50 protein-coding genes (2 of these 50 running past the window's edge) are annotated in these 57,671 nt (G+C 72.4%); 31 read left to right on the top strand and 19 right to left on the bottom strand.

Features of this window, described 5'->3' with window-relative positions; genetic code table 11:
- From ACIBBA_RS04775 to ACIBBA_RS04840, 14 genes are all read left to right on the top strand, one after another.
- On the top strand, positions 1-513 hold the 3' portion of the coding sequence (locus ACIBBA_RS04775; RefSeq protein WP_350868090.1) for an NADH-quinone oxidoreductase subunit B family protein. Its footprint begins 165 nt before the window's first position; 513 of the gene's 678 nt are visible here — the last part of the coding sequence; its start codon lies beyond the left edge, outside the window; its stop codon occupies positions 511-513.
- Positions 510-1,247, top strand: coding sequence for an NADH-quinone oxidoreductase subunit C (locus ACIBBA_RS04780; RefSeq protein ID WP_396693802.1), 738 nt, complete (start codon positions 510-512; stop codon positions 1,245-1,247). The genes ACIBBA_RS04775 and ACIBBA_RS04780 overlap by 4 nt, the downstream gene beginning before the upstream one ends.
- Complete coding sequence (locus tag ACIBBA_RS04785; RefSeq protein WP_350868087.1) at positions 1,244-2,572, top strand: NADH-quinone oxidoreductase subunit D; 1,329 nt, start codon at positions 1,244-1,246, stop codon at positions 2,570-2,572. The genes ACIBBA_RS04780 and ACIBBA_RS04785 overlap by 4 nt, the downstream gene beginning before the upstream one ends.
- Positions 2,569-3,726 carry an NADH-quinone oxidoreductase subunit NuoE gene (gene nuoE / locus ACIBBA_RS04790; protein WP_396693804.1) on the top strand — a complete coding sequence of 386 codons (1,158 nt, stop codon included), beginning with the start codon at positions 2,569-2,571 and terminating at the stop codon, positions 3,724-3,726. Before ACIBBA_RS04785 ends, nuoE begins: the two co-directional genes overlap by 4 nt.
- Positions 3,723-5,039, top strand: a complete 1,317-nt coding sequence (nuoF, locus tag ACIBBA_RS04795; RefSeq protein WP_350868083.1) for an NADH-quinone oxidoreductase subunit NuoF — start codon at positions 3,723-3,725, stop codon at positions 5,037-5,039. The genes nuoE and nuoF overlap by 4 nt, the downstream gene beginning before the upstream one ends.
- Entirely contained in the window at positions 5,039-7,546 is a 2,508-nt protein-coding gene (locus tag ACIBBA_RS04800; RefSeq protein ID WP_396693807.1) for an NADH-quinone oxidoreductase subunit G, read from the top strand. The genes nuoF and ACIBBA_RS04800 overlap by 1 nt, the downstream gene beginning before the upstream one ends.
- Positions 7,543-8,895 carry an NADH-quinone oxidoreductase subunit NuoH gene (nuoH, locus tag ACIBBA_RS04805; RefSeq protein WP_396693809.1) on the top strand — a complete coding sequence of 451 codons (1,353 nt, stop codon included), beginning with the start codon at positions 7,543-7,545 and terminating at the stop codon, positions 8,893-8,895. The genes ACIBBA_RS04800 and nuoH overlap by 4 nt, the downstream gene beginning before the upstream one ends.
- Position 8,896: 1 nt before the next feature.
- Positions 8,897-9,538, top strand: coding sequence for an NADH-quinone oxidoreductase subunit NuoI (gene nuoI / locus ACIBBA_RS04810; RefSeq protein WP_396693811.1), 642 nt, complete (start codon positions 8,897-8,899; stop codon positions 9,536-9,538).
- Positions 9,535-10,305, top strand: coding sequence for an NADH-quinone oxidoreductase subunit J (locus ACIBBA_RS04815; protein ID WP_396693813.1), 771 nt, complete (start codon positions 9,535-9,537; stop codon positions 10,303-10,305). Before nuoI ends, ACIBBA_RS04815 begins: the two co-directional genes overlap by 4 nt.
- Positions 10,305-10,622, top strand: a complete 318-nt coding sequence (gene nuoK / locus ACIBBA_RS04820) for an NADH-quinone oxidoreductase subunit NuoK (RefSeq protein WP_350868074.1) — start codon at positions 10,305-10,307, stop codon at positions 10,620-10,622. Before ACIBBA_RS04815 ends, nuoK begins: the two co-directional genes overlap by 1 nt.
- Positions 10,623-10,633: 11 nt before the next feature.
- The gene (nuoL, locus tag ACIBBA_RS04825) at positions 10,634-12,592 is read left to right on the top strand and encodes an NADH-quinone oxidoreductase subunit L (protein WP_396693815.1); all 1,959 of its coding nucleotides are present in this window, start codon (positions 10,634-10,636) and stop codon (positions 12,590-12,592) included.
- Between the two features lie 64 nt (positions 12,593-12,656).
- A complete protein-coding gene (locus ACIBBA_RS04830) occupies positions 12,657-14,192 on the top strand; it encodes an NADH-quinone oxidoreductase subunit M (RefSeq protein ID WP_396693817.1) in 1,536 nt (511 codons plus the stop codon).
- On the top strand, positions 14,189-15,742 hold the full coding sequence (nuoN, locus tag ACIBBA_RS04835; RefSeq protein WP_396693819.1) for an NADH-quinone oxidoreductase subunit NuoN: 1,554 nt from the start codon (positions 14,189-14,191) through the stop codon (positions 15,740-15,742). The genes ACIBBA_RS04830 and nuoN overlap by 4 nt, the downstream gene beginning before the upstream one ends.
- A 152-nt stretch (positions 15,743-15,894) precedes the next feature.
- Positions 15,895-16,968, top strand: a complete 1,074-nt coding sequence (locus tag ACIBBA_RS04840) for a polyprenyl synthetase family protein (RefSeq protein WP_396693821.1) — start codon at positions 15,895-15,897, stop codon at positions 16,966-16,968.
- Between the two features lie 140 nt (positions 16,969-17,108).
- On the opposite strand, the gene ACIBBA_RS04845 is transcribed toward ACIBBA_RS04840, so the two are convergent.
- Positions 17,109-18,290, bottom strand: coding sequence for an MFS transporter (locus ACIBBA_RS04845; RefSeq protein ID WP_396693823.1), 1,182 nt, complete (start codon positions 18,288-18,290; stop codon positions 17,109-17,111).
- Between the two features lie 154 nt (positions 18,291-18,444).
- Here ACIBBA_RS04845 and ACIBBA_RS04850 point away from each other — a divergent pair, with 154 nt between their 5' ends.
- The gene (locus ACIBBA_RS04850; protein WP_350868063.1) at positions 18,445-19,227 is read left to right on the top strand and encodes an IclR family transcriptional regulator C-terminal domain-containing protein; all 783 of its coding nucleotides are present in this window, start codon (positions 18,445-18,447) and stop codon (positions 19,225-19,227) included.
- A gap of 81 nt (positions 19,228-19,308) precedes the next feature.
- On the opposite strand, the gene ACIBBA_RS04855 is transcribed toward ACIBBA_RS04850, so the two are convergent.
- Positions 19,309-21,438 carry a PhoX family protein gene (locus tag ACIBBA_RS04855; RefSeq protein WP_396693825.1) on the bottom strand — a complete coding sequence of 710 codons (2,130 nt, stop codon included), beginning with the start codon at positions 21,436-21,438 and terminating at the stop codon, positions 19,309-19,311.
- A 252-nt stretch (positions 21,439-21,690) separates the two neighbouring features.
- Here ACIBBA_RS04855 and ACIBBA_RS04860 point away from each other — a divergent pair, with 252 nt between their 5' ends.
- Positions 21,691-22,185 carry a sigma-70 family RNA polymerase sigma factor gene (locus ACIBBA_RS04860; protein WP_350868814.1) on the top strand — a complete coding sequence of 165 codons (495 nt, stop codon included), beginning with the start codon at positions 21,691-21,693 and terminating at the stop codon, positions 22,183-22,185.
- The gene (locus tag ACIBBA_RS04865; protein WP_396693827.1) at positions 22,182-22,871 is read left to right on the top strand and encodes an anti-sigma factor family protein; all 690 of its coding nucleotides are present in this window, start codon (positions 22,182-22,184) and stop codon (positions 22,869-22,871) included. Before ACIBBA_RS04860 ends, ACIBBA_RS04865 begins: the two co-directional genes overlap by 4 nt.
- 12 nt (positions 22,872-22,883) lie before the next feature.
- Here the strand turns inward: ACIBBA_RS04865 and rarD are convergent, their stop codons facing one another.
- The 4 genes from rarD to eccE all read right to left on the bottom strand — a co-directional run bounded on the left by rarD (position 22,884) and on the right by eccE (position 26,839).
- Entirely contained in the window at positions 22,884-23,819 is a 936-nt protein-coding gene (gene rarD, locus ACIBBA_RS04870; protein ID WP_396693829.1) for an EamA family transporter RarD, read from the bottom strand.
- Positions 23,816-24,331: a GNAT family N-acetyltransferase gene (locus ACIBBA_RS04875; RefSeq protein ID WP_396693831.1), complete on the bottom strand. Its 516-nt coding sequence runs from the start codon at positions 24,329-24,331 to the stop codon at positions 23,816-23,818. The genes rarD and ACIBBA_RS04875 overlap by 4 nt, the downstream gene beginning before the upstream one ends.
- Positions 24,332-24,423: 92 nt before the next feature.
- Entirely contained in the window at positions 24,424-24,810 is a 387-nt protein-coding gene (locus tag ACIBBA_RS04880; RefSeq protein WP_396693833.1) for a phage holin family protein, read from the bottom strand.
- A 118-nt stretch (positions 24,811-24,928) separates the two neighbouring features.
- Entirely contained in the window at positions 24,929-26,839 is a 1,911-nt protein-coding gene (eccE, locus tag ACIBBA_RS04885) for a type VII secretion protein EccE (protein WP_396693835.1), read from the bottom strand.
- A 199-nt stretch (positions 26,840-27,038) separates the two neighbouring features.
- Here eccE and ACIBBA_RS04890 point away from each other — a divergent pair, with 199 nt between their 5' ends.
- Positions 27,039-27,359, top strand: coding sequence for a WXG100 family type VII secretion target (locus ACIBBA_RS04890; RefSeq protein WP_396693837.1), 321 nt, complete (start codon positions 27,039-27,041; stop codon positions 27,357-27,359).
- Between the two features lie 32 nt (positions 27,360-27,391).
- Positions 27,392-27,685, top strand: a complete 294-nt coding sequence (locus tag ACIBBA_RS04895) for a WXG100 family type VII secretion target (RefSeq protein WP_357047300.1) — start codon at positions 27,392-27,394, stop codon at positions 27,683-27,685.
- 50 nt (positions 27,686-27,735) lie between these two features.
- Here the strand turns inward: ACIBBA_RS04895 and ACIBBA_RS04900 are convergent, their stop codons facing one another.
- A complete protein-coding gene (locus ACIBBA_RS04900; RefSeq protein ID WP_396693840.1) occupies positions 27,736-27,891 on the bottom strand; it encodes a hypothetical protein in 156 nt (51 codons plus the stop codon).
- Between the two features lie 12 nt (positions 27,892-27,903).
- Entirely contained in the window at positions 27,904-29,163 is a 1,260-nt protein-coding gene (gene mycP, locus ACIBBA_RS04905) for a type VII secretion-associated serine protease mycosin (protein WP_396693842.1), read from the bottom strand.
- A 153-nt stretch (positions 29,164-29,316) separates the two neighbouring features.
- On the opposite strand from mycP, the gene ACIBBA_RS04910 reads away from it, so the two are divergent.
- Together ACIBBA_RS04910 and ACIBBA_RS04915 are read left to right on the top strand one after the other, a co-directional pair.
- Positions 29,317-32,397 (top strand): SseB family protein, encoded by a 3,081-nt coding sequence (locus ACIBBA_RS04910; protein WP_396693844.1) that lies wholly within the window; start codon positions 29,317-29,319, stop codon positions 32,395-32,397.
- Positions 32,394-32,759, top strand: coding sequence for a hypothetical protein (locus ACIBBA_RS04915; RefSeq protein ID WP_396693846.1), 366 nt, complete (start codon positions 32,394-32,396; stop codon positions 32,757-32,759). The genes ACIBBA_RS04910 and ACIBBA_RS04915 overlap by 4 nt, the downstream gene beginning before the upstream one ends.
- Before the next feature lie 21 nt (positions 32,760-32,780).
- Here ACIBBA_RS04915 and ACIBBA_RS04920 read toward each other — a convergent pair whose 3' ends face one another.
- The 6 genes from ACIBBA_RS04920 to acs form a co-directional block, all read right to left on the bottom strand.
- On the bottom strand, positions 32,781-33,713 hold the full coding sequence (locus ACIBBA_RS04920) for an alpha/beta fold hydrolase (protein WP_396693848.1): 933 nt from the start codon (positions 33,711-33,713) through the stop codon (positions 32,781-32,783).
- Between the two features lie 128 nt (positions 33,714-33,841).
- Positions 33,842-34,327: a hypothetical protein gene (locus ACIBBA_RS04925; protein ID WP_396693850.1), complete on the bottom strand. Its 486-nt coding sequence runs from the start codon at positions 34,325-34,327 to the stop codon at positions 33,842-33,844.
- Positions 34,328-34,453: 126 nt separating this feature from the next.
- Entirely contained in the window at positions 34,454-36,880 is a 2,427-nt protein-coding gene (locus ACIBBA_RS04930) for an immune inhibitor A domain-containing protein (RefSeq protein ID WP_396694316.1), read from the bottom strand.
- Positions 36,881-37,204: 324 nt separating this feature from the next.
- A complete protein-coding gene (locus ACIBBA_RS04935) occupies positions 37,205-39,511 on the bottom strand; it encodes an immune inhibitor A domain-containing protein (protein WP_396693852.1) in 2,307 nt (768 codons plus the stop codon).
- Between the two features lie 406 nt (positions 39,512-39,917).
- On the bottom strand, positions 39,918-42,710 hold the full coding sequence (locus tag ACIBBA_RS04940; RefSeq protein WP_396693855.1) for an immune inhibitor A domain-containing protein: 2,793 nt from the start codon (positions 42,708-42,710) through the stop codon (positions 39,918-39,920).
- 267 nt (positions 42,711-42,977) lie between these two features.
- Entirely contained in the window at positions 42,978-44,975 is a 1,998-nt protein-coding gene (acs, locus tag ACIBBA_RS04945) for an acetate--CoA ligase (protein WP_396693857.1), read from the bottom strand.
- 326 nt (positions 44,976-45,301) lie between these two features.
- On the opposite strand from acs, the gene ACIBBA_RS04950 reads away from it, so the two are divergent.
- A complete protein-coding gene (locus ACIBBA_RS04950) occupies positions 45,302-46,048 on the top strand; it encodes an oxidoreductase (protein WP_396693859.1) in 747 nt (248 codons plus the stop codon).
- 40 nt (positions 46,049-46,088) lie between these two features.
- Here ACIBBA_RS04950 and ACIBBA_RS04955 read toward each other — a convergent pair whose 3' ends face one another.
- From ACIBBA_RS04955 to ACIBBA_RS04975, 5 genes are all read right to left on the bottom strand, one after another.
- Positions 46,089-46,721, bottom strand: a complete 633-nt coding sequence (locus tag ACIBBA_RS04955) for a TetR/AcrR family transcriptional regulator (protein WP_396693861.1) — start codon at positions 46,719-46,721, stop codon at positions 46,089-46,091.
- The gene (locus ACIBBA_RS04960; protein ID WP_396693863.1) at positions 46,616-48,073 is read right to left on the bottom strand and encodes a methyltransferase; all 1,458 of its coding nucleotides are present in this window, start codon (positions 48,071-48,073) and stop codon (positions 46,616-46,618) included. The genes ACIBBA_RS04955 and ACIBBA_RS04960 overlap by 106 nt, the downstream gene beginning before the upstream one ends.
- Entirely contained in the window at positions 48,070-48,966 is an 897-nt protein-coding gene (locus ACIBBA_RS04965) for a hypothetical protein (RefSeq protein WP_396693865.1), read from the bottom strand. The genes ACIBBA_RS04960 and ACIBBA_RS04965 overlap by 4 nt, the downstream gene beginning before the upstream one ends.
- Before the next feature lie 348 nt (positions 48,967-49,314).
- Positions 49,315-50,118: an HAD family hydrolase gene (locus tag ACIBBA_RS04970; protein WP_396693867.1), complete on the bottom strand. Its 804-nt coding sequence runs from the start codon at positions 50,116-50,118 to the stop codon at positions 49,315-49,317.
- Between the two features lie 513 nt (positions 50,119-50,631).
- A complete protein-coding gene (locus ACIBBA_RS04975; RefSeq protein ID WP_396693869.1) occupies positions 50,632-51,099 on the bottom strand; it encodes a hypothetical protein in 468 nt (155 codons plus the stop codon).
- A gap of 325 nt (positions 51,100-51,424) precedes the next feature.
- On the opposite strand from ACIBBA_RS04975, the gene ACIBBA_RS04980 reads away from it, so the two are divergent.
- The 9 genes from ACIBBA_RS04980 to ACIBBA_RS05020 form a co-directional block, all read left to right on the top strand.
- Positions 51,425-51,826, top strand: a complete 402-nt coding sequence (locus ACIBBA_RS04980) for an STAS domain-containing protein (protein WP_396693871.1) — start codon at positions 51,425-51,427, stop codon at positions 51,824-51,826.
- Positions 51,827-51,948: 122 nt separating this feature from the next.
- Positions 51,949-52,395 carry a glutaredoxin domain-containing protein gene (locus ACIBBA_RS04985; protein WP_396693873.1) on the top strand — a complete coding sequence of 149 codons (447 nt, stop codon included), beginning with the start codon at positions 51,949-51,951 and terminating at the stop codon, positions 52,393-52,395.
- A gap of 190 nt (positions 52,396-52,585) precedes the next feature.
- Entirely contained in the window at positions 52,586-53,689 is a 1,104-nt protein-coding gene (gene ssd / locus ACIBBA_RS04990; protein ID WP_396693875.1) for a septum site-determining protein Ssd, read from the top strand.
- Positions 53,686-54,897 carry a TadA family conjugal transfer-associated ATPase gene (locus ACIBBA_RS04995; protein ID WP_396693877.1) on the top strand — a complete coding sequence of 404 codons (1,212 nt, stop codon included), beginning with the start codon at positions 53,686-53,688 and terminating at the stop codon, positions 54,895-54,897. Before ssd ends, ACIBBA_RS04995 begins: the two co-directional genes overlap by 4 nt.
- Positions 54,894-56,138 carry a type II secretion system F family protein gene (locus tag ACIBBA_RS05000; RefSeq protein WP_396693879.1) on the top strand — a complete coding sequence of 415 codons (1,245 nt, stop codon included), beginning with the start codon at positions 54,894-54,896 and terminating at the stop codon, positions 56,136-56,138. Before ACIBBA_RS04995 ends, ACIBBA_RS05000 begins: the two co-directional genes overlap by 4 nt.
- A 284-nt stretch (positions 56,139-56,422) precedes the next feature.
- Positions 56,423-57,007: a type II secretion system F family protein gene (locus ACIBBA_RS05005; protein WP_396694318.1), complete on the top strand. Its 585-nt coding sequence runs from the start codon at positions 56,423-56,425 to the stop codon at positions 57,005-57,007.
- A 26-nt stretch (positions 57,008-57,033) separates the two neighbouring features.
- Positions 57,034-57,201, top strand: coding sequence for a DUF4244 domain-containing protein (locus ACIBBA_RS05010; RefSeq protein WP_396693881.1), 168 nt, complete (start codon positions 57,034-57,036; stop codon positions 57,199-57,201).
- On the top strand, positions 57,198-57,566 hold the full coding sequence (locus tag ACIBBA_RS05015; RefSeq protein WP_396693883.1) for a TadE family type IV pilus minor pilin: 369 nt from the start codon (positions 57,198-57,200) through the stop codon (positions 57,564-57,566). The genes ACIBBA_RS05010 and ACIBBA_RS05015 overlap by 4 nt, the downstream gene beginning before the upstream one ends.
- Positions 57,563-57,671, top strand: partial view of an Rv3654c family TadE-like protein gene (locus ACIBBA_RS05020; RefSeq protein WP_396693885.1) — the 5' portion only. 281 nt of this gene lie beyond the right edge of the window; 109 of the gene's 390 nt are visible here — the first part of the coding sequence; it begins with the start codon at positions 57,563-57,565; the stop codon falls past the right edge of the window. The genes ACIBBA_RS05015 and ACIBBA_RS05020 overlap by 4 nt, the downstream gene beginning before the upstream one ends.

A 57,671-nucleotide genomic window follows, 5' to 3' on the forward strand; every position in this document is an offset into this window, starting at 1 on the left:
GGCATGGAGGTCTTCCGGGCCTCGCCGCGCCAGGCGGACCTGATGATCGTGGCCGGCCGGGTCAGTCAGAAGATGGCTCCGGTCCTGCGCCAGATCTACGACCAGATGGCCGAGCCGCGCTGGGTGCTCTCGATGGGCGTCTGCGCCAGCAGCGGCGGGATGTTCAACAACTACGCCATCGTGCAGGGCGTCGACCACGTCGTGCCGGTCGACATGTACCTGCCCGGCTGCCCGCCGCGGCCGGAGATGCTCATCGACGCGATCCTCAAGCTCCGCGAGAAGATCATGTACGAGCCGCTCGGCGCGAACGGCCGCAAGATGCTCGAGGCGCGCAAGGAGCGCGGCGACGTACCGGTCGTCCCCTACGGCTCGATGCCGTCGTCGTACCGCAGTGACAAGGCCCGCCGGGCCGAGTGGACCCAGGCGGTCCGCGAGGGCCGCGAGGAGCAGCTGCGGATCGAGAACTGGATGAAGGCCCAGACCCACCTCCAGCCGCACGGGGGCCACAAGTGACCGCACCTCACGACAAGCCGAACGACGGCGGCGTACCGGTACCGGTGACGCCTCCCGGCGCCAGCAGCGGCGCCCCCGCCGAATACCCACCGGCCAGCCCCGCCGGCCGTGGCATGTTCGGCAACCAGGGCTCCGGCGACGTCTCCGGCTACGGCGGCCTGGTCCGCCCGCGCCGGTCGATCGAGGCGGCGTCCCGGCCGTTCGGGGGCTACTTCGACGAGGTCCACGACGCGCTGGAGGAGGCCTACCCGGCCTTCGCCGACGCGATCGAGAAGGTCGTGGTCGACCGGGGCGAGCTGACCCTGCACGTCCGCCCGGAGCGGATCGCCGAGGTCTGCCAGGTGATGCGGGACGATCTCGCGCTCCGCTTCGAGCTCTGCTCCTCGGTCTCCGGCGTCGACTACCTCGGCGCGGACGCCCGCCGCCTGCACGTGGTCTACCAGCTCACCTCGATGACCTACCGGCGTCGGGTCCGGCTGGAGGCGGCCGTCCCCGCGGAGGATCCGCACCTGCCCAGCGTCACCTCGGTCTACCCGACGGCGGACTGGCAGGAGCGGGAGGCGTACGACATGTTCGGCATCGTCTTCGACGGCCACCCCAACCTGACCCGGATCCTCATGCCGGACGACTGGGAGGGGCACCCGCAGCGCAAGGACTATCCGCTCGGCGGCGTCCCCGTCGAGTACAAGGGCGCCGAGATCCCGCCGCCGGACCGACGGAGGTCGTACCAGTGACCACTTCGAACTACGCGACCGAGCGCGAGACCAGCGAGGGCCGGGTCTTCACCGTCACCGGTGGCGACTGGGACAGCGTCGTCTCCGGCACCGACCCGATCAACGACGAGCGGATCGTCGTCAACATGGGTCCGCAGCACCCGTCGACGCACGGCGTGCTCCGGCTGATCCTGGAGCTGGAGGGCGAGACGGTCCGCGAGGCCCGCTCGGTCGTCGGCTACCTGCACACCGGCATCGAGAAGAACCTCGAGTACCGCAACTGGGTCCAGGGCAGCACGTTCGTGACCCGGATGGACTACCTCTCCCCGCTGTTCAACGAGACGGCGTACGCGCTGGCGGTGGAGAAGCTGCTCGGCATCACCGACGAGATCACCGAGCGGGCCACCACCATCCGGGTGCTGATGATGGAGCTGAACCGGATCTCCTCGCACCTGGTCTGGCTGGCCACCACCGGCATGGAGCTGGGCGCGATCTCGATCATGCTCTACGGCTTCCGCGAGCGGGAGTACATCCTCGACATCTTCGAGAACATCACCGGCCTGCGGATGAACCACGCGTACGTGCGGCCGGGCGGCGTGGCGCAGGACGTGCCGGACGAGGCGATCGCCAAGATCCGCAAGTTCCTCACCATGATGCCGAAGAAGCTCAAGGAGTACGAGGACCTGCTCTCCGGCCAGCCGATCTGGGTCGAGCGGACCAAGAACGTCGCGGTGCTCGACGTGACCGGCTGCGTGGCGCTCGGCGTGACCGGCCCGGTGCTGCGCTCCGCCGGCCTCGCCTGGGACCTGCGCAAGACCATGCCGTACTGCGGCTACGAGACGTACGAGTTCGACGTCCCGACTCACCCCGACGGCGACGTGTGGGGCCGCTACCAGGTCCGGCTCGCCGAGATCCGCGAGTCGCTCAAGCTGGTCGAGCAGGCGGTGGACCGGCTGGCAAAGCCGGGCCCGGTGATGGTCGCCGACCGGAAGATCGCCTGGCCGGCGCAGCTGGCCATCGGCGTCGACGGGATGGGCAACTCGCTGGAGCACGTCGCCAAGATCATGGGTCAGTCGATGGAGTCGCTGATCCACCACTTCAAGCTCGTCACCGAGGGCTTCCGGGTACCGCCGGGCCAGGTGTACGTCGGCATCGAGTCGCCCCGCGGCGAGCTGGGCGTGCACGCGGTCTCCGACGGGGGCACCCGGCCCTACCGGGTGCACTACCGGGAGCCGAGCTTCGTCAACCTCCAGGCCCTTCCGGCGATGGCCGAGGGCGGCCTGATCGCCGACGTGATCGCCGGTGGCGCCTCGCTGGACCCCGTGATGGGTGGTTGTGACCGATGACCGTTTTCACTGAAGAGACCCGGGAGCGGGCGCGCGAGATCATCGCGCGCTACCCGGCCGACCGGTCCCGCTCGGCGCTGCTGCCGCTGCTGCACCTGGTGCAGGCCGAGGAGGGTTACGTCTCCCCGGCCGGGGTGGAGTTCTGCGCCGAGGTGCTGGGGCTGAACAAGGCCCAGGTCGGCGCGGTCGCCACCTTCTACACCATGTACAAGCGCAAGCCGACCGGTGACTGGCTGGTCAGCGTCTGCACCAACACCATGTGCAACGTGCTCGGTGGCCAGCAGGTCTACGACACCCTCGCCGAGCACCTCGGCGTCGGGCACGACGAGACCACCGCCGACGGGTCGATCACCCTGGAGCACGCCGAGTGCCTGGCGGCCTGCGACTACGGGCCGGTCATGACCGTCAACTACGACTTCTTCGACGGCGTCGACCCGCAGACCGCGGTCGGCGTGGTCGACGAGCTGCGCGCGGGCGGCCGACCGATGCCGACCCGGGGCGCCCGGCTCTGCACGCTCAAGGAGATGGCGGTGCAGCTCGCCGGCTTCGCCGACGAGCGCGAGGGCGCGGTCGCCGACGGCGGGCCGGGCGAGCCCACCCTGCGCGGTCTGCGGCTGGCCCAGCAGCACGGCATCTCGGTGCCGGGCTTCGACCCGAAGACCCCGATCCGGAGCAAGGCCGAGGCCGACAAGGCCGCCGCCGAGGCCAAGGCCAGGGCGGAGGCCGCGAAGCCGGCACCAGCCGCCGCCGTGGCCAAGGGCGGCGACGGCGCCGCCACCCCGACGGGTACGCCGGGCAACGCCGGTGCCGGCGAGCCGGCAGCCCCCGAGCGGGCCACCGGCAGCACCACTCGGGACGTGAAGGCCCCGGACGACAAGTCGCCGGAGATCCGGGCGGCCGAGACGCGGCAGCCCGACGCCTCGACCGCCGTGGCGGACGCCCCCGGCACCAAGGTTCCGGTGGACACCACCGCGCCGGCGGCCCGGGACGCGCGGGAGGCGGAGGCCGCCGGCACCGCGGCGAACCCGCCGGCCGGCGACGGCAAGCCCGCCGGCGACGAGGCCGGGGCGCAGGAGCGCAACCTCAACGAAGCGTCGGCGGACACCGGCGGCGCCGGCCCCGCCGGGGCGAGCGGAACGGGGGTCCAGAAGTGACCACTCCTCGGCCGGAGACGCTGGCCAAGCTGACGCCGGTACTGACCAAGCGCTGGCTGTCGCCGGACGCCTGGCGGATCGGCACCTACGAGAAGCTCGACGGCTACGCGGCGCTGCGCAAGGCGCTCAAGGCCCACCCGGACGACCTGATCCAGCTGATCAAGGACTCCGGGCTGCGCGGTCGCGGTGGCGCCGGCTTCCCCACCGGCCTGAAGTGGGGCTTCATCCCGCAGGGCGACGGCAAGCCGCACTACCTGGTGGTCAACGCCGACGAGGGCGAGCCGGGCACCTGCAAGGACCTGCCGCTGATGACGCACGACCCGCACTCGCTGGTCGAGGGCGTCATCATCGCCTCGTACGCGATCCGGGCCAACCGCGCCTACATCTACATCCGCGGCGAGGCCGTGCACGCCGCCCGGCGGCTGCGCAACGCCGTGCAGGAGGCGTACGCCAAGGGCTACCTCGGTACGAACATCCAGGGCACCGGGTTCGACCTGGAGCTGGTGGTGCACTCGGGCGCCGGGGCGTACATCTGCGGTGAGGAGACCGCGCTGCTGGACTCGCTGGAGGGCTTCCGGGGTCAGCCCCGGCTCCGCCCGCCGTTCCCGGCGACCCACGGCCTGTACGCCAGCCCGACGGTGGTCAACAACGTCGGCACCATCGCCAGCGTGCCGTACATCGTGCTCGGTGGCGCCGACTGGTGGAAGAGCATGGGCACGGAGAAGTCCTCCGGGCCGATGATCTACTCGCTCTCGGGCCGGGTCGCCAACCCCGGCCAGTACGAGTGCTCGATGGGTGTGACGCTGCGCGAGCTGCTGGAGCTGGCCGGCGGGATGCAGCCGGGGCACAACCTGAGGTTCTGGACCCCGGGTGGCTCGTCGACCCCGCTGCTCGCCGCCGAGCACCTGGACGTGCCGCTGGACTTCGAGGGGGTGGCGGCGGCCGGCTCGATCCTCGGCACCACGGCCACCCAGATCTTCTCCGACCAGGACTGCCCGGTCTACGCGACGTACCGGTGGCTGGAGTTCTACCACCACGAGTCGTGCGGCAAGTGCACCCCGTGCCGGGAGGGCAACTACTGGATGGTCCGGGTGTACCGGCGGATCCTCTCCGGTCAGGGCACCCACGAGGACCTGGACACCCTGCTCGACACCTGCGACAACATCCTGGGCCGCTCGTTCTGCGGTCTGGGTGACGGTGCGACCAGCTCGGTGACCTCGTCACTGCAGTACTTCAAGCAGGACTACCTCGACTACATCGAGGGGCGCACGGCGCCGAAGCTGTCGGACAAGCAGCTGGTGGGAGCCCACTAATGACCGACGTAGTTAAGCCGACCGAGACCGTCACGCTCACCATCGACGGCGTCGAGGTCACCGCCCCCAAGGGGGCGCTGCTGATCCGGGTCGCCGAGCAGTTGGGCACCGAGATCCCCCGATTCTGCGACCACCCGCTGCTGGCCCCGGCCGGCGCGTGCCGGCAGTGCCTGGTCGAGGTGGAGGGGCAGCGCAAGCCCGTCGCCTCCTGTACCCAGACCGTCGCCGACGGCATGGTGGTCCGCACCCAGCTCACCTCCCCGGTCGCCAAGAAGGCGCAGGAGGGGGTGATGGAGCTGCTGCTGCTCAACCACCCGCTCGACTGCCCGATGTGTGACAAGGGCGGCGAGTGCCCGCTGCAGAACCAGGCGATGTCGACCGGCCGCACCGACTCCCGGTTCCACGAGCACAAGCGGGAGTACCCGAAGCCGCTGCCGATCAGCAGCCAGGTGCTGCTGGACCGGGAGCGCTGCGTGCTCTGCCAGCGGTGCACCCGGTTCTCCGAGGAGATCGCCGGCGACAAGTTCATCGACCTGATGGGCCGGTCCTCCGCCGAAGAGATCAACATCTACCGGGACGACGCGTACGGCGAGGAGGGCGATGCCGGCGACGTGCCGTTCAACTCGTACTTCTCCGGCAACACCGTGCAGATCTGCCCGGTCGGCGCGCTGACCGGCGCCCAGTACCGCTTCCGGGCCCGCCCCTTCGACCTGGTGTCCAGCCCGAGCGTCTGCGAGCACTGCTCGGCCGGCTGCGCGCAGCGCACCGACTGGCGGCGGGGCAAGGTGCAGCGCCGGCTGGCCGGCGACGACCCGGCGGTCAACGAGGAGTGGAACTGCGACAAGGGGCGGTGGGGCTTCCAGTACACCCGCGCCTTCGACCGGATCACCACCCCGATGGTCCGCGACCAGCAGACCGGCGAGCTGCGTGAGGCGTCCTGGAGCGAGGCGCTCACGGTGGCCGCCGAGGGGCTGCGCACCGCGCGGGACACCGGGCGGGGCACGGCGGTGCTCACCGGCGGTCGGCTGACCGTCGAGGACGCCTACGCGTACGCCAAGTTCGCCCGGGTCGCGCTGAACACCAACGACATCGACTTCCGCGCCCGGCCGGTCTCCCGCGAGGAGTCCGACTTCCTGGCCAGTTCGGTCGCCGGCGTCACCGATGTGACCTACGCCGACGTCGAGAAGGCCCCGGCGGTGGTGCTGGTCGGGCTGGAGCCGGAGGAGGAGTGCCCGATCCTCTTCCTGCGGCTGCGCAAGGCGTACCTCAAGAAGACGCTGACGGTCTACGCGATCGCGCCGTTCGCCACCCGGGGCCTGGAGAAGCTCGGCGCCAAGCTGGCTCGGGTGGTGCCGGGCGAGGAGGCCAGCGTGCTCGCCGAGCACGCCACGGTCGCCGAGGCGCTGAGCACTGAGGGCGCCATCCTGATCGTCGGTGAGCGGCTCGCCGAGGTGCCGGGTGGGCTCTCCGCTGCCGCGGACGTCGCCCGGCGTACCGGCGCGAAGCTGGCCTGGGTGCCGCGGCGCGCGGGCGACCGCGGCGCGGTCGACGCCGGATGCCTGCCGAACCTGCTCCCCGGCGGGCGCCTGGTCACCGAGCCGGCCGCCCGGGCCGAGCTGGGCGAGATGTGGGACATCGCGGCCGGGGTGATCCCGAGCCAGGCCGGCCGGGACACCGACGGCATCCTCGCGGCGGCCGCCAACGGGCAGCTCGGCGCCCTGGTGGTGGCCGGGGTCGACCCGGCCGACCTGGCCGACCCGCGCCTGGCCGAGCAGGCCCTGGACGCGGTGCCGTTCCTGGTCAGCCTGGAGCAGCGGCTCAGCGCGGTGGCCCGCCGGGCGGACGTGGTCCTTCCGGTCGCCCCGGCGGTCGAGAAGGCCGGCAGCTTCGTGGACTGGGAAGGCCGGCTGCGTACCTTCGACGCCGTGCTGCAGACCGCGGCGATGACCGACGGCCGGGTGCTGGACGCGATCGCCGCGCAGCTCGACGTGCGGCTCGGCACCGCCGACGTGCTCAGCGTCCGGCGCGAGCTGGGCGCCCTGCCGCCCACCCGGACCGAGCGCCCCGCCGCGCCGTCGGTGGCTCCGGTCACCGTGCCGCACACGGGCGCCGGCGAGGCGGTGCTCTCCACCTGGCACCAGCTGATCGACCTGGGCAGCCTCACCGACGGCGACGAGCACCTCGCCGGCACCGCCCGCCCGCCGGTGGCCCGGCTGGGCAAGGGCACCGCCGAGGCGCTGGGCGTCGCGGACGGCGACCCGGTCACGGTCGGCACCGACCGGGGAGCCCTGACCCTGCCGGCGGCCATCACCGAGATGCCCGACGGCGTGGTCTGGCTGCCGACCAACTCACCCGGCGCCACCGTGCGACGCAGCCTCGGCGCGACGTCCGGCACGGTGGTCCGGATCTCCGTTCCCGCCCCGACCGCGGCCGTGCCGGCCAACCGGGTGGCGGCGGACGAGGCCGGTCTTCCGGGTCCGCTCCTCAACTCCGGGGGTGTCCAATGAACGCGCTCCACCTGGCGCAGGACCCGACGCTGGCCGACTTCGGCAAGGACCCGTGGTGGCTCGTCGTGGGCAAGGTGCTCTTCGCCTTCGTCTTCGCGGTGCTGGCCACCCTGCTCGGCGTCTGGTTCGAGCGGCGCGTGGTGGGCTACATGCAGGTCCGGCCGGGCCCCAACCAGGTCGGCCCGTTCGGCCTGCTGCAGACCCTGGCCGACGGCCTGAAGATGGCCTTCAAGGAGGACATCCTGCCGCGGACCGCGGACAAGGTCGTCTACTTCTTCGCGCCGACCATCTCGGTGATCTGCGCGGTCACCGCGCTGTCGGTGGTGCCGTTCGGCCCGATGGTGAGCATCTTCGGCCACTGGACGCCGTTGCAGGTCACCGACGTGTCGGTGGCGGTGCTGGTGCTGCTGGCCTGCTCCTCGATGGGCATCTACGGCATCGTGCTCGGCGGCTGGGCCTCCGGCTCCACCTACCCGCTCCTCGGTGGTCTGCGCTCCAGCGCCCAGATGATCTCCTACGAGGTCGCGATGGGGCTGAGCATCGTGGCGGTGTTCATGACCGCCGGCACGATGAGCACCAGCGGGATCGTCGCCGCGCAGGGCGACGGCACCCAGCTGTCCATCTTCGGCACGCAGATCCCGGCGCCCGGCTGGTACGCGATCCTGCTGCTGCCGAGCTTCATCATCTTCTTCATCGCCACCGTCGGTGAGACCAACAGGGCGCCGTTCGACCTGCCCGAGGCGGAGTCCGAGCTGGTCGCGGGCTTCATGACCGAGTACAGCTCGCTGAAGTTCGCGCTCTTCATGCTCTCCGAGTACGTGTCGATGGTGACCATGTCCGCGGTCACCACGACGCTCTTCCTCGGCGGCTGGCGGGCACCCTGGCCGATCACCCTCTGGGAGGGCGCCAACTCCGGTTGGTGGCCGATGCTCTGGTTCTTCGGCAAGGTGATCCTGCTGGTCTTCGTCTTCGTCTGGCTGCGGGGCACGCTGCCCCGGCTGCGCTACGACCAGTTCATGCGGCTCGGTTGGAAGGTGCTGCTCCCGATCAACCTGGTCTGGATCCTGGTGCTGAGCGGGCTGCGCTCGATCGAGGACTGGGACACCAAGGGCAGGCTGACGGCGGTCGGCATCGCGGCCGGCGTACTGCTGATCGCCACGCTCTTCTGGCCGACCCGCCGGCCGCAGCTGAAGCCGAGCGTGCAGGAACAGGTCGACAGCCGGCCGCACGGGAGCTTCCCGCTGCCGCCGATGGATCTTCAGGTACCACCGAGCCCGCGCATCACGCGCGTGGTCGCCGAGCGGGAGCCGGCCAACATCGCCGCCGGCTCCGACCCCAGGGAGGTGTGACGTGGGCGCGATTACCGGAACGTTCAAGGGCTTCGGGGTCACCTTCTCGCACATGTTCAGGAAGGTCGTCACGACCGACTACCCGTTCAAGCCGCCGGTGTCGGCGCCGCGCTACCACGGGCGGCACATCCTCAACCGGCACCCGGACGGGCTGGAGAAGTGCATCGGCTGCGAGCTGTGCGCCTGGGCCTGCCCGGCCGACGCGATCTACGTCGAGGGTGGCGACAACACCGACCAGCAGCGCTTCTCGCCGGGTGAGCGGTACGCCAGCGTCTACCAGATCAACTACGCCAGGTGCATCTTCTGCGGGCTCTGCATCGAGGCCTGCCCGACCCGTTCGCTCACCATGAGCAACGAGTACGAGCTGGCCCGGGACAACCGGCAGGACCTGATCTTCACCAAGGAGCAGCTGCTCGCGCCGCTGCTGCCGGGGATGGAGCAGCCGCCGCACCCGATGCGGCTGGGTGAGAGCGAGAAGGACTACTACGTCGGCTCGCTGACCAACCCGGGCACCTCGGCCGGCGCGGAGCGCTCGCCGATGAGCCCCGGCCGGTACGCGGTCGAGGAGCACCCCGGCGTGACGTTCCCGGGCGCCGAGCAGGCGGCCCAGCGGGCCGAAGCGGGCAAGGGAGGCTCGGCATGACCACGCAGACGGTGCTCGCCGCGGCGGGCTCGGTGCCCACCGGCGAGGCGGTCACCTTCTGGATCCTCGCCCCGCTCGCGCTGCTCGGCGGGATCGGGATGGTCGCCGCCCGCAACGCCGTGCACTCGGCGCTCTGGCTGGTGCTGACCATGCTCTGCCTCGGCGTGTTCTACGTGCTGCAGGCCGGGCCGTTCATCGGCATGGTGCAGATCATCGTCTACACCGGCGCGATCATGATGCTCTTCCTCTTCGTGCTGATGCTGGTCGGCCGGGACGCGTCGGACTCGCTGATCGAGACGCTGCGCGGGCAGCGGACGGCGGCGCTGCTGCTGGCGCTCGGCTTCGCCGGCCTGGTCGGCACCGGCCTGTACCGGGGGGTCGAGGGCGTCACCGCGGTCGGCCTGGCCACGCCGAACGCCGACGGGAACGTGCAGGGCATCGCGCGGCTGCTCTTCACCAAGTACGTCTTCGCCTTCGAGCTCACCTCGGCGTTGCTGATCACCGCGGCGGTCGGCGCGATGGTGCTGGCGCACATCGAGCGACGCAAGGAGGACAAGCTCGACCAGCCGGCGACCATGCGGGCGCGCTTCGCCCCGGGCAACTACCCCGGTCCGAAGCCCGGCCCCGGCGTCTTCGCCACCTCCTCCTCGGTGGCCACCCCGGCCCGGCTGCCGGACGGCCGGCTCACCGAGCGCAGCACCCCGGCGATCCTGCCGGTACGCGAGCTGACGGCCGAGGAGACTTCGCTGAAGGGGACGGACAAGTAATGGAGAAGTTCTTCTCGGTCGAGCCGAACTACTACCTCGTCCTCGCCGCGGTGCTCTTCACCATCGGCGCCGCCGGGGTGCTCATCCGGCGCAACGCGATCGTGCTGTTCATGTGCGTCGAGCTGATGCTCAACGCGGCCAACCTGACCCTGGTCACCTTCAGCCGGATCAACGGTGACCTCAACGGCCAGATCATGGCGTTCTTCGTGATGGTGGTGGCGGCCGCGGAGGTCGTGGTCGGTCTCGCGATCATCATGTCGATCTTCCGGACCCGGCGCTCCGCGAGCGTCGACGACGCCAACCTGCTGAAGTACTGAGGGGTCCTGCGGTGGGAGAGAATCTGACGAACGCCCCGGTCGAGCCGGCAGGGGCCGTCACCTATGCGGTCGCGGACGGTCTGCTCGGCAGCGTCTGGCTGCTCGTGGCGATTCCGCTGATCAGCGCGGCGATCCTGCTGCTGCTCGGCCGACGCGCGGACCGCTGGGGGCACTGGCTCGGGGTGGCCGCCATCGGTGCCTCGTTCGTGCTGGGCCTGACCTACTTCTTCCAGCTGCGCGGGCTGGAGAACAAGTCGGTCGAGCTGAGCCTCTGGGACTTCATCACGGTCGGTGATCTGCGGGTGGACTTCGGTCTGCTCTTCGATCCGTTGGCCGCGGTCTTCGTACTGCTGATCACCGGGGTGGGCTTCCTGATCCACCTCTACGCGGTCGAGTACATGGCGCACGACGCGGGCCGCCGGCGCTTCTTCGGCTACTTCAACCTGTTCGTCGCCGCCATGCTGCTGCTGGTGCTCGGCAACAACTACGTGATGCTCTACTTCGGCTGGGAGGGCGTCGGTCTGGCGTCGTACCTGCTGATCTCCTTCTGGTACGAGCGGCCGAGCGCCGCCACCGCCGGTAAGAAGGCGTTTTTGATGAACCGGGTCGGCGACGCCGGCCTGGCGATCGGCATCTTCATCATGTTCGCCACCCTCGGCACCACCCAGTACGACGAGGTCTTCACCGGCATCGGCGCGCTGGCCGGCCCCACCGTGCTGGTGCTCGGCCTGCTGCTGCTGCTCGGCGCGACCGGCAAGTCCGGCCAGTTCCCGCTCCAGGCCTGGCTGCCGGACGCGATGGAGGGCCCGACCCCGGTGTCGGCGCTCATCCACGCGGCCACCATGGTCACCGCGGGCGTCTACCTGATCGCCCGGTCCAACCCGATCTTCTCGGCCAACACCACGCTGCAACTCGTGGTGGTCAGCGTCGGTGCGCTCACCCTGCTGGTCGGCTGCGTCATCGGCGCGGCCAAGGACGACATCAAGCGGGTACTCGCCTGGTCGACGGTGAGCCAGATCGGCTACATGTTCGTCGGCGTCGGCCTGGGCGGCGCGGCGTACGCGCTGGCCATCGTGCACCTGCTGGCGCACGGCTTCTTCAAGGCCAACATGTTCCTCGGCGCCGGCTCGGTCATGCACGGCATGAACGACCAGGTCGACATCCGCCGCTTCGGCGGCCTGTCGAAGTACATGAAGGTCACCTGGATCACCTTCATGATGGGCTGGCTCGCCATCATCGGCATGTTCCCGTTCTCCGGCTTCTTCTCCAAGGAGCCGATCATCGTGGCCGCGTTCGAGCGGGACGACTGGACGGCGTGGCTGTTCGGCGGCGCGACGCTGCTCGGCGCCGGGCTGACCGCGTTCTACATGACCCGGCTCTTCGTGCTCACCTTCCACGGGCCGAAGCGGTGGACCGAGGAGATCGAGCACCCGCACGAGTCGCCGGCGCTGATGACCATCCCGCTGATCCTGCTGGCCATCGGCTCGGTCGGCGCCGGCTTCCTGCTCTCCACCTCGGTGCCGGACTGGCTGACCGCCACCGCCGGCCTCGGTGGCGAGCACGGCGAGCACGCCCCGGTCCTCTCGCACGCGGTGATCACCACGCTCTCGCTGCTGGTCACGGTGCTCGGCGTCGGGCTGGCCTGGTTCCTGTTCCGGGGCGGCACGGCCACCGCGCCGCAGCCGGCCGGGGTGCTGGTCACCGCCGCCCGTCGCAACCTCTACACGGACGCCATCAACGAGGCGGTCTTCGAGAAGCCGGGCGTCTTCCTCACCCGGGCGCTGGTCTTCCTCGACAACCGGGGCGTGGACGGGCTGGTCAACGGCCTCGCCGCGGCGGTCGGCGGTGGCTCCGGTCGGCTCCGGCGGCTGCAGACCGGCTTCGTCCGGTCGTACGCGACCTCGATCCTGACCGGCGCGCTGCTGGTGGTGGCGGCGTTCCTGGCCGTACAGGCGGGGTGGCTGGCGTGATCGACCTCTTCCCGGCCGCCCCCGCCGGCGGACCACGCAGTGACGACGGAGGTAAGGCCGCATAATGTCCAACTTCCCGTTCCTCTCGGTGCTGACCGTGGCGCCGCTGGTGGGCGCCCTGGTGGTGGCCCTCCTGCCACGCCATCGGCCGGAGCTGGCCAAGCAGGTGGCGTTCGTCTGGTCGCTGCTGGTGCTGGTGCTCTCGGTGGTCATGTGGGTCACCTTCAAGGCCGGCGGTGACCGCTTCCAGTTCCGCGAGTCGTACCCGTGGATCCCGAACTGGGGGGTCAGCTTCACCTTCGCGGCGGACGGCATCGCGCTGGTGATGCTGATGCTGATCGCGGTGCTGGTGCCGCTGGTGATCCTGGCGTCCTGGCACGACGCCGAGTCGTCGAAGCGCTCGGTGCCGGTCTACTTCGCGCTGCTGCTGGTCCTCGAGTGCACGATGATCGGCGTCTTCGCCGCCGCCGACGTCTTCCTGTTCTACGTGTTCTTCGAGGTCATGCTGGTGCCGATGTACTTCCTGATCGGCAGCTACGGCGGCCACCAGCGGCAGTACGCGGCGGTGAAGTTCTTCCTCTACTCGCTGGTCGGCGGCCTCTTCATGCTGGCCGCGGTGATCGGCCTCTGGGTGGTCGGCGGAAAGACCTTCGACTGGCAGGCGCTGTCCCAGGTGGACATCTCGACGGGCACCGAGCGCTGGCTCTTCCTCGGCTTCTTCCTCGCGTTCGCGATCAAGGCGCCGTTCTTCCCGTTCCACACCTGGCTGCCGGACGCCGGTGGCGCGGCCCCGGCCGGCGCGGCGGCGCTGCTGGTCGGCGTCCTCGACAAGGTCGGCACGTTCGGCATCCTGCGTTACTGCCTGCCGCTCTTCCCCGACGCGGCGAAGTGGTTCGCGCCGTGGGCGTTGGCGCTCGGCCTGATCGGCATCATCTACGCCGCGCTGCTGGCAGTCGGCCAGAACGACCTGAAGCGGCTGGTGTCGTACACCTCGATCGCGCACTTCGGGTTCATCGGGGTGGGCATCTTCGCCTTCACCACCCAGGCCGGCACCGGCGCCGTGTTCTACATGGTCAACCACGGTCTCGCCACCGGCCTGCTCTTCCTGGTGGTGGGCATGCTGATCGCGCGCCGCGGCTCGTCGCTGATCAGCGACTTCGGCGGCGCCGGCAAGCTGGTTCCGGTGCTGGCCGGCGTGCTCTTCTTCGCCGGTCTGGCCTCGCTGGCGCTACCCGGCACCGCGCCGTTCATCTCCGAGTTCCTGGTGCTGATCGGCACCTTCACGGTGAACAAGCCGGTCGCGGTGATCGCCACGCTCGGCATCATCCTGGCCGCGGCGTACGTGCTGTGGATGGTGCAGCGCACCACCCAGGGGACGCTCAACCCGGCGCTCACCGAGGTCGACGGGATGCGTCGTGACCTCAACCTGCGCGAGAAGGTCGTCGTCGCACCCCTGATCGCGCTGATCGTGCTGCTCGGCTTCTACCCGAAGCCGGTCACCGACGTGATCAACCCCGCCGTCCAGGCGACCATGGACGACATCGGCAGGACCGACCCCGCCCCGTCGGTGGGCGGCACCGTCCAGGAGGCGGCAAAGTGACCGAGTTGAAACTGCCGTCGATCGACTACGCGGCGCTCGCGCCGACGTTGATCATGTTGGCGGCCGCGCTCTTCGGCGTGCTGGTCGAGGCGTTCGTGCCTCGGCGGCTGCGGCACGTCGTGCAGCTGACCCTGGCGCTGCTCGCGGTGCTCGCCGCGCTGACCATGGTGGTGCTCAACGCCGACGACCGGCTGATCACCGCCGGCCAGGCCATCGCGATCGACGGACCGACGCTCTTCCTCCAGGGCGCGATCCTGGTGCTCGCCGCGATGGCGCTGCTGCTGATCGGCGAGCGCACGGTGGAGCGGGGCGGGGCCTTCGTCGCCCAGGCGGCGGTGACCGCCGAGTCGGCCGAGGACCAGCGGCAGGCCGAGGGGAAGAACGGCGCCACCGAGGTCTACCCGCTGACCACCTTCGCGATCGGCGGCATGCTGATCTTCGTGGCGGCCAACGACCTGCTGACCATGTTCATCGCGCTCGAGGTCTTCTCGCTCCCGCTCTACCTGCTCTGCGCGCTGGCCCGTCGCCGGCGGCTGCTGAGCCAGGAGGCGGCGATGAAGTACTTCCTGCTCGGCGCGTACGCCTCGGCGTTCTTCCTGTTCGGGGTGGCCCTGATCTACGGCTTCACCGCCGGCACCCCGGGTCGGTCCGCCGGGGTCGACTTCGCCACCATCAACGCGGCGGTCGATGATTCGCCGGCCAGCCCGGTGCTGCTCTTCGCCGGCATGGCGCTGCTCGCCATCGGCCTGCTGTTCAAGGCGGCTGCCGCGCCCTTCCACGTCTGGACGCCGGACGTCTACCAGGGCGCCCCGACGCCGATCACCGGCTTCATGGCGGCCTGCACCAAGGTCGCCGCGTTCGGTGCCCTGCTGCGGGTCTTCCACGTCGCCTTCGCCGGTGCCAGCTGGGACTTCACCCCGGTGCTCGGGGCGGTGGCGGTGCTGACCATGCTGGTCGGCGCGGTGCTGGCGGTGACCCAGACCGACATCAAGCGGCTGCTGGCGTACTCCTCGATCGCCAACGCCGGCTACCTGCTGGTCGGGGTGCTGGCGCCCTCGAAGGACGGCCTCTCCGGCACGATGTTCTACCTGGTCGCGTACGGCTTCTCGGTGCTCGCCGCGTTCGCCGTGGTGACCCTCGTCCGGGACGCCGACGGGGAGGCCACCCACCTGTCCCGTTGGGCGGGCCTGGGGCGGCGCTCGCCGTTCTACGCCGGGCTCTTCACCTTCATCCTGCTCGCCTTCGCCGGCATCCCACTGACCAGCGGCTTCACCAGCAAGTTCGCGGTCTTCGGGCCGGCGCTCGCGGACGGGCAGGGATGGCTGGTGATCGCCGGCGTGCTGACCAGCATGGTGCTGGCCTTCCCGTACCTGCGGGTCGTGGTGATGATGTGGCTCTCCGAGCCGGGCGAGTCCACCCCGACGGTCACCGTGCCCGGCGGGCTCACCTCGGCCGCGCTGATGATCGGGGTGGTGGCCACCCTGGTCCTCGGTGTCGCTCCGGCGCCGCTGCTCGACCTGGCCACCGGTGCCGCCGAATTCGTCAGATAGGCAACGCGCACGCCCGACGGGGGCCGGTACGTCAGGGGCGTACCGGCCCCCGTTCCGTGTCCGGTGCACCGGGCGGTGCGTGCACAGTGCGCCCCGGCGCAGCACGCATCCCCCGTCCGGGGCTGGTCGAACGGGTGTGGCATGGTTGAGGCGTGGTGAATCCGGCTGGCGAGCGTACAGGTGCCACCGGCTCCGGCGGTCGTCGGAGCCGGCAGAGCACGGGTCAGTTCGGGGCCCTCGGCCTCTATCTCGCCGATCCCCGGCTCGAGGCGTCCGTTCTGGCGCTGCTCGACGACGTCGAGGTCGAGTTGCGGGCCAGTGTGGCCAGTGCCGATCCGTTCGTGACCGAGGCGGCCCGGCACCTTGTCGAGGCCGGCGGCAAGCGGTTCCGGCCGTTGCTGGTGGCGCTCGGCGCCCAGTTCGGCGACCCGACCGAGACGCGGATCGTGCAGGCCGCGGTGGTGATGGAGCTCACCCACCTGGCGACGCTCTACCACGACGACGTGATGGACGAGGCGGCCGTGCGCCGGGGGGCGCCGAGCGCCAACTCGCGCTGGACCAACTCGGTCGCCATTCTGGTCGGTGACTACCTCTTCGCCCGGGCCGCGGACCTCGCGGCCGACCTCGGCACCGAGGCGGTGCAGCTGCAGGCGCGCACCTTCGCCCGGCTGGTGCACGGCCAGATCGCCGAGACCGTCGGGCCGCGCCCCGGCGACGACCCGGTGGCGCACTACCTCCAGGTGATCGCCGGCAAGACCGGCTCGCTGATCGCCACCTCCGCCCGGTTCGGTGGGATGTTCGGCGGCGCGTCGCCGGAGCACACCGAGGCGCTGGCCGGGTACGGCGAGACCATCGGCGTCGCCTTCCAGCTCTCCGACGACCTGCTCGACATCGCCTCGGAGTCGGTCCAGTCGGGCAAGACTCCCGGCACCGACCTGCGTGAGGGCGTGCCGACGCTGCCGGTGCTCTACGCCCAGGCGGCGGACGACTCCGACGCCGCGTCCGTCCGGCTGCGGGAGATCCTCGCCGCCGGGGCGGTGACCGACGACGCCCTGCACGCCGAGGCGCTCGGCCTGCTTCGGGAGAGCCCGGCGCTCAAGCGGGCCCGCGAGACGGTGCGCAGCTACGCCGAGGATGCCCGCGCCCGACTCGCCCCGCTGCCGCACAACCCGGCCCGCCGCGCCCTCGAGTCCCTCTGCGACTTCGTAGCCGACCGCACCAGCTAACCCCACCCCACTCCACCCCCACCCGGCGGCCCTCCCGCCAACGCGCGGTGATCAAGAGATCCGCGTCAGAAACGATCTCCGTGGTGACGCGAACCTCTTGATCAACGGGAGGAGCGGGACGCGGAGGGGGTGGGCGCAGGTCAGGGGCGGGTCAGGAGGCGGCTGCCGGTGAGCATCAGGGCGGCGGCCAGCAGCATCGAGCCGGCGGCGGTGCTCCACATGGCTGGGTAGCCGGAGTGAGCGGCGAGTGACCCCAGGCCCAGCGGGCCGAGGCAGCCGCCCGCGTACACCCCGGTCTGGGTGATCGAGGTGGCGGCGGCCGGGGCCTGCGGGTGCAGCCGGACCACGGCGAAGTTCATCAGCCCCGGCCAGGCCCAGCCCAGGCCGAAGCCGAGCACGACGCCGGCCACCAGCGGTACCGGGCCGGCCACCGCGAGCAGCCCGAGCCCCGCCGCGCCGACCACCAGCATGCCGGCGATGAGCGCCACGTGCCCGCCCGACCGCCGGTCGGCCAGCCAGCCCGCGCCGACCCGGGCCGCGACGCAGACCGCGCTGCCCAGGGTCAGGGTGAGGCCGGCGAGGCCGGGCGCGAGCCCGCGCCCGACCGAGGAGTCCACCAGGAAGGTGCCCAGCGCGTTGGCGGCGGCCGCCGCCAGGGTCGCGGCCACCCCGATGACCACCAGGGCGCCCGTGCCACGGCCGGCCCGCGCGCCGGTCGCCCGCCGGGCCGGGCCCGCCTCCCGCCGGGGTACGACGAGCAGGGCGGCCAGCGCGGTGCCGGCCGCGGCGACGAACGCCCAGCGCCAACCGGCGGTGAGCGCGATGGTCGGCACCGCCGCCCCGGCCAGCAGGGTGGAGACCGGGATCGCCGCCTGCTTGACGCCGAACGAGAGCCCCTGTCGCTGCGGCGGGACGTGCCGGGCCAGCGCGGCGTTGCTGGCCAACTGGCCGAGGGCGTTCGCGACGCCGCCGAGCGCCAGCAGCCCGAGCAGCACCGGGTACGACCGGGCCAGCGCCGCCACGGCCAGCAGGATGCCGGCGGAGAGCAGGATGCCGGCGCGGGCCACCACCGCCGGACCGTACCGCTCGGCGAGGACGCCGGAGGGGACCGACGCCAACGCGCCCACCCCGAAGTAGAGCGACACGGCGAGGCCGAGCCCGGCGGGGGAGAAGCCGAGGTCGTCACCGAGCTGCACGGCGAGGCCGCCGACCAGGAAGACCGGCAGGACGCAGGCGATGGTGACCACGATGGCGCTGACGCTGGCCCGCAGGGGCCGGGTGGAAAGGGTGTCCGGGGCGGGGGTGACGGCGGTGTCGGTCATGGTGCGGCAAACCTACGCCGGTCGCCTCGACAGTACGGAACGTGTCCGTGGCCGCACGAGCCGTTGATGACGATCTGGCATCCTCGACCCGAACAGTCGTTTCGCACCGGGCCTGTATTTCATATGGTGTAAGTCCCCGGCGGCGGAGGTGGTTGTGCGCGACCCCCTGGCGGAACCTTCGGACCTGATCCGCAGCGTCTCCCGCGCGCTACGAGTGCTCGAGTCGGTCGGTCGTGCCCCGAAGGGGCTGACCGTCAAGCAGATCGCCCGGCGGTGCGAGCTGACCGTTGCCACCACCTACCACCTGGTCCGCACCCTGGCCTACGAGGGCTACGTGATCCGCCGCGAGGACGGCACGTACATCGTGGGGCTGGAGGTCGCCGACCGCTACCGGGAGCTGGTGACCGCGTTCCGCGGGCCGCCGGCGGTCGGGGAGACCCTGCGCCGGGCCGCCGCCGACACCGGCTACAGCCACTACCTGGGCCGCTTCGTGGGCGGCCAGGTGGCGCTGACCGCGGTCGCCGAGGGGCCACGCTCGCCCTACCTGGAGGAGCTGGTCCCCGGCTTCGACGAGGGTGCGCACGCCACCGCCCTCGGCAAGGCCCTGCTCGCCACGCTCACCGCCGAGCAGCGCTTCCGCTACCTGCGCGAGTACGGCATGCGCCCGTTCACCACGGCGACGCTGACCAGCTCGGAGACCTTCGAGGCGGACCTGGCCGCCGGCGACCGTCGGGGCATGCAGCTGGAACTCGGGCAGTTCCGGCAGGGCGTGGCCTGCGCCGCCGTGCTGGTCAGCCCGGACAAGGACATGGAGCGCCGGCTCGTGCTCGCCTGCGCGCTGCCGGCCAGCGAGATGATGACCTCCGCCCGGGTGGTGCGGGCCAAGCTGCTCACCGTGGCCCGGTCGGTCGCCGACGGCATCGCCGCCGAGCAGTGAGCCGGGAACGCCGCGAGGCCCTCCCCCGGGCTGGGAGAGGGCCCCGCGGTGGCGGTCCAGCGCCGGACCGCCGGAGGAACGTCAGCTACCCACCGGGCCGCCGTCGAGACGCCAGGTGACCACGACACCGGGCTTGGCGTAGTCGCCGTCCGGCCAGGTGGACTTCGGCGACTCCACCGAGGCGCCGGTGATCTCGCCGGGGTGCTGCACCGCCACGAAGACCGAGCGGTTGTCGCCGGTGATGAACGGGCCGCAGGTCTCCGCGCCGAGCGGCACGGTCAGGAACTGCTTCAGGTGACCCCGCTCCGGGCCCTCCAGGGCGGTCGCGAAGAGGCCGTCGTTGCTGCCCAGCGCGTTGCCGTCGGTGGAGATCCAGAGGTTGCCGGTGGCGTCGAAGGCCACGTTGTCCGGGCAGGAGATCGGGGAGACCTTGGTCTTGTCGTACCCGGCGAAGTAGGTCGACGCGTCGGTCGGGTCGCCGCAGACGATCGGCAGCGACCAGGTGAACGACTCGGCGGTGTTGTCGCCGCGGTTCTCCACCAGCTCCAGGACCTGCCCGTGCTTGTTGGCGTTGCGCGGGTTCGCCTCGTCCGCCTTCGGGTTGCTGCCGACACCCCGGTTGGTGTTGTTGGTCAGCGCCACGTACACCTTGCCGGTGAGCAGGCTCGGCTCGACGTCCTCCGGTCGGTCCATCTTGGTCGCGCCGACCTTGTCACCGGCGAGCCGGGTGAAGGTGAGCACGTCCGCCGCGGTCATCCCGTCAACGTACGAGCGGTTGCCGCTGACTAGCTTGATCCAGCGACCCCGACCGTTGAAGGCGCCGTCCGAGGGGAGCTTGCCGGAGCCGTCGATCTCGCCGGCGCTGGTCTGCTCCAGCTGGGCGACGTAGAGGGTGCCGGACTCCAGCAGGGTCAGGTTGTGCTTGCGGGCGGCCCAGGAGTCGCCCTTCATGAACTTCTTGTCCGAGACGAACTTGTACAGGTAGTCGAACCGCTCGTCGTCGCCCATGTATGCGACCACGTGGCCGTCCTTGGCGACGATGACGTTCGCGCCCTCGTGCTTGAACCGGCCCAGCGCGGTGTGCTTGCGCGGGCGGGCCTCGGGGTCGAACGGGTCGATCTCGACGACCCACCCGAACCGGTGCGCCTCGTTCGGGTGCTTGGCCAGATCGAAGCGCTCGTCCGCGCGCTCCCACTTGCGGCTACCGCTCGGGTAGCGGGCGGTGGTGGTGATGCCGTAGCGCTCCAGCTTCGGCTTCAGCTCCGCCGGTACGGCGTCCGCGCCCACGAAGTACTGGTTGAAGTTCTCCTCGCCGGAGAGCACCGTGCCCCACGGGGTCACGCCGCCGGCGCAGTTGTTCAGCGTGCCGACGACCGTCCGGCCCTTCGGGTCGGCGGCGGTCTTCAGCCAGGCCGAGCCGGCCGCCGGGCCGGTCACGTCGAACTTGGTGGCCAGCGCGGTGACCCGCCGGTTGTACGGCCGGCGACCCTTCGCGACCGGCCGCCACTGGCCGGTGCCGTCGACCCGCTCCAGCTCCACCACGGACATGCCGTGCGCGGCCATCGCGATCCGCAGCTGCTCGACCGAGAGGTTGTCCAGGCCGGGGAAGGCCGGGAACATCAGGTCCTCGTTGGTGTACTCGTGGTTGACCACGAGCAGCGCCCGCTTGCCCTGCTTGTCCAGCGGCAGCACGCCGACGAAGTCGTTGTTGTAGCCGAACTGCTTGGCCTGCGCCGCGGCGGTCTGCCGGTGCACGTTGAACTCCGGCGCGCCGGGCACGACCTCGTCGCCCCACTTGATGACGACGGCGTGGTCGTAGCCGTTCGGCACCACCAGGGTGTCCAGCTTGTTCGGCGGGATCGGGTTGAACGTCAGCGCGCCGTTGCCGATGCCCTGCGGCGGGCGGCCGAAGCCGAAGGCCTCGGGCACCACCGCCGTCTCGCCGGGAGCGGCCGAGGCGGGGGCCGCGCCGGCCAGCGCGCCGGCCGCCGCGCCACCGAAGCCCAGCACCAGGGCGCCGACCGCGCCGGCCCGGACCACACCGCGCCGGGTGACCTCGGTGCTCACCACGTCGCCGAAGTAGGCGTTGTCGGAGGTGTTCGGTACCGGGTGGTCGCAGGCGTTGCCGCAGCGGTAGAGGCAGGTCATGTTGTCACGGCTGCCGTGGCGGGTGGCGCCCAACAGCGGGAGCAGCCGGGGACGGTCGCTCATGGGGAGGAGCCTCCTGATGGGGGTCGGTGGCACGCTGGACGTCCCGCCCGCGTGCGTACCTGCCGGACGCTAGGAGGGTGTGGTGAGCGATCGTCGGCGTCGATGTGAACCAGACGTGAACAGATCGCCGGCGAACGCCCGTTGACCTCCTGCTGAACCGATCGGCGTGACCGCACGTATTCCCGGGCGTACGCCCCCGTCGGACTCGCGTCGAGAGCGAGGAGACCCGCCATCAGCGACCACGACGCCCAACTGCTCCGCGCCCTGCACGACGAGCATGCCGAGGCGCTGTACGCGCACGCCCTGCGGCTGGTCAACGGCGACCGGCAGCGGGCCGAGGACCTGGTGCAGGAGACCCTGCTGCGCGCCTGGCGACACCCCGAGTCGCTCGACCCGAGCCGGGGCTCCGTCCGCGCCTGGCTCTTCACCACCGCACGCAACCTGGCCATCGACGCGTGGCGACGGCGGTCCACCCGGGTCGGCGAGGTCTACACCGACGAGCTGCCGGAGCCGCCGGAGGTGGTGGACGAGGCCGAGCGCGCGGTGGAGGCGTGGACCGTCGCCGAGGCGCTGAACCGGCTCAGCCCGACCCACCGTGAGGTGCTCGTCGAGTGCTTCTACCAGGGGCGATCGGTGGCCGAGGCGGCCTCCCGGCTGGGGGTGCCGCCGGGCACGGTCAAGTCGCGCACGCACTACGCGCTGCGCTCACTACGGTTGGTCCTGGCGGAGATGGGGGTGACCGGATGACCCGCTGCGAGTTCGCGCACGACGACGGCGCGTACGTGCTGGGTGCGCTCGCCCCCGCCGAGCGGGCCGCGTACGAGCGGCACCTCGCCGGCTGCGCCGAGTGCCGCGAGGCGGTCGCCGAGATCGCGGTGCTGCCCGGGCTGCTCGGCCGGCTCGACCCGGCCGGGTTGGAGCAGTTCCTGCCGCCCCCGTCGGGTCCCTCGCTGCCGACGCTGCTCGACGAGGCCCGGCAGCGCCGCCGTGGCGAGCGCTCGGCCGTCCGCCGCCGGTACGCGCTGACCACGCTCGTGGCGGCCGCGCTGGCCCTGCTGGTCGGCGTCGGCACGGCCGCCGTGCTGCCCCGCGAGACCGTGCCGCCGCCCGAGCAGGTGCGGATGGTCGCCATGCAGCCGGTCGCCGGGACGGTGCCGGTGCACGCCGAGATCGGCCTGACCGGCACCGACTGGGGGACCGAGGTGACCATGCACTGCGGCTACGACCAGCGCGCCGGCTACCGCAAGGCGTACACGTTCCGGCTGGTGGCGCACGGTCCGGACGGCGCGACCGAGCAGATCGGCTCGTGGCTGGCCGCGCCCGGCGACGACGTGCGGTTCAGCGGCGTCACCCGGTTCACCGACGCCGAGCTGGTCCGGTTGGAGCTGCTCCGCGCCGACGGCACCGCGGTGCTGAGCTACGACGTCCGCTGACCCGGGCGGGGGTCAGCGGGCGACGGGGACGGTGGCGGTCGCCGCGCGGCGGGCGGCGGCGGTGCTGGCGCGGGTGCGCCGGGCCTGGCGCAGCGCGTCCGCGGTGAAGATGATCAGGGCGAGCCAGACCAGCGCGAAGCCGCCCAGCCGGGCCGGCGGCATCGGCTCGTGGAAGATCAGCACGCCGCAGCCGAGCTGGAGGATCGGGGCGAGGTACTGGAGCATGCCGAGGTTGGTCAGCGGCAACCGGTTCGCAGCGCCGGCGAAGAGCAGCAGCGGGATCGCGGTGGCCGCGCCCGCCAGCACCAGCAGCGCCGTGTGCCCGGCCGAGGTGTGCCCGAAGGTGGCGTCGCCGGAGGCGGCGAGCCAACCGAGGTAGCCCAGCGCGGGGAGCGCCAGCACCGCGGACTCGACGAAGAGCCCCTCGGCGGCGGGCAGCCCGAGCCGCTTCTTCACCAGGCTGTAGCCGCCGAAGCTGACCGCCAGGGTGAGCGCCAGATAGGGCAGCCGACCGTAGTCGACGGTGAGCACGGCCACGGCCAGGCCGCCGACGGCCAGCGCCACCCACTGCGCGGGGCGCAGCCGCTCGCGCAGCACCGTCACCCCGAGCAGCACGACCACCAGCGGGTTGATGAAGTAGCCGAGCGCGGTCTCCACCACCCGGTCGGAGTTGACCCCGTAGATGTAGGTGCCCCAGTTCACCGCGATCAGCGCGGCGGCGACGCCGATGCCGGCCAGCGCCCGGGGCCGACGGGCCAGCGCCCGCAGGAAGCCGATGTTGCGCAGCGCGGCGAGCACCAGCGCGACGAAGACCACCGACCAGACGATCCGGTGGGCGAGGATCTCCAGCGGTCCGGCCGGCCGGAGCAGCTTGAGGTAGATCGGGAAGAAGCCCCAGAGCAGGTACGCGCCGAAGCCGTAGAGGTATCCCAGGCGGGTCGGGGTCACGCCTCCACCGTAAGGGGCGACTGCCCCGTTCGTTCCTTTCCAGCGGGCGGCGTGACCGGCGTCACTGGCACCGCCGCCGCGTCGCGCCGGTCCAGCTCCATCCAGCGCTCGGCAGCCACCGGGGCGAAGCCGACCTTCGCGTACACGCCGTGCGCGTCGTTCGTGGCCAGCAGGATCCGCCGTACGCCGAGCCCGTCGAGGTGGTCGCGGATCGCACCGACCAGCCAGGTGCCCAGCCCGTTGCCCCGCTCGCCCGCGTCGACGAAGACGTCGCAGAGCCAGGCGAAGGTGGCCCGGTCGGTGACCACCCGGGCGACCGCCACCTGTGCGCCGTCGCCAGGGCGGTACACGCCGTACGGGATCGAGCCGGCGAACGCACGGGCCACCGTCTCCCGGTCGCGCCCCAGCGCCCAGTACGCCTCGGTGCTGAGCCAGTGGTGCACCCGGTCCAGGTCGAGTCGGGCCGGGTCGGTGCTGAGCAGGTAGCCGTCGGCGCGGGTCAGGGAGAACACGCCTGTGACGCTAGCCCCGGGCCCCCTGCACCGCGCCGGCCAATTCCCGGACTCTGGTCACCGCCCGCACCCGCCCGCCGTGCCGCGTCGGATCAGTCGCGGTCGAGGATGGCGCCGAGGACCCAGGTCACGACGCCGACGAACAGCGCACCCAGCACGGCGGCCGGCCAGAACCCGTCCACGTGGAACGGCAGCCCGGCCTCACCGGCGATCCAACTGGTCAGCAGGAAGAGCAGTCCGTTCACCACCAGCGCGATCAGACCGAGGGTCAGCAGGTAGAAGCCGCAGCCGACGGTCTTGATGATCGGGTGGAGCACCGCGTTCACCACGCCGAAGATGGCCGCGACGAGGACCAGGGTGACGACCGCGTTGGTGGCGGAGTCGGTGTCCAGCGTGATGCCCGGGATGAGCAGGGTGGCCAACCAGAAGGCGAGCGCCGTGGTGGCCAGGCGGATCAGCAGACCCTTGAGAAAACCCATGGCGGGGATCGTGCCACGGACCGGTCACCGGCGGAACCCGTGGAGATCGACGAACCTGCGGTGATCGGCCGCCCGTCGCCGGTCGGGCGCGGAGCGTCGCGAACCCGGCCGGCGCCGGTCAGCGGCGGGACGGGCGACCGATCAGCTGCGACTCGATCGGGGTGACGGAGAGCAGCGCCCAGCGCAGCGCTCGTCGGTTGACCACCGCGACCATGTCGTCGCGGATCCGGGTCAGCCACTCGGCGGAGTCGCCGAGCCCGAGCGCGGCGCCGGCCAACGCGGCCTCGCCCGGATCGAGGGGTTGGAGCACCGCCAGGTCGGCCCGGCTCAGCGCGTCGGCGTCGGCCGGGGTCAGCTCGTCGCGTACCACCAGGGTGGAGCGCCACGGCGGGCCTGGCTCCGGATCGGCCGGCACTGGCCCCACGTCGAGGAGCACCAGCAGCGGCCGCAGCGGTGTGCCCGGCCCGCCGGGGACCGGTCGGCCGGGCGGGAGAAGCGGGATCGTGCCGCCGGGCGCGCCGACGCTCCGCACGAACGGCTCCCAGACGCGAGGGCGGGCGGTCTGCACCACCACCCGGGCGCCGGTCGCCATCGCGCGCAGGGCCACGAGCTGTGCGGCGGGCACCCCGCCGACCAGCAGCACCCGGGTGCCCTCGGGCCGGAACAGCCGGACGGTGACCGGGGCGCCGTGCCGGTTGGCGCCGAGCATCAGCCCCCCGCCGCCGGCGACGAGTTCCAGCCCGTCCACGGCCGGCACGGGCTGGGCGTACGGGCTGGCCAGCGCCAGCGGCAGCGTGCCGGCCAAGCCGGGCAGCTGCTCGCCGTCCAGCCGGCGAACCTCCGCGCCGAGGCCGGTCACCAGCTGACGCAGCGCCTCGGCGGCCAGCGACAGCTCTCCCGACGAGCCGGCGGCCAGGCGTACGGTCAGCTCGGCCGGAGCCGGCGCGGCGGCCGGATGCGGGCCGGCGCTGAGCGAGACGCTGGTGGCGGTCGCCGGCAGCGCCAGCATCCGGGTGATCAGCCGACGCCCGCCGTCACCACGCAGATCCGGCCACCGGGTCACCCGGAACGTGGTCTGGAACAGGTCGCCGGTGCGCAGCGCCGACCAGCACTCCCGCAGCGGCGCGGCGTCATGGTGGGCCAGCTCGTCGAGCGCTCGCAGCGCGGCGGCCGTACCCAGTGGACGGGCGGTGAGTGGCCCGAGCCGTCGGACGATCCGGCGCAGCGTGCCGGCGAGCGCCTGCCGCAACTCCTCCGCCGACCACCCGTCGACCCGGAGCACCCGCACGGCGAGAAGCACCCGTTCCCGCCCGGCCAGTCGCCCGTCGGTGAGCTGCCGGTACGACGTGCCGACCGTGCCACCCGCCGTCGGTACCGGTGCCGGCGCGGCGGAGAGCAGGAGCTGGATCCGGATCGGTGGCCCGTCCGGGGTGGGCGGCGGAAGCAGCGCCGAGGGGACGGGCAGCATGCGCGGGCCGCCGCCCAGCAGGTCACCCGGGTCGCCGATCTCCAGCAGCGCCGTCACGCCGACGGCGTCGTCCAGCATCGCGGCCGGACCGCCGGCCACCTCCGCCGAGCGGATCACGGCACCCGGATCGACCAGGTCGAGCAGCGCGGCCGGTCCGGCCTCCGCCGGCAGGAGCCGCCTACGGGTCAGGTAGCCGAGGGCGGTGCCGGACCATTCGAAGAGCCAACGACCGCGTAGCCGTAGCCAGGCCAGCGCGAGCAGCAGCACGGCCGCCAGCAGCGCCGCCGCCAGCGCGGGTGCGCCCCGGCCGAGGGTGGCGAGCGGCAGCGCCACCGCCACCTGCGCGGCGACGATCTGGCCGGCACGGACCCCGGCCGGTCGGCGGCCGGTCCACTGTGGCGGCAGCGCGGGCCGGGGTGCGAGCGGCCGTCCCCCGGCCGGGACCGGGTCACGCCGGACGGCCACCTCGCCCCGCCCGCCTCCCGGGCGGGGACCGCCGGTGGTCGTCGCCGTCACCGCGCCTCCCACCCGATCACTGCCCGCTACCTGGCTGCTGCACATGGTAAGCGAAGGGCCGGGGTCCGCGTTGTCCACAGGGGAGCGGACGGGGTAGCAGAAGTGCTATCAGACGGCTACCGTCAGCCACGAGTTTCGCTGACCCCGCGCCCGCCGTGCGCATCATCCCCGGGCGTGAGCGGCGTGTTCCCCGGCGGGCGCGCCGACGGCCAGCCACGCGCGACGAGACGAGGTGAGGTCCGGAGTGTCCCAGACCCAGGCGGAAGCCGCGGTGATGCAGCAGACCGCGGCGAAGTTCGAGCAGGTGGACCAGTCGCTGCAATCGATGCTGAGCAGCCTGATGACCGAGTTGGAGGTGTTGCAGCAGGCCTGGCGTGGCGCCGGCGGTCGGTCGTTCGAGCAGGTCAAGCAGCAGTGGGCGCAGGATCAGGCGGCGTTGCAGCGAGCCCTGCGGGAGACCGCCGGCGCGATCCGCACCGCCGGCCAGCAGTACGACGCCTCGGACAGCGAGGCCGCCGGCCGGGTTGCCGGCACCAACCGCGGCGGCATCCAACTGCCGCTCTAGAACGATCCGATCCAGGGGGAGGGAGATCGCAGGTGGACCACGGTGTGCTGGTCGTCAACTTCGCCGCGCTGCAACAGGCCGGCGCGGACATCCAGAAGGCGCTGAACGCACTCGAGTCGCAGCTCGGCCAGTTGGAGCGCGACGCCGCGCCGTTGGTGGCCGGCTGGAACGGCGAGGCCAAGCAGGCCTACGAGCAGCGGCAGTCGCGGTGGCGCTCGGCGTCGCAGGATCTGCAGGCCATGCTGCGCGACATCAAGCTCGCGGTGGACGACTCCGCGACCGACTATCTGGACACCGAGAAGAAGAACGTCGGTCTGTTCCAGTGAGCCCGGCGCGTGGGACGCCGCAGGGCGACCCGGTGCGGCGCTGAGCCGGATCAGTTGGTGGCGTCGGCCCGGGGACGGGCCGGCGCCACCGTCGTTCCGGCTGTTGTGCCCTGGTCGTCGGCCCGGTCGGTGAGCGCTCGACGCCCGGCCGCTGCGCCCTGGTCGAATGCTGACTTGCCGCCGTGATGGCTGACCGGCGTGCCCATGACGCCCGTGGGTCAGCGGGGGTCGGCGGGCCGCCAGCGCCGCCGGCTGCCGCGCGGCAGCACGAGGGCGAGCAGCACGGCCGTACCCGCCGCCGCCGCACCGACCGTCGCCACCGTCATTGCCCGGTCCCGGGCCGCCGCCCGCCGGGCCTGCTGGGCCAGCCGTGCCGGGTCGGCCGGCTCGTCGGCCAGGGCGGCGACGGGGCGGGTCCGGCCCGTCGCGCCGTCGGGCGTCTCGGTGACCGCCCGGTACGGGTTGAGCACGCCGGCGCCGTAACCACCGCCCCCGGCCCCCGGCGCGGGGTCGGCGGTGGCGACGATCCGTTCGGCCACCTGCGCGGCGGTCAGCTCGGGGCGGTACTGCCGGAGCAACGCCGCGGTGGCGGCGACGAACGGGGCCGCATAGCTGGTGCCCTCGGTCCGCTGGTGACCCTGCCCGGGCGCGGCGGTCAACACGTCGCTGCCGGGGGCGACCAGGTCGACGTACGGGCCGGTCTGGGAGAAGGACGCCCGGGTGCCGTCGGCGGCGATCGCCCCCACCCCCAGCACCCCGTCGTAGGCGGCCGGGTAGGGCCGGGGGTCGCCGCCCTCGTGCAGGTTTCCGGCGGCGGCCACCACCACCACGTCCCGACCCAGCGCGTAGTCGACCGCGGACCGGACGGCCGGGTTGTCCGCGTAGAGCACGACGGAGAGGTTGAGCACGTCGGCGCCGTGGTCCACCGCCCAGCGGATGCCCCGGGCGAACTCGGCGGCGCTGACCGTACGCCCCGACTCCCGGCCGTGGACCACCTGCTGCTCGCTGACCCGGACCGGCAGGATCCCGGCCCCCGGGGCCAGGCCCCGAAACGCGACGCCGGTGCGCGGCGCCGCCGCGATGATGCTCGCCACGGCGGTGCCGTGGCCGGCGCAGTCCCGGGTGCCGTCCCCACCCCGGTCCAGCAGGTCCGTGCCGTCGAGCACCCGACCGGCGAGCTGCGGATGGTCCCGGTCCACGCCGGAGTCGACGACTGCCACCGTCACTCCCGCACCGGTGGCGAGCGGCGCCAGCCGGTCCGGCGCGTACCGCTGCTGCGGCCAGGGTGTCGCGGCGACGGCCCGGACGGGGGCCAGCGGCGTCGGGCAACCCGGCGCCACTCGCAACGTGCCGGCGCTCGCCGGGGCCGGTCCTCGGGTGGCCGCGGTGGCCGGATCCCCGCCCTCGGCGACGGGCGCGCCGGTCAGCAGTGCGGCCGTCAGCGTCGCCAGGACGAGGCGCGTCATCGACCCGGACATCGACGGCCTCCGTATCGTGTCGGCTCCGGGACGGGATGCTATCGCCTCGCCGACGAGCCGGCCGACCGGCGGCGTCCTCGCCATTGTGATCTTGTTACTACCTTGTAGGTTGTAGGCGATGCCTGTGGCCTGTTCCCGGAAGGAGAGGTGGCCGTGACCGAATGGGAGCCGGCCACGGAGGCCGAGGCGGCGATGCGGGACGCGCTACGCGCCAACGACCAGGAACTCTACTTCCGCATCCTGGCCCGGACCGAGCTTCTCCTGCCGATCTCCACCCCGGCCGTCGGGCAGACCCCGGCGGGCTGGGGCACCTGGACCACCGGTGGTCGCACCCACGTGCTCGCGTTCACCTCCACCGGCGCGCTGCGGGCGTGCCTCGGAGAGAACTCCGGCGCCAGCCGCCGGGTGCCGTACCCCGAACTCGCCGCCGGCTGGCCCAATCCCGAGTGGTGGCTGGCGGTCAATCCCGGTCTGCCCGTCGAGGGCTATCTCCCGGCGTGGTTCGTCGCCCAGCTGTCCCGCGGCGACGTGCGGTTGCCCGGCCGGACCCTGGGCGCCCGGGCTCGGCTGGAGCGGGCGGAGACGTTGGCCCGGGCTCGTGCCGCCGGAGCCCAGCCGGGCCGGGACGCCCAGGCGGGGCCGTCCGCCGGCGGACCGGACGCCGGCCGGACCTCCCCGGGTGGTGCCGTGCCCGTCCCCGGCGGCGGCACCCCGGCGGCCGTCGGGTTTCCGCCCGCGCCGGCCGCCGCCGCACTGTCGCGCCGCCCGGCGGAGGTGGCGCCGGAGGCCGACGCGACCCGTCCGGGCGCGGGGCGTGCTCAGCCTGACCGGGCGCAGCCGAGCGCCGGTGGCGGAGAGCCGGGTCAGCCCGCTGGCCGGCCCGTTGCGCCGCGGTTCGCCCCGCGCGACGTGCCCCCGGACCGCCCCGGTCCCGGGTCGGCCTGGCCGTCGCCGGCGCGGCCCGGGCGGACCGCCGATTCGGGCGGACCGTCGACTGCCAACGGGCGAGCCGCCTCGGTCGGCAACGCCCGCGCCGGGGGCGAGGAGAACGAGCCCGGGTCGCGGCAGTCCTTCTTCGAACCGTCGTCCGGGCGCGGCGCGGCGTCGTACCGCGAACCGACCCGTCCCGGCGACCGGGCGGCGCCCCCATCCCGGTTCGGGCGCAGCGACCAGCCGTTTCCCCGACGCCGCCCGCTGGACGCGCCGGCGGGTGAGGAGCCGACCCGGGCCTTCTTCGCCCCCAACCGCGAGCCGACTCCGACGCCGAGGCCACCGGCGGACGATCCCCGGGCGGCCCGATCCGTACCCGGCATCGAGACGACCCAGCCGCTGCCCCGTCCGGGGCCGCCGGCCGACGAGGCCACCCGCGCGTTCAGCGTCCGCAGCCCGTCGGCCGGGCAGCCCGCCTCGACCGGCCGCCCGCCGGCCTGGGAGCGGGACGGGGAGCTGACCCAGCCGTTGTCGTATCGCCGCGCCGAGCCGGCGGAGGAGCTACCACCGTCCATCGCGGAACCGGTCTCCGGCCCGCCCGCGCCACGCCGCGGCTTCACGCCCATCGTCATCGAGGGCACGATCATCGAGTCCCGGGTGCTGTCCGATCCGCTGGACGCGCCCCCGACGCCCGGTCCGGTCCGGGCGCCGGTGCTCGGCGACAGCGACCGCCTGCAGCGCGGCACCGGATCGGCGCGCACCGCGAACGGGCGCGGCGGTGCCGCCGACGACCGATGGGCTGGCGCGGCAGCGGCCGACGCCACCGCCGACCTGTGGGGCGCAGCCCGTGCGGGAAGCCCGGGCGCCGAAGCTGCCGGCGTCGCCGGCACCGAGGCCGCCGGCGGGGGCGGGACGGGGCGCCGGGGCGAGGCCGTGGAGGCCGACCGGTGGGCCGCCCTCCGCGGCGACCACACCATCGGCGGCGATCCCGGTGCCACCGGCCCGGCCGGCACCGCACACCCTGCCGGCGAGCGCCCGGTCCCCCCGCGCACCGGCGAACACTCGGCGCGTTTCCCGAGTTCGACCGACGTCCCGTCCGGCTCCCCGGGCCCGGGTGGCGACCCGGTCGGTTTCCCTCGCCCGGGCGACGCGACGACGGGGGACGGGGCCGACCTGTGGACACCGCGAGCGGCGCCCGGTCCCGCTCGCACCGAGCCCGCCGCCCCGCCGGCTCGACCAACCGACGAAACGCCGCCGCCCGCCGAGGCGGGCGGGGTCGGCGGAGCGGTCGCGGACGAGGCCCCGGACGATCGCCTGCCCGTCGAGGAGCCGGCGTTCGACTTCCAGCCGGCGAACGCGGTCGAGGAGGACCTGCTCGGCGCGACGGGCGCCGGAAGCACCGACACCTTCCTCTCCACGCTGCTGCTGGCCCGGGTGCTGCTGCCGGTTTCGCCGGACTCGGCCCCCGGCAGCCGGCCCGGCGAGCCCGGCTTCGTGTGGCGCACCCAGGAGCTGGACGGGGAGACCTTCGTGGTCGTCTACACCTCCCCGGAACGGCTGGCGGAGCAGACCGTGGGCGAGGTGGCGACGGTACCGGTCAAGTTCGTCCAGCTGATCCGCCGCTGGCCGGAGGAGAACTGGTCGTTCGCGGTCAACCCCGGCACCCCGGTCGGCGCCAAGCTGCCCGGTGAACAGATCGTCGGGCTGGCCAACTGGGCCGCCGAGGTCGGCCTGGGCGACGACGGGTATGCCGAGGAGGCACCCGCCGCGGCCGAGCCCGCCCAGCGGCCCCGCCACACGCCGAAGGCCGTCGACCCGACCCGCCCGATCCTGATGCAGAAGGCGATCGCCGCCAGCCAGCTCGCCTACTACCTGGAACGCGGCTACGACCGCGTCTCCGGCTTCGTGCACCGGGCCAACGAGCTCGCCCACCTGACCACCCCGGCCCAGCTCTACGACGCGCTCGGCCTCGGCTACCCCGAATCACCGTTCTCCCGGGACGCCGAGGAGGTCTACGTGCTGCGCTGGCCGGCGCACCGGCCGAGCCTCTACCGGATCCCCTACGGCGGGCAGAACGAGCCCGCCATGCGGGCGATGGAGGGCTGGGTCATCGAGCGTGCCCCGTTCCGGGGCAACGGGTTCGCCCCCGGCGAGAGCAGCGACGTGGTGGCGGAGTTCAAGGTGGACAGTGCCCGGCTGCCGCACGGTGCCCAGCTGTGGCGGATCGGTGCGGACGGCACCGAGCGGGTGGTCGCGACCCTGGACACCGACACCCTGCTCTGGCGGGAGGTCGGTGCGGCGTGACTCGCGACGGCTTCGTGGCCCGCTGGCGCGGCCGGGAATACCAGGCCAGCCCGGACGGCGACGACATCCGCCTCTACCAGCCGGAACCCGCCGAGGGCTTCGAGGAGGTCCGGCCGGGGCGGTACGTGCGGGTGCTGCCGGCGGTCGAGGTCGAGGATCTGGTGTACGTGCGCACCACCTGCACCTGGCAGGGGCAACCGTTCATCGTGCTCGGCGAACACGACGGCTGGCTGCGGGTGGAGTACACCGGTGGCCGCTGGCCGGTGGCGCAGGCGATGCGGCTGGAGGTGTTCGACTTCGGCGTCTACCAGGGTTGGGCGCCCGCCGCCGAGGTCACCGACCTGCGTGAGCAGCGGCTTTAGCGGACGACCCGGCCCGGCCGGTCAGGACTTCGTCCAGCGCAGCACCTCGCCGAGCACCACCTCGGGCGCCTCGACGTGCGGGAAGTGCCCCACCCCGTCGAGCAGCCGCCACTCGTACGGGGCGACGACGTAACGCCCGGAGCCCTGGGCGGTACGCGGCAGCGAGGCGAGGTCGACGGCGCCGTGCAGTTGCAGGGTCGGCGTGATCAGCGGCTTCTGCATCAGCCGGACGAAGCGGTAGCCGTGCAGCCGCAGCACCGAGCGGAACGCCCACCGGTAGCCTTCCAGCGCGCAGAACGCCGCCTGCGGGATCCGCATCGCCTCCCGGCAGCGCTGGGCGTACGCCGCGAAGTCCGGCCCGGCCACCCAGTCCGGCCCGCCCCAGCGGCGCAGGTACTCCTCGACGGCCGCCGCGCCGTCCCGGGTCAGCACGTGTTCGTAGCGGGGCAGCTGGAACTTCAACGTCGGCGTGGCGGCGGCGAACTGTCCGCGCGGGTCGGCGAAGATCGCCGCGCGCAACCGCAGCGGGTGCGGCGCGCCGAGCACCACCAGCCGGCGGACCAGGGCCGGGTGGAACGAGGCGACCGTCCAGGCGACCATTCCGCCGGCTCCGGAGCCGACCAGGGTGGCCGAGCGCTCGCCGAGGGCACGGATCAGCCCGGCGATGTCGGCGGCGAGCGTGTAGCCGTCGTACCCCCGGGGTGGCTTGTCGCTCGCGCCGTAACCGCGCAGGTCGACGGCGACCGCCCGGTAGCCGGCGTCGGCGACGGCGGGCAGCAGCTCGTGCCACGCCCACCAGTGCTCCGGGAAGCCGTGCAGGAAGAGCACCATCGGCCCGGCGCCGGCTTCGACCACGTGGAACCGGCTGCCGTTCGCCCCGACGAACCGGTGCGTCCAGGGCCCCTCGGTGAGGACGCAGGACTCGTCGACGGCTCCGCCGTGCTGGTCGGTCATGGTCCCAGCCTAGGACCCGGCACCTTGAGCCGGTGCGGGCCGTCAGGCGAGGGGCCGCGCGGGGCGACGGGATCCGGGCCGGAGGTGGCACGCCGGCCGCGTGAACGCGGTGCGGGAGCCCCGGGCGGTCAGTCCGACACGATGCTCATCGGGATGCCGGGGCCGCAGGCGATACGGGCCAGGGTGGGGGTGAGCCGGAGCGTGACGAAGCTGCCTTGGCGCAGCTCACCGGCGTTCGGGCCGTGCAGCGCGTACTCGGTGCCGTCCTCGGCCACCAGGCCGTAGCAGGGACCCCGCCCGCCGCGGGTGATGTGCCCGCTGACCAGGCCGGCGGGCCGCAGGTCGGTGGGCGGGCTCGGCTTGACGGCCGGCGGACGCAGGGTGGGCAGCTCGGTGGCGGACATCGGCGGCCGTGCCGGCGAACCGGTCGACTCCGGCGTCGGCGGGCTGGTCGGGTCGGGCGTCGGACCGGTGGCCTGCTCCGGAGTCGGCGTGGCGCTTGCACTCGCGGTGGGGGAGGTGGCCGGCGCGGCGGTCGACCCCGCGTCGTCGGACCGGGCACAGGCGGTCAGCGCCAGCACCGGCAGGAGGACGAGGACACCCCGGGGAGACATCAGCACGTCCCTTCGACGCCGCGCCCGTCGCCCCAGTTCCGAACCGGCCGGCAGAACTTGCTGCGGCGCGGGAACGACAACGGCGCCCGGGAAAACCCGGGCGCCGCCGTCGTCACCGTTGACGAATCAGGAAATGCGGATCTTCATCGAGGTGCCGTCCTGCTCCAGGACCTTCACCTTGACACCGGCTGCGGGGAGCTTGACGCCGTGGTTCGGCAGCTCCTCGTAGAAGTACTTCTTGGTGTCGTCGAAGAGCGGCTGCGCGTCCTGGCCGCGGATGTACTGCGGCTGGCTGTTCAGGTGCAGGGTGAACGAGTCGGCCTTGTTCAGGCTGAACGGGGCGTCGTAGACCTGGATCCGGGCCCGCCACGGCGCGCCGGTCAGGTTGTAGATCGGGCGCGGGTGCGCGTCGATGTACAGGTTACGACCCTCGCCCGGGTGGGCACCCGTGTCGTTGTCCGCCCAGCGGGTGTTCCAGTACGAGATGAGCAGGCCCTCCTGGTACGCGTAGTGGTCCACCCAGTCCGGGCGGGTGTTCGCGTAGCCGAAGAAGTACGGCCCGGTCTTCAGGTACTTGTCGTACGAGACGTACGACCGGTTGCCCGCGATGTAGAAGTTGGGGAACGTGTCGGTGTAGGTCGCGCCGACGATTTCCCACTCTTTCAGCGCCCAGCCCGCGTCGGTCTCGGCGCCGTCGCTGAACACCGTCTGGCCGTCGGCGGTCACGGTGATCGCGTCACCGAAGAAGCCACCCTCGGAGACGCCCCCGTCGGTGACGTAGTGCAGGCGGACCTGCGCCACCTTGCCGGCGAGCGAGTTCAGCGGGATGTTGATGTCGGCCCAGGCACCGTTGCTGCTGCCGTCGAGAGCCGGCCGGTCGGCGCCGTCGACGCCGATCGGCTGGCCGTTGACGGTGCCGTCCAGGTCGGTCCAGGTCTGCCCACCGTCGGTCGACGCCTCGAAGTAGAGGTAGTCGTACCCCTCCTCGATGGCGTACTTGCCCTTCAGTGACAGTGCCGCGGACGACTTGCCGGTGAGGTCGAAGGTCCTCGTCATCGTGCCGTTGAGGTCGTCCCTGTTGCCAGAGAAGTACTGCTTCGCGCCCGCGAACGGCGCGCCGTAGTTGAAGGTGTACTCCCGCTCGGGTAGCACCACCACGACGGCCTGCGCGTCCTTCGAGTTGTACTCCTGCGGGCCCAGGTCGATGGTTCGCTTCTGGCCCGCGACGACCACCTCGTAGTCGAGCCAGCCGAGCTGGAGCTTGTTCCACGCGCCCAGGTCGCCACCGCGGTCACCGATGCCGACGTCGTTCTTGGCGCCGAGCCGGCTCTGGGCCATCAGGGTCCAGTGCTCGTTGTTGTTGTCGGTCGAGCCGTAGTCGTCCGGCAGGCCGAGGTCGTGACCGTACTCGTGGTAGAAGACGCTCCGGCCACCGTTCTCCGGCTGGATGGTGTAGTCGCGGATCCAGAGACCGGTGTTGCCGATCTGCGTGCCGCCGATCGGGAAGTTCGGCGGGCCGACCGGCGAGCTGTTGAAGGCCGACCAGCGGTGACTCCAGATGGCGTCCTCGCCCTGGTGCGGGTCACCGTCGGCCTGGTCGCCGCCGGAGTGGACGATCTGGAAGTGGTCGATGTAGCCGTCCGGCTCGTTGAAGTCGGCGTCGCCGTCGTAGTCGAACCGGTCCCACGTGTCGTACGACCGCAGATCCTCGGCGATCTGCGCCTCGGTACGGCCCTTGGCCTTCTGGTCGTTGTACCAGACGGTGACGGCGTCGCGGATCAACGCCCAGGTGTTCGAGCAGACGTTGTCGGGGCACACGGCCAGGTCGTCCTGCGGGTCCGGCGCCTGACCCGGCTCCGGGTCCGGGATCGGGTCGTCGGAGCGACCGTAGCGGGCCTCGTTGTACGGCACCTTGACCCAGTCGCTGACCATGCCGTCGACGGTGTAGCGACCCGAGGACTGGGCCTCGTAGTACTGCTTCAGCGACTCGTCACCCGGCTTGGTGCCGAAGTAGAGCTGGCGGAAGTGCTCCGGGCTGAAGTCCGGCTGCCAGATGGTGGAGTTGTCCACCGCCCGGTTGGGCTCCGGGATCTGGTTGTGCAGCGGCCCCTCGAAGGTGGTCGGCCCGGCGATGTCCGGGTTCATGTCCTTGTCCGGGTAGGACGGGTGCCGCTGGTCGCCGAACTCCGCCAGGATCACGAAGATCTTGTCGGTCCGTTCGCGCTTCAGCTCGACGTACTGGTGGCGGGTTTCCTGGCCGCCAGCGCGATTACGGGCGTTCGTCGCGGTGGTCGCCTTTCCGACCTCGCCGACCTTGACGACCGTGCTCCCGTTGACCTCCATGGGCTTGCTGCGCCCGGTCAGGACGTCGCTGAGGCCCTCCTGACGGAGCGCGCGACGCTTCTCCTCGAGCTTGTCGGGGAGTTCGTCCTTCAGTGCCTGCGGCTCCGCTGCGGTAGGAGCGGCTGCCGGCAGTTTGGGCTGGGGCGCCGCCGAGGCGGACGGGCCGAAAGCCAGGCCTGTCGCCGTCAGTGAGAGCCCGAGCAGACCCACTGCGACTCTGCGCACGTGGTACCTCCGGTGTGAGGGAACCGGCCCTACGGGGGTACGGACCGGTGAAGATCGATCCCACAGGTGGGACCAATGGTGAACATAGACACTGGCGGGACAGGTGGGAAGATGGATGCGTCGATTTGTTGCAAGATTTTGTTTGCTCTGTCGTCAGCCGTCACACCCCGAGCGCTCCATCAACGTTCGTGAGCAGGGCCGGGCCCTAACGCGCGCACGTGCAGCGGTGCATTTCGATCAAATGGTTCGAGGACCGAAAAAGTGGGGCCGGCGGCGTCTCCGCCACCGGCCCCACGATTGATCGATGGATCAGTTGGTGACCTTCACGACCATGTCGTCGGTCGGGTTGGTGCCCTGCTTGAGGATCTCGATCCGGGTGCCGGTGCCGGCCACCTTCACCGAGTTCTGCTCGTTGTTGGCGGCCCAGTACTGGCCCGCCTTGGTGTCGTCGAACACCGCGTTCGGCTTCAGCTGCGGCACGGTGATCGCCACCCCGTTGAGGCGGAACGTCTGCGCCGGCTTGGTGTAGAGGCTGAACGTGCCGTCGTAGCCGTTGCGCCGGTTGGTGATGGTGCCCTGACCCTTCACCTTGATCGCCTCCGGGCGGACGTCAACCGGCAGGTTGAGGCCGTAGCCCGGGTGCGCCGAGGTGTTGTTGTCGCCGTACGCGTAGTTCACGTACCAGACCAGCATGCCGGGCTGGTTCGAGAACCGGTCCACGAAGTCCGGCCGGGTGGTGCCGTAGCCGAAGTTGTAACCGCCGGTCCGCAGCGCGTCGTCGTATCCGAAGTAGGTTCGGTTCTCGGCGATGTAGAAGCGGGGGTAGACGTCGGTGACCGAGCCACCCATCCGGGTGAAGCCCTTGGCGGTCCACTCGGCGGCGAGGGTCTCGGCGTCGTCGGTCCACGCGACGGTGCCGTTCCTGGTCAGCGCGATGTTGTCCAGGAACGCGCCGGCGAAGTGCACGCCGCCGTCGGTCGCGTAGCGGTAGCGGAACTGTACGGTCTGCCCGGCGTACGCGGACAGGTCGTAGGTCAGGTCCACCCAGTTGCCGCTGCTGGAGCCGTCGATCCCGGTCTCACCGGCGTCGACCAGCGAGTTGGTGAGCGAGGTCCAACTGGTGCCACCGTTGGTGGACACCTCGGCGTAGAGGTAGTCGAAGTCCTCTTCGATGTCGTACTGAGCCTTGGCCGTGATCGACGCGGTGGTCGCCCCGGTCAGGTCCAGCGTGCGGGTCAGCGAGTTCTTCAGGTCGTCCGCGCTGCCGCTCCACCACTCGTACGAGCCCGCGAACGGGGTGTTGTACGCGGTGGTCTGGGTCTGCGACGGCAGGTTGACCACGACCGCCTGGGCCTTCGGCCCGTCGCTGTCACCGGCCGGGCCGAGCGTCACCTGGGTGGTGCCGCTGTCGCCCTCGACCACGCTGTGGTTCAGCCAGCCGAGGAAGAGCTTCGACCACGGGTCCATGTAGCCCGGGGTCGACCCGATGTCGTCGGTGCCGTGGCTCAGCCACGAACCCGAGGACATCAGGCTCCAGAAGCCCACGCCGTTGTCGCCGCCGGCGGTGTCGTACAGGTCCGGCAGGCCGAGGTCGTGCCCGTACTCGTGGGCGAACACGCCCAGGCCGCCGTTCTCCGGCTCCGTGGTGTAGTCCCGGATCCAGAGGCCGGTGTCGCCGATCTGCACACCGCCCGAGAGGTTGCCGGCCGGGCCGGCGACGCCCTCCAGGTTGGTGAAGGCGCCCCAGCGGTGCGACCAGATGGCGTCCTCGCCCTGGGCGCCGCCGCCGGCCTCCTCGCCCTCGCCCGCGTGCACCGCCTGGAAGTGGTCGATGTAGCCGTCGGGCTCGTTGAAGTCGCCGTCACCGTCGAAGTCGTACCGGTCCCACTGGTCGAACTGGGCCAGGTACTCCTTGATCTGGGTGGGGGTCTTGCCGGCGGCGACCTGGGAGTCGTACCAGGACGTGGCGCTGTCCTTGATGAAGTTCCAGGAGCCGTCGGCCTCGGAGATGGCGTTGCTGCCGTACCGCGCCTCGTTGTACGGCACGGTGACCCAGTCGCTCACGTCACCGCCGACGGTGTACCGGCCGCCGGACTGCTTCAGGTAGAAGTCCCGCATCGACTCGCCGTCACCGTAGAACATGTCCAGGTAGTGCTCACGGTGGAAGTCGGGCCGCCACAGGGTGCTGTTGTCGTCGGTGGCGTTGCCGTCCCAGTTCCGGTCCGGCTCGGCGATCTGGTTGACCACGGGGCCGGGGGTTCCGCCGGTACGCGGGTCGGTCTTGTCCCCGAAGTTGACCAGCATGGTGAAGATCGGGTCGACCTTCGGGGCCTGCTGGTACTCGACGAACAGGTCGTCCTTGACCTGGATGACGTTCGAGCCGTTGCGCTTCTGCAGCTTGGCCTTGCCGGTGAGCAGGTCGGCGATGGCCTGCTTGCGGAGCTCCCGGTGCTGGTCCGCCTTCGGGTCAGGCAGGTTGTCGCGACCGTGCTTCGCCTTGTCGGATCCGGGGGTCGGGCCTGCCGCCGGGGCGCCGGAGGCCGGCGTCGCCACGACTCCCGCCGCCAGCAGCGCGGCCGTGGCGGTGGCCAGACCGGCTGTGACTCGTCTCCTCAAAGGTCTCCTCCTTTGTGGATCTGTTACATGACATGCGTTGGCGGGGCCATCACTGTCATGAGATGCGTCACTCACCCTGACAGAGGGCTGAACGAATGTCACGAGTCAATTGTTCGCCGGCGCTCGACCTTCTGGGATGTTTTAGCGCGACAAGTCAGTCCAAACGGGCCGTAGCCTTAGGCAACTGTTCACGTTACGTTTCGATCACGATCACGGTAAGTAGCGGGAATTATGAGGTCCCCCAAGGGGAGCGCCGGCGTCGCGGAGAACGTCACATTCGCGGGCTCAACCGGCTCGGGCGACGTTGGGCGCGGGGCGACCGGCCCGGACGGCGGACGGCCCGCCCGAAGCGAAATGCTTCGGACGGGCCGCCCGTTGACCACCCGTCGCCAGGACGGGTACGCGGTCAGTTCCTCGCCGGCGTCACGTAGATCGTCGCGGACGAGTTGTCCCGCTTCGCCTTCTTGATCGTGAGCGAGACCCCGAAGTTGACGCCCTGGTCACCGGGGTTTCCGGTGCCCAGCACGATCACGCCACCGCCCAGGGTCACCCCGTAGAACTCCGGCGCGGGCGTGCCGTCCGGGTTGGTGACCCGGGTGGTGTACGGCGCGTTGTTCCGCGACGGCAGCACCACCGAGGCGTCGCTGTCCCGGGCGTACGCCGCGCCGTCCCGCATCTCGATGCCCGGGTACCAGCCCTTGGCGTCCGTGAACGCCTTCACCGGGGGCTGCGAGCGGAACTTGGTGCAGTACGCGCTGTACGGCTCACCCGCCGCCTCCAGGCACTCCGTGAAGGGGTACGTCGAGTTCAGCGAGAACGCCGCGTTCGACGACTGCGGGCGGCTGGGCAGGTTGTCCGTCACCGACGGGTCCTTCACCGCGGCCTGGCCGGTCCGCCGGTACGGGTCGAAGTGCGAGTCGACGATGAGCAACCCGCCCTTCGCGCCGTAGCTCGGCAGCGCGGTGAGCTGCCCGGTGACGTGGTTGACGTCGCCGAGCGCGGTGTCCCGGTACCAGACCAGCATGCCCGGGGCGTTGTACGCGATCCGGTCGACCTTCCACGCGTCGCGCGAGTAGATCGTGTCGTAGGCGTACTTCAGACCCTTGTCGAAGCCGTCGAAGTTGCGCCACTCGGCCAGGTAGTAGTGCGCCTGCGTCATGGTGCCGCTGTCGATGTTCCAGCCGCCACCGGTGGTGTCGACCCAGGTGCCGCCGGTGGCCGTCCAGCCGTTGGCGCCGCCCTCGACGTCGTCGGTCCAGGTGGTGGCCCCGCCGCCGGTGACCGAGAAGTCGTCGGCGAACCAGCCCCGCTCGACGAACGCCTCGTCGGTGGCCTGGCGCAGCCGCAGCTGGATCGTCGTCCCGGCGTACGCCGACAGGTCGACGTAGTCGTGCCGCCAGCCGTCGGTGCTACCGGTCAGGCCGTACTTCTTGCCGCCGAAGTCGTTCATCCGGCCGTTCGGGTCCGGGTAGTTGTCCGGCGTGGTGACCACGTTGCCGGCCTCGTCGTAGACCTTCTGCTCGGCCCAGGTGGTGCCACCGTCGGTCGACACCTCGACGAAGCCGTAGTCCCAGTCGGCCTCGATGACGTAGTTGTTCCACATCCAGAACTTGGCATCCGCCGCCGCGGGCACCGCCACCGAGCGGCTCAGCTTGACGTCGGCCCAGTCCTGGTCGTTGCCGCTGTGCCACATGTTCGCGCCGCTGTGCGGCGTGGCCAGCGTGATCACCTTGTCCGGCAGGTCGACCTTGATGCCGTCCTCGGTGCGGACCGGGGTGCGTGAGGTCTGCCCCAGCTCCACCGTCCGCGGCTGGGAACCGGGGGCCACGGTGAGCGGGTCGGCCCAGCCGAGCACCCACTTGTCCCAGATACCCATGTGGGTCGGCAGCGCCTGGAAGATCTCACCCGAGTGCGAGCCCGAGGCCATCAGGTCCCAGAAGTCCACGTCGGAGTCGGCGTTGCCGGAGGTGTCGTAGAGGTCCGGCAGACCGAGGTCGTGACCGAACTCGTGGGCGAAGACGCCGACGCCGGCGTCCTCCGGCTGCACGATGTAGTTCGACACCTGGAGGTTGGTGCCCGGGATGGCGAAGCCGCCCGGAACCGAGGAGGAGTGCGCCCAGACCGCGTAGACGCCCTGTGCGCCGCCGCCGCTGGACTTGCCCTTGCCGGCGTGCACCAGCACCAGGTGGTCGATCACACCGTCCGGCTCGAAGAAGTTGCCGTCGCCGTCCCGGTCGCCCTGGTCCTCGATGTCGTAGTCGGCCCACGGGAAGTTCGGGTTCGTCGCGGCCAGCGTGGTGATCGCGTCGGTCGCCAGGCGGCCGGCACCGGCCGGGTTGTCCGGGTGGCCGTTCATCGACTGCTGACGGCCGGCGACCCAGTTGCCGTTCTCGTCCTGGAAGCAGCGGTTCGCCGCGTACCAGGCCTCCGAGTGCGGCACCGTGATCCACGGGCTGGCCTGCCCGTCCACGGTGTACGCGCCCTTGGACATCTCCAGGTACATGTTGTGCATGGTGCGGCCGGACAGGTCGATGCCGCGCTTGCCGTCCGGACCCTTCAGGTCCTTGCGCACCCGCTCGGTGATGCCCGTCTTGGTGTAGAGCATCTTGTCGTAGTGGTTGGGCGAGAAGTTCGGCACCCACATCGAGTTGTTGTCCTCGTACCCCAGGTTGGCGGGGTTCGGGATGTTGTTGTGCTTCGGCCCGTTCTGCACCGTGCCCGGCACGCAGGTGCGGTCCTCGAACACCGTCCTCGGCACCATGACGTCGGTGAAGTCGTCGTTGGCCTGGTCGTTGAACTCCACCAGCAGGGTCAGCAGCTTCGCCGTCTGGGTGCTGGGGGCCTGCTTGATCTTCCGCGGGTTCTGCTTGGTCCGGATCGACTTGGCCTCGATCTTGGCCAGCTCCCGGGCGGTCACCGGGTTGCCACGCGCGTACTTGCGGTCGAACGCCCGCGCCTCGTCGGGCGGCGTGGTATAGACGCCGTCCTTGCCCTTGACCTCGCGGCCGCCGGTATCCGGCTGCACCTCGGGCTCGGCGTAGTTGATGTAGTGCTCATCGGCCCCGATGACCGCGCGCGGGGCCGCGGTCGTCTGGGCCGCGGCGCTGCCGGTCACGGTCAGTGACGTGGCCGCGAGAGCAACGGCGGGCAGCGCGACGAGTAGGCGCCGGCGTGCCCCGGACTGGGGTTTTTTGTTCATGCCACTCCATTTCTCGGGCATGGCAAAGGAGGACGTCGGCCGACCGATCGAGAGAGTGATGCCCGTCGAACCGGCTCGACGTGCGTGAACCTAAATCAGAACCGACCGGAGCGACAGGGGTCAAAGCTCGCCTATGTCCGTTCAGCTTCTCCCGGCTCCCCCGACCGACCGATATGACAGTCGGCAACCATCTGGATGGGCAGCCGTAAGACGTGACGGAGGGTGGCGATCCACCGGACCACCACCCTCCGAGGTGTACGTCTGCCGTCAGTCCTCGTCGGACTTGCCGCCGCTCATCCCCGCCGAGATCAGCTCCATCACCGAGGAGTCCTGGAGCGTGGTGACGTCGCCCAGCGACCGGTGCTCCGCCACGTCGCGCAGCAGCCGGCGCATGATCTTGCCCGAGCGGGTCTTCGGCAGCTCGGCCACCAGCATGATCTGCCGGGGCTTGGCGATCGGCCCGAGGGTCTTCGCCACGTGGCTGCGCAGGTCCGCGATGAGCTGCTCGCCCGCCTCGCCGGCGATGTCCGTGCTGCCGCGCGGGATGGCGAACGCGACGATCGCCTGACCGGTGGTCGGGTCGGTCGCGCCGACCACCGCCGCCTCGGCCACCGAGGGGTGCGAGACCAGCGCCGACTCCACCTCGGTGGTGGAGATGTTGTGACCGGAGACCAGCATGACGTCGTCCACCCGGCCGAGCAGCCAGATGTGCCCGTCGTCGTCCTTCTTGGCCCCGTCGCCGGCGAAGTAGACCCAGTCGCCGCCCGACCCGCCACTGCCGGCGCCGGCGCCGAACCGGGACCAGTACGTCTCGATGAACCGGTTGTCGTCACCCCAGATGGTGCGCAACATCGACGGCCACGGCTCGCGGAGCACCAGGTAACCGCCGCCGCCGTTGGGCACCGACTGGCCCTGGTCGTCCACCACGTCGCCGACGATGCCCGGCAGCGGCGTCATCGCGCTGCCCGGCTTGGCCTCGGTCACGCCCGGCAGCGGGGAGATCATGATCGCGCCGGTCTCGGTCTGCCACCAGGTGTCCACGACGGGCAGCTCACCCCGGCCGATGTGCTGCCGGTACCAGATCCACGCCTCCGGGTTGATCGGCTCGCCGACGCTGCCGAGCAGTCGCAGCGAGGAGAGGTCGAAGCCGGCCGGGATGTCCTCGCCCCACTTCATCATGGTGCGGATCAGCGTCGGCGCGGTGTAGAGGATGGTGACCTTGTACTTGTCGACGATCTCCCAGAACCGGCCCTTGTGCGGCGTGTCGGGCGTGCCCTCGTACATCACCTGGGTGGCGCCGTTGGAGAGCGGCCCGTACACGATGTAGGAGTGCCCGGTCACCCAGCCGATGTCGGCCGTGCACCAGTAGACGTCGGACTCCGGCTTCAGGTCGAAGACCGCGTGGGTGGTGTACGAGGCCTGGGTCAGGTAGCCGCCGGTGGTGTGCAGGATGCCCTTCGGTCGGGCCGTGGTGCCGCTGGTGTAGAGGATGAAGAGGGGGTGCTCGGCGTCGAACGGCTGCGCGGCGTGCTCCGGCGAGGCGGTCTCCACCGTCTCGTGCCACCAGTGGTCCTTCGCGGACCAGGCGACGTCCTCGCCGGTGCGGCGGACCACCAGCACGTGCTCGATCGACGGGCAGTTCGCCACCGCCTCGTCCACGGTCGGCTTCAGCGCCGACGGCTTGCCCCGCCGGTAGCCGCCGTCGGCGGTGATCACCACCTTGGCGCTGGCGTCCTGGATCCGGTTGGTCAGCGCGTCCGCCGAGAAGCCACCGAAGACCACGCTGTGCGTCGCGCCGATCCGGGCGCAGGCCAGCATCGCGACCGCGGCCTCCGGAATCATCGGCATGTAGATGGCCACCCGGTCGCCCGCGGTGACGCCCAGCTCGGTCAGCGCGTTGGCCGCCTGGCAGGTCAGCGTGTGCAGGTCGGCGTACGACAGGGTGCGGGTGTCACCCGGCTCACCCTCCCAGTGGATCGCCACCCGGTCGCCCCGGCCGGCCTCGACGTGCCGGTCCAGGCAGTTGTACGCCACGTTCAGCTCGCCGCCGACGAACCACTTCGCGAACGGCGGGTTCGACCAGTCCAGCACCTGGTCCCACTGCTTCGACCAGGCCAGCCGGTCGGCCTGCCGCTCCCAGAAGGCCAGCCGGTCGGCCGCGGCCTCGTCGTAGGCGTCGGCCTTGACATTGGCCTCGGCGGCGAGTGCGGCTGGCGGGGGGAACTGGCGCGTCTCGTTCAGCAGATTGGCCAATGCCTCGCTCATCCGTGACTCCTCGTCGCTCGGGGTGACCTGCGTCTCGTCTGGGGGAGAGGTTAGTCCGGCCGGTCGGCGTGGGCGACCGCCGCCCGTCCGTACCGCGCCGAGCGGCCCCCGGCGCGCGCCAAGCTGCACGACGCCCCCCGGCCGACGTGTCCGGCCGCGTCGGGTCGGATCTGCGTCCGGCCCGGCGGCGGCGGTCGCCGTGTCCGGCGGCGCTGTCGGGTCGGGTCGATGCGTTCTGTCGGCGGGCTGACGCCGGCCCGGTGGCGTCGATCGCCTTCCGGGTGGCTCTCGCCCGGCCCGGCGGGCCGGGTCGCTAGCGTGACGGGGTGACCACCGACCCGCTCGCTCCGCTGCTCGCGCTCGCCGACATCGCCCCCGCCGTCGAGCGCGCCCGCGAGCGCTTCGACCACGCGCTGCGGCACCGCGCGCTGCGCCGGCACGGCGGCCAGGTCGCCGCCGAGGTCAGCCTCCGCTCCGCGGTGGCCAGCGCGGCCCTGGAGGGGTACCCGCGCGAGCGCGAGGCGGTGCGCGCCGGCACCGTCACCGACCCCGTCGTCCAGGGCGCGCTGCGGGTCGCCGGCGCCCTGCCCGGGTTGACCGACCTCTGGCCGAAGGCGCCCCGCCAGGCGCTGGCCCGGCTGCACGTGCTCGCCGCCCGGGACGTCGTACCCGAGCCGGAGCTGGGGCGGCCGGTGGCCGATCCGGTGGTCGGCGCCCGGCTGGACGGCCTGGCCGGGCTGGCCGCCGGCGGCACGAAGGTACCGCCGTTGGTGCTCGCCGCCGTGGTGCACGGCGAACTGCTGAACCTGCGTCCCTTCGCCGGGCCGTCCGGGGTGGTCGCCCGGGGCGCCGCCCGGCTGGTGCTGCTGTCCAGCGGGTTCGACCCGCGCGGCCTGCTCGCCGTCGACGTCGGCCACCACGAGCGCGAGCCGGAGTACGTCGGCTCGGCAGGCGCCTTCGCCACCGGCACCCCGGACGGGCTCCGCTCGTGGCTGCGGCACTACATGAGCGCCGTCGAGGTGGGCGCCGACCAGCTCACCCAGATCGGCGACGAGGTCCTGGCCGCCGCCTGACCAGGCTCACCTCGCGGTGCGGGCCGCTTCGTGCGGCGGGTCAGCTCCGGCGTGTCGCCCTGGTGATCTTTCCTTGCAGCGCCCGCCGGGCGATCGGGCCGAGATCGTCCACGATCTCGATGAGTACGGCGAGCTGGTCGAGCGCGGACATCGCCCGCTCCATCCCGTCCCGGTCCACGCCGCCGTAGAGCTCCAGCCCGATGAACGCGGCGGAGACCGCGCGGGCGAGGCCGGCGACGTCGGCGATCTCGGCGAACGGGGACCCGGCCAGCAGCCGACGCAGGACCGACTCGATCTCGTCGACCCAGAGCTGGAGGGCGGCGCCGGTGGGGGCGGCGAGCCGTTCGTCGCTCTGCGCGCCGGCGAGCATCTGGGCCAGGAACGAGACGTTGCCCAGCTCCTGCTCCTGCTCGTGCAGGGCACGTCCCACGTCGAGCAACTCCCGCAGGGACCGGACCTCGGCCAGCCGCGTCGACCAGTGGGCGACCCGCTCGGCGGTGCCGGCCTGGCAGGCCGCGGTCAGCAGGTCGTCCACGGTGCCGTAGTGGTAGAACACCAGGGCCTGGTTCACCCCTGCGGCCGCGGCGATGGTGCGGGCCGAGACTCCGGCGATGCCGTGCTCACGGATCGCGGCGATGGCGCCGTCGAGCAGCCGTTGCTTGGTGTCGGACATCCCTCTCCTCGCCGCCTCGCCGGATGCGGCGGTGCGATCATCGCATCGGTCACCAGCTGGGCGAGCCAGCCGATCCCCGGCAACCGTAGTGTCCAGCCCACCATGGCCCAGCCGAGGTCGACGTGTTCCAGCGCGCGGGCGACGGCGGCCACCCCCCGTTCCGTGTGGCCGTCGCCGCCCGCGTACTCCGCCCGCCACAGCAGCCGCGGATGCGCCGCGGCGGGCGCGATCGTGAGGTTCACCGGCTGCCGGCGTTCGAGGAACCGCCGTGTCGCTTCACACGGTCCGCAGTCGTCGTCCAGCCACAGGACGGCCGGCGTGCCGGGGTACGGCCGCCAGCGCGGCCACCAGTTCCGGACCTGCCGCCGGTATCCCCGCCAGCGCTGCCCGTACCGGTGGTCCAGGTCGTACTCCTCGTGCGGGCGCGCCACCGCCGCCCCGAAGGCGACGATCACCACGGCGGCCGCCGCTAGGGCGAGGCTGCGGGTGACCGCGGCGGTGAGCAGCGTCAGAGCGACGGCGCCGACCTGCATGGGGTTGGCCAGATAGGAGTACGGGCCGGTGGTGACGAGTCGGCGGGGCGGATCCCACGGGTACGGGGTGCCACCGCCGCGGGCCGAGAACTCGCGTACCGCGGCGAGCGCCGGCACCGCGACCAGCAGGGCCACCTGCGCGAGGAGCACCAGCCGGGTCGCCGGCAGCCCGGTGAGCGCCGCCCAGGACCCGTCTCCCAGCTCGAAGGCCAGGGTGGGTACGAACCACAGCAGGAGGGCGGCGAAGAGACCGAGCTGGAGGAGGGTCCGCGTACGCAGGTGCCGGCGGTCGGCGCTGAACCGGCCGAGCAGCTGCGCCGGCAGCGCCACGGCGAGCAGCCCGACCGCCTCCCCGACCAGCCAGTGCGGCCCGAGCCGGACCAACGGATGCAGCGCGGGCATCGCCACCACGTCGAGCCAGAGCAGCAGGCCGAGGGCGACCGGCACGGGGAGCACCCGGCGCAGCAGCACGGGCAGCGGGCCCCAGAGCGCCGCCCAGCCGATCCAGAGGTCGACCGGCATTCCCCGGTAGGCGCCCCGCACCGAGGCGAAGGCGAACCAGCCGGTCACCCGCGCCACGTCGTTGAGGGCGGTCACGCCGACCGCGGCGGCCACGAAGGCCAGCAGCGCGGCCGCGCGCGCGTCCTGGCGGCGCTCCGGCAGCGCGTCCTGGCGGCGGTCCAGCCGCGCGACCGCCCGGGCGTCCCGGCGGCGGTTCAGCAGCGCGACCGTCCGGCCGTCCTGGCGGCGGTCCAGCAGCGCGGCGGCGAGCACCGCCAGCAGCGGCACCGCCAGGCTGAGGTGGCGTGCCGCGGTCATCGCAGCGCCATCATGTCCAGCAGGTGCTCGACCCCCTCGCCGAGCAGCGCGTCCTGGAGCGGGCCGAAGTACCAGGACGGGTCGAGGCCACGCCGGTAGTCGACGGTGACGCGGACCTGCGTGTGGCCGGCGTCGACAGCCCGCCAGCGCAGGTCGGCGTGCTGCCAGGTGAACCAGCGGCCGGTGATGGAGCTGTCCTCGACGAACCGGAAGGCCACGTGCCGCGGTTCGCTGGTCTCGACCTGGGCCAGCAGGTGACCGCCCGGCCCGTGTGCGCTGCCGTGGTAGCCGAACATCCAGCGGTCGCCGGGGGTCAGCCCGTCGCCGCTGACCTGGCGGGGCGTGGGGACGCCCAGCAGCCGCAGCGGTACGGACCGGACCGTGGCTGGTCGGGGGCCGGCGGCGAGGCGGGCGGCCACCTCGCCGGCGGGGAGCGCGACGACCCGGACGACCTCGACCGACTGCCCCGGGTCGAAGCGCGGGCCGATGCCGCTGCCCTCCAGCCCGGGCAGGAGCAGCAGCGGCACCGCGACCACCGCGTACGCACGGGAGGAGCGGCTGACCAGGCGGATCAGGGCCGTGGTGCCGTGAGCCACCGCGTACACCAGAGGCGAGGCCAGGACGACGCAGATGGCGCCCTCGTGCAACGCCACCGCCGCCAGCAGCAGGGCGATGGTGGTCACGACGAAGACCCGGCCGTGCGCGGTCCCGCCGGGGCTCAGGGCCAGCGCCGCAGCCAGCAGCACGGGCAGCGCCACGAAGAGCAGGGCGCTGTCGGCGCGGCCGTCGCGGACCGCTGCCGCGAAGACCACCAGGCCGAAAAGCCCGATCAGGCCGGCCAGGATCCAGTTGGCCGTGGTGCGCCGTGGGCGCGGGTCGTTCTGCTCCGACATGGGTCCTCCCCGTTTTGAGCGGTCGCTCAAACGGAGGATAGGAGGAATTGAGCGAGTGCTCAATAGCGCGGGCGAACCAGTGCCCGTGGCGGTGGAAGGGCTGCGGACGCCGTCGAGGGCCGGGGTCGGCGACGGTGCTGCCGTGAGGATGGCGGCCGGTGACCGCGGCGCGTTGCGGCGTCAGGCGGCGTGGACTGTCAGACGATGCAGGCTTTCAGGCGGTGCGGACGCCGAGCGGTGCGGGCAGTCGGCGCGGGTCCAGGCGGTGCGACGCCAAGCGGCGCGGTCAGTCGGCACGGGTCCAGGCGGTGCGGATCCAGGCGGTGCCGATGTGCGGCGGCGAGGGTGTCAGGCGACCGGGGCGGAGCGGGTGCGGCGGTGCCGGCCGTACCAGGCGATGCCGATCGCCACCCCGACGCCGACCGCCGCAGCGGCCGCGGCCACCGGGACGGCCGGGCGCTCGCGCAGCCGCCGGCCCAGCGGGATCGGGTGCCGGAACTCGAGCACCGGCCAGGCGTTCTCCGCCGCCAGCTTGCGCAGTTGGCGGTCCGGGTTCACCACGGTCGGGTGGCCCACGCACTCCAGCAGCGGCCGGTCGCTGTACGAGTCGGAGTAGGCGTACGAGTCGGCGAGGTCGTAGCCGCGCGCGGCGGCCAGCTCGTTGACGCCTTCGACCTTGCTCGGGCCGGCCGCGTAGAACTCGACCTCGCCGCTGTACCGACCGTCCTGCACCGCCATCCGGGTGGCGATCACGTCGGTCACCCCGAGCAGCTCGCCGATCGGCCGGACCATCTCCTCGCCGGAGGCCGAGACCAGCACCACGTCCCGACCGGCCGCCTGGTGCTCCTCGATGAGGGCGGCCGCCTCGGCGTACACGTACGGGTTGATCAGCTCGTGCAGCGTCTCCGCGACGATCTGGCGGACCTGCTCCACCTGCCAGCCCTTGCAGAGGGTGGCCAGGTAGTCCCGTGTTCGGGCCATGGTCTGCTCGTCGGTGCCGCCCAGCCGGAACATCAGCTGCGCGTACGCCGACTTGACCACGTCACGCCGTGTGATCAACCCGTCCCGGTAGAACGGCCGACCGAACGCCAGTGCGCTCGACTTAGCGATGACGGTCTTGTCCAGATCGAAGAAAGCGGCACCTCGGCCCACGGCGCGAAAGTCTAGCCGGATGGTCTATGGTCGGCGGGTGCCCGGGGTCCGGTGATCTCCAGACCGGCGGGCCGACCCGATCATCTCTGCTGACGGTGATCGCGATCACACTCTGCGAAACAAATTCGCAGGGAGTGGAGTGAACACCACTCGACGTAACAGGTCTACTCAGGCAGACTTGTCCGTACGACGAGCATGCATATGTCGCACAACAGGCAGGCCCTCAGCGGTTGCACCCCCCGTGACCGCTGAGTTGGTTCGGCTCGACCCCCCCGGAGCCGAACCTCCCGACGACCCCCGTCTCCCCCCGACGGGGGTCGTCCCTTTCCAGGTCCAGCATTGAGGCCCAGGTCACAGCTCGGCTGCCCGGCGTGACGTGTGGCTCGCCCGCGAGGTCCGGTGGGAGTTCAACACCGAAGACGAGGCCCGGTCGATGATGCGTTGCCTCGTCCCGGCCGACGGCGGCCAATGGCGGGAGCAGCAAACCGGCGACGCGGCCACGCGGCCCGTCAGCTAGATGTGCGCGACGACCTGCCGGAGTGGGTGGCCCAGGATGGCCTCGACGGCGTCGATTTCATCGGGGGTGAACTCGTACTCCACGCGAGCCGGGTTTGCGATTGCGATCTCGAAGCGAGCAAAGCCGCTGGGCCAGTCGAACTTCAGGGTGTCCAGCGCGACTGCAGTCTCGCAGCACGGAACCGACACAATCAGGCTGTCGAACTCGCCCTCAGTCTCCTCGATCAGGTCGTCGTACCAGTCCGTTGGGATGTCCCGATCGCAGTGCGGGCACGTGATTTGCTGGACGCTCTCGCCCGCGTCGACCACGGTGATCCGGTCATAGAACTCGACCGTGATGTCCTGTTGGACGCCGTCCGGGTCGGGGAACACTCGCCGGACGTACGCTCCCGCCTCGGTGGCCGCTGCGCTGGTCGGTTGCCAGTTGACGTCGGTCGGGATCAGGGAGACGTAGAAGTCGCTCACGGGCGTGATCCTGTCACCAACGATGACAGCCCGAGACGCCGTGTGAGCAGGTGTCGCCGGCCGTTCACGCTGGTGGCGGGACTGCGGCTCTATGTTCCGCTCTAGCCAGAGTCGCCACGTTCAGTGGCCTCTGCCGCGAGCATGGCTATTGCCTGAGCCGGCGGGTGGCGGTGGTCGCGAGTACCGTTCGAGACGGCGCCCGAAGCGCCACGTCGAGGCCGGCACTGCCGCACCCGAGCTCTGTCCTCTTCGGCGCCGGACTGATGGTGGCCACCTCGTCCGGCCCTGCAACCGCCCCTTGGCTGGGCGAGGACCGCGTCCCTTCATGGACACTTCCAATGGTCGCGGTGCACTGCGATACGACTGTCACGACGTCCTGCCAAGCACTCGGCACGTCACCCTGAGCGGTGAAGCCGACTTAGCTACGGCCGATCAATTTGAGTACGACCTGAGACGCCTGCTGGACGCCTCCTGGGTGACCCGTCTCGCTCTCGACCTGACAGCGCTACGGCACCTCGATTGCGCTGCGCTCGCTGCACTGCTGGCCGCCAGGGATACCGCCGTGGCTCGTGGCCAGCAGCTGGTCATCACCGCCGCCGTCGGCGCGCCGGCGCGGGTCCTCCTGCTCAGCGCGGTCGGCGAACTCTTCGGCTACCCGCCGCCACCAGGACGCGTCCGCCAAGTTCCCACCGCGATCGAACACGCCAACCTGCCGATCGCAGGTTGAGCGCAAGGCCACCCAGGTCAGCAAAGAATCAGTGAACGCCGTGCTACCTGACCTCCTTCCCGCCGGCCGGCCGGCAGCCGTACCGCGCAACCAGTGCACGCCGGCGGGTAGCGTCCGGCGGCATGCTGCGTAGTTGGAAGCTGACGGGAATCGCGCTGGTCTGCGGGGCGGTCGTGGCGGGCACCCTGTTCGCGACGGGCTCGACCCAGACCGGTGCCATTGAGCTGCTGGTGTTTCTCGGGTTGGCGGCCCTGCTGTCGCCACTGTTCTTTCCGAGGTCACTCGACGCCGCCCAGGCGCAGGAGCGCAGCGCAGCCGACGGCCGAGTGATCGTCTACTGGCGGCCCGGCTGCCAGTACTGCCTACGGCTGCGCGCCCGGCTCGGTCGGAATGCGCGGCAGGCGTACTGGGTCAACATCTGGAGCGATCCCGCCGGTGCGGCTGCGGTCCGGGCGGTGACGGGGGGCGACGAGACGGTGCCGACCGTCGTGGTCGGTGGCGAATCCTTCGTCAATCCCGACCCGGGCTGGCTGCGCGACCGGATATGCGCCCTCGGTGACCGGGGATAGCGTCGCGGATCGGCGAAGTACCTGCTGGGAGGACGTCCGGGGGTCGGCGGCGCATAGCAGATCGACTGGTCCGGCGGGCATTGTCCACAGCTGGCTGAGTTGTCCACAGGTGGCGGCTGGAGGGCGGTAGGCGGGGCGGAACGCGAGCAGGGTCTCGGTCAGCACCCGAGCCCGACCGCTGGAGGCCGCGATGCCACCCCGTACCGCCGTTCCATCGCCCACTCGACGACCGCTGGTCGTCACCGCCGACGGCGAGCTGCTCGACGACCTGCTCCGGCTCGCCGCTGCCGGCGGTGCCGAGGTGGAGCTGGCACCCGACCCGGCCGCCGCCCGGACCCGCTGGCTGCCCGCGCCGATCGTGCTGGTCGGCGCGGATCAGGCCCAGCCCTGCCTACGCGCCCGGCTGCCACACCGGCCCCGGCTGGTGCTGGTCGGCCGCTCCGGGGAGCTCGATCCCGGCTGGCAGGTCGCCGAGCTGATCGGTGCCGAGCACGTCGCCACGCTGCCGGCGGCCGAGCCCTGGCTGGTCGACCGCCTCGCCGAGCACGGCGCCGACCGGCCGTCCGGCCCGGGAGCGCGCATCGTCGCGGTGCTCGGTGGGCGGGGCGGCGCCGGGGCGAGTGTCCTGGCCGGTGGCCTCGCGGTCACCGCGGCCCGCACCCGGCTGCGCACCCTGCTGGTCGACGCCGACCCGCTCGGCGGCGGGCTCGACCTGGTGCTCGGCTGGGAAGAATTGGAGGGGCTGCGCTGGCCGGCGCTCACCGACGCCGACGGCCGGGTCGACGCCCCCGCGCTGGTCCGGGCCCTGCCGAACCGGGGCGACCTGGTGGTGCTCTCCTGGGACCGGGGCGACCTGCTCGCCCTGCCGGCCCCGGCGATGGCCGCCACCGTCGACGCGGCGCGGCGCGGGCGGGATTTCGTGGTGGTCGACCTGCCCCGGCAGCTCGACGACGCCGCGGTCATTGCGCTGCAGGCCGCCGACCAGGCGTTCGTCATCGTCCCCGCCGAGCTGCGCGCAACCGCGGCTGCGGCTCGGGTGGTGGCCACCGCTTCGCCGCACTGCGCCGACCTGTCCGTCATCGTCCGCGGGCCGGCTCCCGGTCGGCTCAAGGCGACCGAGGTGGCCAGGGCCCTCGGGCTCCCGCTGGCCGGCGCACTCCGGCCGGAGCCCGGCATCACCCGCGGGCTGGAGCGCGGCGAGGCGCCGGCCGCATCTGGTCGCGGCCCGCTGGCCGTCCTCTGCCAGCGGATCGTCGCGGAGTTGACCGGCGTGCCCGCTGCGGGTGCGGCGTGACCGGGCGGCCGGACGGCGACGGGCTCTCCGCCCGGGTACGGCAGCGGATGGCCGCCGCCGCGACTCCGGTCACTCCGGCGGCGATCGTCTCCGCGGTACGGGCCGAGCCCGCCGCGGCTGTCCTCGGCGACACGGCGGTGCTGCGGATGGCCGATCGGGTACGCGACGAACTCGTCGGCGCGGGCCCGCTCGCCCCGCTGCTGGCCGACCCGGAGGTGACCGACGTGCTGGTCAACGGCACGCGGGTGTGGGTCGACCGGGGGCAGGGGCTGCAGCAGGTGGCGGTGCCGGTGGGCTCGGTCGACGACGTACGCCGGCTGGCCCAACGGTTGACCGCGAGCGCGGGACGGCGGCTGGACGACGGCTCCCCGTACGCCGACGCCCGGCTCGCCGACGGCACCCGGCTGCACGCCGTCCTGCCGCCGGTGGCGACCGACGGGCCCTACCTGTCACTGCGGACCTTCCGGCAACGGCCGTTCACCCTCGACGAGCTGGTGCAGCACGGCACGGTGCCCCGACCGGTGGCGCCGCTGCTCTCCGCGGTGGTGGCGGCGCGGCTCGCCTACCTGGTGACCGGTGGAACGGGATCGGGCAAGACCACGCTGCTCAACACGCTCCTCGGGCTGGTGCCGGCGACCGAGCGGATCGTGCTGGTGGAGGACGCGGCCGAGCTGCAGCCGAAGCACCTGCACGTGGTGGGGTTGCAGGCGCGTACCGCCAATGTGGAGGGCTCCGGCGTGGTGAGCCTGGCCGACCTGGTCCGCCAGGCGCTGCGGATGCGACCGGACCGACTGGTGGTCGGTGAGTGCCGGGGCGGCGAGGTGGTGGACCTGCTCGCGGCCCTGAACACCGGACACGACGGTGGAGCCGGGACACTGCACGCCAACGCTCCGACCGACGTGCCCGCCCGGCTGGAGGCGCTCGGCATGCTCGGCGGGCTGCCCCGCGCCGCGCTGCACGCGCAGGTGGCCGCCGCGCTCCAGGTGCTGTTGCAGGTGCGCCGGGGTGATCGGGGCCGGGTGCTGGAGGCCATCTGCCTACTGCTGCCCGAGGGGCCGGAACACCTGGTCACCGCGGTGCCCGCCTGGGTGCGCGGACGCGGCCTCGGTCTCGCCGGGCGGGCGCTCGCCGCGCTGCTGCGGGATCGGGGCGTACCGGTGCCGCCGATCCTCTGCGAGCCCTGGCCGGGATCGGCCGGTCCGGCATGAGCCCCGGGCCGTGGCTGGTGGCCGCGCTTCTGCTGGTCGCGGCCATCCTGGTGGGCTGGCCACTGCGCAGCGCGCGGGCCCGCCGCCGCGCGTTGGTCGCGACGATGCGACCGACCGGGCGCACCGAGCCTTCGCGGACGTGGCGGACGCCGAGCGGTGACGGTGGCGGCCGGCCGAGCAGGTGGGGTCGGCGTGCCGACGCGGCTGCGGAGGATCCCCTCGTCGGCTGGGTCGCCGAGCTGGGCCGAGCCCTCGACGTTTCCGGCCCGCTGGCTGAGCGCGATGGCTCCGCGCACCGCATGGAGGCGACGACCGGTCTCGGCGGCGACCCCGCCCGGGCTGGCGGAAACCGCCGCACGCCCGCGATCGAGCGGGACGCCGACACCCGAGTGCCGTGGCCGTCGGGCGGATCCCCCGGACGGTCGCGCCCGCCGGGGCCGTCGCGTCCACCGGGACGACGGGACGGTCGGGGGCCGACCGGGCTCGGCGGGACGCCGGGCGCGAGCGTCTCGGTACAGCAGCGGCCGGCCGTCGCCACCCCGGCGGCGCGGCCGGACCATCCCGGATGGTCGGTGCTGTTGACCGGATCGCCGAGGCGCACGCTGTTCCTGGCCGGTCTGACCGGGGCCGGGATCGGCGGCCTGCTCGCCGGACCGGTCGCCGCAGTGGCCCTCGCCGGCTACGGACTGCTCGGCGTCCGGGCGGCCGTCCGGTGGCAGGTGACCCGTTCCGTCGAGCGGGCGCGGCGTCGCCGGTTGGACCAGCTCGCCGGTCTCGCCGCGGACCTCCGGGCCGGGCTGCCGGTGCCGGCGCTGAGCGGCGCCGCGACGGCCTCGACTGTCGAAGGTGCGGACCGGCGGGTCGCCGATGTCGCGGCAGCGGGGCGCCCCGAGCCCGGGGGCCGGCTCGACCGGCTCGCGTCGGCGGCGGTGCGCCTCGCCGACCGTACCGGTGCGCCGTTGGCGGAGTTGCTGGAGCGGATCGAGGCGGACGCTCGGTCGACCGACCGAGGGCTGGCCGCCGCAGCAGCGCAGGCGGCGGGCGCGCGGGCCACCGCGTGGCTGCTGGCGGCCCTACCACTCGGTGGCATCGGGCTCGGCTACGGCATCGGGGTGGATCCGGTGCGGGTACTCCTGCACACCCCGATCGGCGCGGCCTGCACGCTGCTGGCCGTCGCGCTCCAGGCGGCCGGGCTGTTCTGGGCGGAACGGCTCGCTGGCACTCCCGGCGGGGCCGACTGATGATCCGCGCGGCCGTCGCCGCCGGCTGCCTGGTCGCGGCGGCCCTGCTGCTCACCGCCACCGGCCGTCGACCGCTGCAACGCCTGCGCGTCCCCGACGGCGGGGCGCGGGCGTGGAGCGGCGCGCGCCCGTCGGACGGCGCGCGTCCGTGGAGCAGCGGGCGGTCCGCGGACGGCGGGCGGCCGGGGGACGGCGGGCGGCAATGGGGCGGCAGCGTCGCGGCGGCCGACGGGCCGAGGGCGCAGAACGATGCGCCTCCCACCCGGCAGGGTCGGCGGCCGGACGTGATCCGTCTCGCCGCCGCGCTGAGCGGCGTGGTGGTGGCGGTGGTCGTCGGCGGCTGGCCGGGTCTGCTCGCCGCGGTACCCGCCGCGCTGATGCTCGACCGGTTGCTCCGGCGGATCGAGTCACCCGCCGTCCGCAACCGGCGCCTGCGCGAGGGCGCCGACCTGCCACTCGCCGCCGACCTGCTGGCGGCGGCTCTGCGGGCTGGCGCGCCGGTGGACCGCTCGGTGCTCGCGGTGGCCGAGGCGCTGGACGGCCCGCTCGCCGAGCGGCTCGGGCGGGTCGGCCGGACGCTTCTGCTGGGCGGCGGCCCGCAGGAGGCGTGGTCCGCACTTGACGGGGTGCCGGGGGCGGAGCGGCTGGCGGCGGCCGCGTACCGCTCGTCGAACAGTGGTGCCGCGCTGGCCGGCGCGCTCACCCGGCTCGCCGACGACCTGCGGGCCGACCGGGCCACCGCCGCCGAGGCGTCGGCCCGCCGGGCGGGCGTGCTCATCGTCCTGCCGCTGGGGCTCTGCTTCCTGCCGGCCTTCATTCTCGCCGGCCTGGTGCCGGTGATCGTCGCCGTCCTCGGCGACGTGCTCTGAGAACCATCGAGGAAAGGGGTACGCTCGTGCGCAAACTTCTCGCCCGCCTCCGCGGGGACGCCGGAATGAACACCGCCGAGTACGCCGTCGGCACGCTCGCGGCGGTGGCCTTCGCCGGCATCCTGCTGAAGGTGCTGACCTCCGGGAACGTGCAGTCCGCGTTGACCGCCGTCGTCGACCGGGCGCTCAAGTGAGCCGGCGTCGGCTGGCCGGTCGCGACCGGGGGTCGTTCACCGCCGAGTTGGCGGCCGGCCTGCCGGCGCTGCTGCTGCTCCTGCTCGCCGGGCTGACCGCGGTCAACGCGGTCGACGCCCGGGCTGGCTGCCTGCACGCGGCTCGGGAGGCGGCGCTCGCCGCCTCCCGGGGCGAGGACGGAGCGTCGGCGGGGGTCCGCGCGGCCCCACCCGGAGCGGAGGTCGCGGTGGCGGTCGACGGCGAACGGGTGCGAGCGACCGTACGGGCACCGGTCCGGGCGCTGGGTGCGCGGCTGCCCCGGATCACCGTGTCGGCCACCGCCGTCGCCGCCGTCGAGCCCGGCACCCCCGGAGTGCTCCCGTGAGCACGCCCCCGCGCTGGCCGGTGTTGCCGTCGGGCGACGTGGATGCGCAGCGGGGCGGAGCCAGCGTCTGTCTACTCGCGATCGGTTTGGTGTTCGTGCTGGCCG

Origin of the sequence: Micromonospora sp. NPDC051006, from assembly GCF_044456245.1 — a bacterium.
Taxonomy (GTDB): Bacteria; Actinomycetota; Actinomycetes; order Mycobacteriales; family Micromonosporaceae; genus Micromonospora.

Coding starts and splice junctions, on each gene's coding strand:
- ACIBBA_RS04855 (WP_396693825.1), bottom strand. CDS start 21,438: ATGAGCGACCGTCCCCGGCTGCTCCCGCTGTTGGGCGCCACCCGCCAC.
- ACIBBA_RS04845 (WP_396693823.1), bottom strand. CDS start 18,290: ATGACCGACACCGCCGTCACCCCCGCCCCGGACACCCTTTCCACCCGG.
- ACIBBA_RS04925 (WP_396693850.1), bottom strand. CDS start 34,327: ATGTCTCCCCGGGGTGTCCTCGTCCTCCTGCCGGTGCTGGCGCTGACC.
- ACIBBA_RS04940 (WP_396693855.1), bottom strand. CDS start 42,710: ATGAACAAAAAACCCCAGTCCGGGGCACGCCGGCGCCTACTCGTCGCG.
- ACIBBA_RS04955 (WP_396693861.1), bottom strand. CDS start 46,721: ATGTCCGACACCAAGCAACGGCTGCTCGACGGCGCCATCGCCGCGATC.
- nuoE (WP_396693804.1), top strand. CDS start 2,569: ATGACCGTTTTCACTGAAGAGACCCGGGAGCGGGCGCGCGAGATCATC.
- ACIBBA_RS04920 (WP_396693848.1), bottom strand. CDS start 33,713: ATGACCGACCAGCACGGCGGAGCCGTCGACGAGTCCTGCGTCCTCACC.
- ACIBBA_RS04815 (WP_396693813.1), top strand. CDS start 9,535: ATGACCACGCAGACGGTGCTCGCCGCGGCGGGCTCGGTGCCCACCGGC.
- ACIBBA_RS04960 (WP_396693863.1), bottom strand. CDS start 48,073: ATGACCGCGGCACGCCACCTCAGCCTGGCGGTGCCGCTGCTGGCGGTG.
- mycP (WP_396693842.1), bottom strand. CDS start 29,163: ATGTCCGGGTCGATGACGCGCCTCGTCCTGGCGACGCTGACGGCCGCA.
- acs (WP_396693857.1), bottom strand. CDS start 44,975: ATGAGCGAGGCATTGGCCAATCTGCTGAACGAGACGCGCCAGTTCCCC.
- ACIBBA_RS04980 (WP_396693871.1), top strand. CDS start 51,425: ATGGACACTTCCAATGGTCGCGGTGCACTGCGATACGACTGTCACGAC.
- ACIBBA_RS04985 (WP_396693873.1), top strand. CDS start 51,949: ATGCTGCGTAGTTGGAAGCTGACGGGAATCGCGCTGGTCTGCGGGGCG.
- ACIBBA_RS04880 (WP_396693833.1), bottom strand. CDS start 24,810: ATGGGTTTTCTCAAGGGTCTGCTGATCCGCCTGGCCACCACGGCGCTC.
- ACIBBA_RS05000 (WP_396693879.1), top strand. CDS start 54,894: ATGAGCCCCGGGCCGTGGCTGGTGGCCGCGCTTCTGCTGGTCGCGGCC.
- ACIBBA_RS04865 (WP_396693827.1), top strand. CDS start 22,182: ATGACCCGCTGCGAGTTCGCGCACGACGACGGCGCGTACGTGCTGGGT.
- nuoH (WP_396693809.1), top strand. CDS start 7,543: ATGAACGCGCTCCACCTGGCGCAGGACCCGACGCTGGCCGACTTCGGC.
- ACIBBA_RS04900 (WP_396693840.1), bottom strand. CDS start 27,891: ATGGGCACGCCGGTCAGCCATCACGGCGGCAAGTCAGCATTCGACCAG.
- ACIBBA_RS04800 (WP_396693807.1), top strand. CDS start 5,039: ATGACCGACGTAGTTAAGCCGACCGAGACCGTCACGCTCACCATCGAC.
- ACIBBA_RS04830 (WP_396693817.1), top strand. CDS start 12,657: ATGTCCAACTTCCCGTTCCTCTCGGTGCTGACCGTGGCGCCGCTGGTG.
- nuoK (WP_350868074.1), top strand. CDS start 10,305: ATGGAGAAGTTCTTCTCGGTCGAGCCGAACTACTACCTCGTCCTCGCC.
- eccE (WP_396693835.1), bottom strand. CDS start 26,839: ATGTGCAGCAGCCAGGTAGCGGGCAGTGATCGGGTGGGAGGCGCGGTG.
- ssd (WP_396693875.1), top strand. CDS start 52,586: ATGCCACCCCGTACCGCCGTTCCATCGCCCACTCGACGACCGCTGGTC.
- ACIBBA_RS04965 (WP_396693865.1), bottom strand. CDS start 48,966: ATGTCGGAGCAGAACGACCCGCGCCCACGGCGCACCACGGCCAACTGG.